The organism is Bradyrhizobium sp. CCBAU 65884, from assembly GCF_028128835.1.
GTDB classification, from domain to species: domain Bacteria; phylum Pseudomonadota; class Alphaproteobacteria; order Rhizobiales; family Xanthobacteraceae; genus Bradyrhizobium; species Bradyrhizobium ottawaense.
Genome location: NZ_LBJU01000121.1, coordinates 114,469 through 171,759 on the forward strand (window position 1 = coordinate 114,469; position 57,291 = coordinate 171,759).

Below are 57,291 nucleotides of genomic sequence, written 5' to 3' on the forward strand. Positions count from 1 at the left end.
AGGGCGCCGAGCGTCCGTATCATTACGGATGGCTATCGGAATTCGGAGTTCTATCCCGGGCTGGTCATCTTCTCGGGGCGTACCAGGCGATCGAACTCATCAGCCGAGACGAAGCCGAGCCGCAGCGCCTCCTCCTTCAGCGTGGTGCCGTTGGCATGGGCCGTCTTGGCCACCTTGGCGGCGTTGTCGTAGCCGATCTTCGGGGCGAGCGCCGTCACCAGCATCAGCGAGCGCTGCATCAACTCACTTATGCGCTTTTCGTCGGCACGGATGCCGCTCACGCAATGCTCGGTAAAGGATCGCGCCGCATCCGCCATCAGGCGGATGGAGTGCAGCATGTTGTAGGCGAGCACGGGCTTGTAGACGTTGAGTTCGAAATGGCCCTGGCTGCCGGCCACCGTGATCGCGGTGTGATTGCCGAACACCTGGCAGCACACCATGGTCATCGCCTCGCACTGGGTCGGATTGACCTTGCCCGGCATGATCGAGGAGCCCGGCTCGTTCTCCGGCAGGACAAGCTCGCCTAGCCCCGAGCGCGGGCCTGATCCCAGGAGGCGGATGTCGTTGGCGATCTTGAACAGGCCTGTCGCGACCGAATTGATGGCGCCGTGCACCAGTACGTAGGCATCGTTGGAGGCCAGCGCCTCGAATTTGTTGGCGGCGCTGGTGAAGGGCAGCTTCGTGATCCCGACCACGTGCCTGGCGAAAAGCTTCGCGAAGCGCGGCTTCGAGTTGAGGCCGGTGCCGACGGCGGTGCCGCCCTGCGCCAGCGGATAGAGGTCCTTCACCGCGACCTTGAGCCGGGCGATGCCGCTTTCGACCTGCGCGGCATAGCCGGAAAACTCCTGGCCGAGCGTCAGGGGCGTGGCATCCTGCGTATGAGTTCGGCCGATCTTGACGATGTTTGCGAACGCCTTCTCCTTTTTGCGCAGCGCGCGGAGCAGCTCATCGAGCGCAGGAATGAGATCGGCAGTGATGCGACTTGCGGCCGCGATGTGCATCGCGGTCGGAAACGAATCGTTCGACGACTGGCTCATGTTGACGTGATCGTTGGGATGCACCGGCTTCTTGGCGCCGAGCTCGCCGCCGAGCAGCTCGTTGGCGCGGTTGGCGATCACCTCGTTGAGGTTCATGTTGCTCTGCGTGCCCGAGCCGGTCTGCCACACGACGAGCGGGAAATGCTCATCGAGCTTGCCCTCGATCACCTCGCGCGCGGCGCTGATGATCGCATTGGCGCGGCGCCGGTCGAGCAGGCCGAGCTCGAGGTTGGACTGTGCTGCGGCGAGCTTGACGATGCCGAGCGCGTGCACCAGCGAGATCGGCATGCGGTCGGTGCCGATGCGAAAGTTCTGGCGCGAGCGTTCGGTCTGCGCGCCCCAATAGCGGTCGGCAGGGACCTCGATGGGACCGAAACTGTCGGTCTCGATGCGGGTGGCGGGGCGGGCGGTCTTCGCGCGGGCGGCTTTGGCCATGAGCACATCCATTCTACCGCGCGAAACACCGCGCGGCTCTTTCGTGTGCTTCTCTATATAGGGAGTTCGGCCGCGTGCGACGGGTTCGGGTCCAACCTAGATCATTTCTTGCGGAAACGATCGAGCCGCACGACTTCGGCGCCGCCCTGGTTCGGGGCCGCCGGCTCCTCCGTGCTTTCCGCCGTTTCAGGGGCGGGCGTCTGCACGGCGACGGCCGATGGCGCGGGAGCTGTCGGCAGCGTCTCGGGCGCGACCTCGGCAACGTCAGACGTGTCGAACTGCAGGCCGAACTTCACGGACGGATCGAGGAAGCTCTTGATGGCGCTGAACGGCACGATCAGCCGCTCCGGAATGCCGCCGAAGGACAGGCCGACCTCGAAGCGGTCCTCGAGCACGGTCAGGTCCCAGAACTGATGCTGCAGGATGATCGTCATCTCTTCCGGATATTGCGCCAGCAGCCGCGACGACAACTTCACGCCCTCGGCCTTCGACACGAAGGTGATGAAGAAATGGTGCTCGCCCGGCAGGCCCTGGGCCGCGGCATCGGTCAGCACCTTCCGCAGCACGCCGCGCAGCGCGTCGCGGGCCAGCACATCGTATCGGATATGATCGGTCGCCATGGTGGTCCTGTTGCATCCCCGAAGCCGGACCGTGCCGACTCGCCAAGCCGCAATAGTACCGCGCCTGACGGGTCAGCAGGAGTCCCCGCCGGGGAAGAAATCAAGAGTAAAGTGGAGGCTTCTGTTGCCAGGTGCCTCCGAACCCCGCCTAACGGAGCTTAACCCGTTAGGACTTTAAGATGGTCTTTCAAACTGCGTTACGCAGCCTGAGCAACCGGAGCAAAGTTGTCGTTGGCAACTATTGCAGTAGCCCGATAACGGCGGAACAATACCGGGAAAAAGTACGCCCTTTACGCCCTCGTCGATCCTATTTCGCCCCCGCCAAAGCCCGCTTCGGGATGACCGGTTGGTGGGCTTTGGTGGAGGCGCCGGGTACCGCCCCCGGGTCCGAATGGTTTATTGCGACGACCGTTTATTTCCATAGCCGGCGAACCGGCAGCCCCAATATAGGGCGCAAAGGTTTCGAATGACAGGTGTTTCGCGCGGCGATCCCACGGTTCCCTTTGGATAGGTTCCGGACGGGCAGGGCAGGAGCTTGGCGGCGTGGCGACCGGCCCTCTAAGCTCCTGTGATGCCCGACGATTCCGCACCGGCGGCCCAACAACCAGACCAGGTGCCGGATCAACCGGCCGCCGGCGCCGCGTCGCCCGGCCTGCTCGCGCTGTTCCTGGCCTTTGCCCGGATGTCGCTGGCCGGCTTCGGCGGGGTCTTGGTGTTTGCCCGGCGGGCGATCGTCGAGCAGCACCGCTGGATGAATGCGGACGAGTTCAACGAGACTTTTGCGCTCTGTCATTTCCTGCCCGGACCCAACATCGTCAATCTGTCCATGGTGTTCGGATCAAGGCTGCGCGGCATCGCGGGCGGGCTTGCCGCCTTTGCCGGGTTGTTGCTGCCGCCGACGCTGATCATGACGGTGCTTGCGATCATCTACGCCCGTTACGGTGACCTCGACGTGCTGCGCCGCAGCCTCGCCGGCATCTCCTGCGCGGCGGTCGGTCTCTTGATCGCGGTAGTGTTCCGCATGATGACGCCGCTGCTGAAGCGGACGGATCCCCTCGCACTGATCCTGATGGCCGGCGTGTTCCTCGCCATCGGCGTGCTCCGCCTGCCGCTTCCTGCGGTCCTGCTGGTCGCGATCCCCGTCAGTGTCGGCGCCACTTTTTTCCTGCGGCGGAAAGTAGCAGCATGAAGCCTGAGAATCCGATCTGGGCGCTGATCTCCACCTTTGGACTGATGTCGCTGTTCGCCGTCGGCGGCGCCGCGGCGGCGGTGCCCGAGATGCACCGCATCGCGGTCGAGGTGCATCACTGGATGACCGACAAGCAGTTCACCGATGCCTATGCGATCGCGCAGCTCTCGCCAGGTCCGAACGTGCTTATCGTGACGTTAATCGGCTATGCCGTCGCCGGCATCCCCGGCGCGCTGGCGGCGACGCTGGCGATGTGCCTGCCGACCGCGTTGCTTGCCTATTATGTCAGCCGCCTCCTGAATCGGCCCAGCAAATCGCGCTGGCCCGGCTTGATCCAGGCTGCACTGGTTCCGCTTTCGATCGGATTGATGGCGGCGAGTGCCCTGATCCTGGCCCAGTCGACCGATCGCACAATTGCTGCAGTGCTTCTGACCGCAATGGTTGCGGTGATCGCCTCGGTCTCGCGCATCAATCCACTCTGGCTCCTGCTCGCCGGGGGACTGTTGGGTTTTGCTGGCATTGTGTAATGAAAATCGCTAGGCAGTGGTCGGGCGGGGGATCCATTTCCAGCCGATTTAGAACAACAGTGCTCGTGACTTACGGGTCGCGGAGGAGACATGCATGGCCGATACGATGGGCCACTCGGCGACTGCCACCCGAAACACATCGGTGGCGCTCGGCTTCTGTCTGCTGGCGATTGCGCCGCAGATTTTCGAATTCATCTGGTCGATAGGGACGATTTTCGGTTGGGGCGCGGGCCGCGGCCCGGCCACGGTCGTGATCAGCCACGCCACCGCGTTGCTCGTCGGTGCGCCCGGTACGTTGATGGGAGCGGCCACCGGTGACACCAAGAAGGCGTCGTCCGAGGTGCTGCTCGCGCTGATCTATTCCTATCCGATCTTTGCGGTGGCGATCGTCACGCTGTTCATGACCATCAAGTCGGCGCAGGACTATGTCGGCGGGGTCATCCTGATGGCGCTGGCCCTGTTTGCGCTGTGGGCCTCGAGCGATCTGCAGGGGATGCGCGGCTTCTCCTTCGGCGCCGGCACCGCGCCGCGGATGTTCGGCGGACTGCTGGTGGCCTTGTCCGCCGGCATCGCCCTGACCGGCCTTTTGACCGATGGGCCGGCGATGGCCCATTACTCGTGGCGCGGGCCGATGTTCGTGATGGCCGCGATCCTGTTTTTCGCGCTGGCGATCCGGCCGCTCGGCCTCGTGGTCACGGCCTTTGCGAGCTTCATGATCGCCGCGACGGGATCGCATGAGACGCGCTGGCTCGAGGCCGCCATCGTCGGCGCCTGCCTGACGATCGGCTGCGCGATCCTGTTTCCGTACGTGCTCGGGTTGCCGATGCCGATGTACCCGCGTTTCCTGATCCAGTGAGGGTGTGATGGATATCTTTGCCAACCTCGCTCACGGTTTTGCCGTCGCGCTGTCCCCGATCAACCTGCTGATGTGCCTGATCGGCGCGCTGGTCGGCACCTTGGTCGGCGTGCTCCCGGGCATCGGCACCATCGCCACGGTCGCGATGCTGCTACCGATCACCTTCGGATTGCCGCCGGTCGGCGCGCTGATCATGCTCGCCGGCATCTATTACGGCGCCCAGTATGGCGGCTCGACCACGTCGATCCTGGTCAATATTCCAGGTGAGGCGACATCGGTCGTCACCGCCATCGACGGTCACCAGATGGCCAAGCAGGGCCGCGCCGGCCCGGCGCTGGCGATTGCGGCGATCGGCTCGTTCTTCGCCGGCTGCGTCGCGACCGTGCTGATTGCCGTGCTCGGCGCGCCGCTCACCAAGCTCGCGCTGGCGTTCGGCCCGGCCGAGTATTTCTCGCTGATGGTGCTCGGCTTGATCTTTGCGGTCGTGCTGGCCAAGGGCTCGGTACTGAAGGCGATCGCGATGATCGTGTTTGGCCTGCTGCTGTCGATGGTCGGCTCGGACATCGAGACCGGCGCCTCGCGCATGGCCTTCAACATTCCGGAGCTCGCCGACGGCCTCGGCTTTGCGACGGTGGCGATGGGCGTGTTCGGCTTTGCCGAGATCATCCGTAATCTCGACGCCGGTGCCGAGATGAACCGCGACCTCGTGCAGCAGAAGATCACCGGCCTGATGCCGACCAGGAAGGATCTGATCGACTCGACGCCGCCGATCCTGCGCGGCACCGTGCTCGGCTCGATCCTCGGCATCCTGCCCGGCGGTGGTGCGGTCATCGCCTCGTTCGCGGCCTATACGCTCGAGAAGAAGCTTGCCAAGGATCCGAAGCGGTTCGGCCGCGGCGCGATCGAGGGCGTGGCGGCGCCGGAAAGCGCCAACAACGCCGCCGCGCAGACCTCCTTCATCCCGCTGCTGACGCTCGGCATCCCGCCGAACGCGGTGATGGCGCTGATGGTGGGCGCGATGACCATCCACGGCATCGTGCCGGGTCCGCAGGTGATGCAGAAGCAGCCCGACCTGGTCTGGGGCATGATCGCCTCGATGTGGATCGGCAATCTGATGCTGATCATCATCAACCTGCCGCTGGTCGGAATCTGGGTCCGGTTGCTCCGCGTGCCGTACCGGCTGATGTTCCCCTCGATCGTGATCTTCTGCGCGATCGGCATCTACTCGGTGAACAACGCGCCGGTCGACGTCATCCTTGCCGGCGTGTTCGGTCTCGTCGGCTACTGGCTGATCAAGCACGATTTCGAGCCGGCACCGCTGCTGCTCGGCATGGTGCTCGGACCGCTGATGGAAGAGAACCTGCGCCGTGCGCTGCTGATCTCGCGTGGCGACTGGAGCGTGTTCCTGACGCGTCCGCTGTCGGCGGTGCTGCTCGCGATCGCGGCGAGCCTGCTGCTGCTTACGGTGCTGCCTGTGTTGCGGTCGAAGCGCGACCAGGTCTTCACGGAGTCCGAGAACTAGGGGGCTCCTGCGTCGGCGCCGCCGCCTGCGTCGGCGCGCCGCATTCGGAAGTCGAATCGACTTGTGTTACGGCTTCGTGAAATGAAAATGCCGGCCTTTGGGCCGGCATTTTGCTTGTGTCCAAGGGAACGACGGGGATCGACATGACCTTCATTCGCGCGCTCACGAGCGCATGTGCCGCAACGCTCGCCTCGCTGTGCGCTTTTGCTGCGCCGGCCGATGCGCAGACTTATCCGACGCGCAGCATCACCATGATCGTACCGTTCGCGGCTGGCGGACCGACTGACGTGATCTCGCGCATCGTCACCGGGCATATGGCGCAGACGCTGGGACAGAGCATCATCATCGAGAACGTGGTCGGCGCTGGCGGCACCACCGCAACCACCCGCGCCGCGCGCGCGGCCAATGACGGCTATACGCTCATCACCGGGCATATGGGCACGCATGCCGCCTCCGTGCCGCTCTATCCCAAGCTCGCCTATCATCCCGAGAAGGACTTCGAGCCGATCGCGCTGCTCGCGGGTACCCCGATCCTGATCCTCGCGCGCAAGGACTTTCCGCCGAAGGATTTGAAGGAGTTCGTGGCCTATGTGAAGGCCAACGCCGAGAAGGTGAACGCTGCCCATGCCGGCGTCGGCTCGGTCTCGCACGTCTCCTGCGAGCTCCTGCACTCGATCCTCGACATCAAGCCGGTCGGGGTACCCTTCAACGGCACGGGACCTGCGATGAACGCGCTGGTGGCGGGGCAGGTCGACTACATGTGCGACCAGATCGTCAATGCCGTGCCGCAGATCAATGCCGGCACCATCAAGGCCTATGCGATCGCAACGCCGGAGCGCAATCCGTCGCTTCCGAACGTGCCGACGACGGCAGAAGCGGGCCTGCCGAAATTCCAGGCCCAGGCCTGGAATGCGATGTTCGCGCCCAAGGGAACCTCGCCGGCGATCCTGGCCAGCCTGAACGCTGCGGCCAACAAGGCGCTCGACGACGAGACCGTGAAGAAGCGCCTGCTCGAGCTCGGCAGCGTCATCCCGGGTCCCGCGGAGCGGACGCCGGAGGCGCTGGCCACCCTCGTGAAGAACGAAATCGCGAAATGGACCCCGGTGCTGAAGCCGGCAACTTAGGCAATGCGATCAAGCTGATAGGTCAAGGGGCGGGACGTAAGTTCCGCCCCTTGTCGTTTGCGCCGGGAGGACTCACTTTTCCGGGTATAATCGGAGCGGACAGCGAATCGCCGCTGTTGCAGCGCGGGGGCGGCCGCTAAGTTCGCCGGCTCCCCAAAGGCTCAGTCGCACATGCACCAGTATCAGGACCTGCTCGAGCGGATTCTCTCAGACGGCGCCGAAAAGACCGACCGGACCGGTACCGGCACGCTCTCGGTGTTCGGCCATCAGATGCGCTTCAATCTGTCGGCCGGCTTCCCGATGCTGACCACCAAGCGGCTGCCGCTGAAGGCGATCATCCACGAGCTGCTGTGGTTCCTGAAGGGCGACACCAACATCAAATATCTGCGCGATAACGGCGTCACCATCTGGGACGAATGGGCGGACGCCAATGGCGATCTCGGCCCGGTGTATGGTCATCAATGGCGCTCCTGGCCGGCGCCTGACGGCCGCAGCATCGACCAGATTGCGAACGTGGTCGACATGATCAAGCGCAATCCGGACTCGCGCCGCCTGATCGTCTCGGCGTGGAATCCAGCCGAAGTCGACAAGATGGCGCTGCCGCCGTGCCATTGCCTGTTCCAGTTCTACGTCGCAGGCGGCAAGCTGTCCTGCCAGCTCTATCAGCGCTCGGCCGACGTCTTCCTCGGCGTGCCCTTCAACATCGCCTCCTATGCGCTGCTGACCATGATGGTGGCGCAGGTCACCGGCCTGAAGCCCGGCGACTTCGTGCATTCGTTCGGCGATACCCATCTCTATTCCAACCATCTGGAGCAGGCTCGGCTTCAGCTCACGCGCGCGCCGCGCGCGCTGCCGGTGATGCGGATCAATCCCGATGTGAAGGACATCTTCTCCTTCCGCTTTGAGGATTTCGAGCTCGTCGGCTACGATCCTCATCCGCACATCAAGGCGGAAGTCGCGGTTTAGCGCCGATGTCGCTCAACATCCGCCGTGTGCGCCCGGGCGAAGCCGGGCTCGTTCTCGCTTTCATCCGAGAACTCGCCGAATACGAAAAGCTCTCGCACGAGGTCGAGGCGACCGAGGCCGACATCGCTGACGCGCTGTTCGGCGAGAGACCGCAACTCTATTGCGCGATCGCCGAGTGGGACGGCGAGCCGGTCGGCTTCGCGGTGTGGTTTGCGAATTTCTCCACGTTCAGCGGCCGCCATGGCATCTATCTCGAAGATCTCTACGTGCGGCCGTCGCACCGGGGCAGGGGCCTCGGCAAGGCGCTGCTGGTCCATCTCGCCAAGGAATGCGTCGAGAACGGCTGGTCCCGCCTGCAATGGGCGGTGCTCGACTGGAACGCGCCGTCGATCGCGTTCTACAAATCGCTCGGCGCGGTCATGATGGAGGACTGGACGCTGTGCCGTGTCACCGGGCCGGCGCTGACGCGGCTTGCCGGGAGTGCGCCCTGATGGAGATCGTCTTCGTCGTCGCGATCGCGGAGAACGGCGTCATCGGCGCCGGCAACGCCATGCCGTGGCGCATGAAATCCGACATGGCGCGCTTCAAGGCGCTGACGATCGGCAAGCCCGTGGTCATGGGCCGCAAGACCTTCGAATCCTTGCCCCGGCCGCTGCGGGACCGCACCAACATCGTGATCACGCGCGATGCGGCCTATCGCGCCAACGGCGCCATTGTCACGACATCGGCCGCGGATGCCGGCGCGGTTGCGCTTGGCGACGCCCTGCGGCGTTCGGTCACCGAGATCGCGGTGATCGGCGGCGCCGAGATCTATCGGCAATGGCTCGATCGGGCCGATCGCCTCGAAGTCACCGAAGTGCACGCGCGCCCCGAAGGCGACACGCGTTTCGACATCGACAAGGCGGAATGGGACGAGGTTGAACGTATCCGCCATGCTGCCGGCCCCGACGACAGCGCCGACTTCTCCTATGTGACATATCGTCGGCGGCGCGGCCATTAACCGCTTTCGTCAATGTTTACATTGACTTTTTCGTGCCCGAGCATAGCTCGGAAGACGGGCGCCGCTGCGTTGTAAGGGACTTGCCTGTCCCCTATAAAGCCGGACCGGACAAAGCGGGCGGGGGCAATTCCACCCTGCCGAGGAGAGCGTCGAATGCCGTGGAAGAATCAGGGCGGTGGCCCATGGGGCTCGGGTCCGAAGGGACCATGGGGCTCAGGCCCGCAACCGGTCGGGCCGAGGCCGCCGGATCTGGAAGACCTTCTGCGGCGCGGCCAGGACCGCCTCCAGCAGATCATGCCGGGCGGCTATTTCTCCGGCATCGGCATCACGCTGATCGTGCTGCTGATCGTCGCGTTCTGGCTGCTGTCGGGCTTCTTCCGCGTGCAGTCCGAAGAGCTCGGCGTCGTGCTGCGCTTCGGCAAGCATGTTCGCACCGTGCAGCCGGGCCTGAACTATCATCTGCCCTATCCGATCGAGACAGTGCTGCTGCCCAAGGCGCTGCGCGTCAACACCATCTCCATCGGCATGACGCTGATCGACGATCCGGCGCGGCGCGGCCGCTCCATTCGTGACGTGCCGGAAGAGAGCCTGATGCTGACCGGCGACGAGAACATCGTCGACGTCGACTTCACCGTGCTCTGGCGCATCAAGCCGGATGGCGTCGGCGACTTCCTCTTCAACATCCAGAATCCCGAAGGCACCGTGAAGGCGGTCTCCGAGAGCGCGATGCGCGAGGTGATCGGCCGCTCGCAGATCCAGCCGATCCTCACCGGCGCGCGCAACGTCACCGAGCAGGGCGTGCAGGAGCTGATCCAGAAGACTCTGGACAGCTACGGCGCCGGCATTCAGGTCAGCCAGGTGCAGATGCAGAAGGTCGATCCGCCGGCGCAGGTGATCGACGCCTTCCGCGACGTCCAGGCGGCGCGCGCCAATCTCGAGCAGTTGCAGAACGAGGCACAGACCTACGCCAACCAGGTGGTGCCGCAGGCGCGCGGACGCTCGGCGCAGATCATGCAAGCCGCCGAAGGTTACAAGGAGCAGGCGGTTGCCGAGGCCAAGGGCCAGAGCGCGCGCTTCCTGAAGGTGTACGAGGAATACAAGAAGGCGCCCGACGTGACGCGTGAACGGATCTATCTGGAGACGATGGAGCGCGTGCTCGGCGGCGCGGACAAGCTCGTCTATGACGGCGGGCCCTCGGGCCAGGGCATCGTGCCCTATCTGCCGCTCGGCGAACTGACGACCAAGCGGCCACCTACCACCGGTCCGCAGTCGAGCGGAGGTAGCCGATGAGGTCCCCGGTCACAGGTATCGTCACTCTGCTTGGGCTCCTGCTCGTCGTGATCGTCGGCTACATGTCGCTATTCACGGTGCAGCAGACCGAGCAGACCATCGTGCTGCAGTTCGGCCGGCCCGTCGACGTCGTCACCGCACCCGGCCTGCACTTCAAGGCGCCGTGGAATTCGGTGATCAACATCGACAAGCGGATTCTCGACCTGGAGAACCCGTCGCAGGAAGCGATCGCCTCCGATCAGAAGCGGCTCGTGGTTGACGCCTTCGCGCGCTACCGCATCAAGGATGCGCTGCGCTTCTATCAGAGCGTCGGCTCGATCCAGGCTGCCAACATCCAGCTCACCACGCTCCTGAACGCGGCGCTGCGCCGCGTGCTGGGCGAGGTCACCTTCATCAACGTGGTGCGCGACGACCGCGAGAAGCTGATGCAGCGCATCCGCGACCAGCTCGATCGCGAGGCCGACGGCTACGGCATCCAGGTCGTCGACGTCAGGATCCGCCGCGCCGACCTGCCGGAGCAGAACAGCCAGGCGGTCTATCAACGTATGAAGACGGAGCGCGAGCGCGAGGCGGCCGAGTTCCGCGCACAGGGCGGCCAGAAGGCCCAGGAGATCAAGTCTAAGGCCGATCGTGAGGCGACCGTCATCGTCGCGGAAGCGAATTCGCAGGCCGAGCAGACCCGGGGTGCGGGCGATGCCGAGCGCAACCGCCTGTTCGCCGAAGCCTACAGCAAGGATGCCGACTTCTTCGCCTTCTACCGGTCGATGACGGCCTACGAGAACGGGCTGAAGTCGAACGACACCCGCTTCCTGCTGCGGCCGGACTCGGATTTCTTCCGGTACTTCAGTAACCCGTCCGGCAAGATTGCGACCGAGACGCCGGCGAAGCCGTAAGCTAGACAAAGGGCGGCGGATCTCGCCGCCCTTCGTCCAGACAAGAATAGCATAACGGGAGGTTCCAATCCGATGAGGTCCATTGCGTTCGCCGACTTCCTCATCGGCTTGGGCATCCTGTTCGTGCTGGAAGGCTTGATGTTCGCGGCAAGTCCTAACTGGATGCGCAAGGCCATGAAGAGCGCCATCGCCACGCCGGACAACATCCTGCGGGCGGTCGGGATCGGTTCGGCCGTCGTCGGCCTGGTCCTGATCTGGGTTATGCGGCGCCCCATTTAGGCGTCGCGCCAACGCCAAAGTGAAGGCGACAGACCGGTTTTCGCCGTATTATCGGGGTTCTGAGGCCCGTTAAGCTCCGCGCTTGCGCCGTCCTCCCGTCAAGCGCAGTCTGGCGCCGAATCCCTCTCTCTGGAGATCACAATGACCGCTGCCACCATTGCCCCGTCCCGCTCGCGACTTGGTGTGCGAATTGGGCTGGCCGCGCTCGCCGTCGCTGCTTTCAGCGCGTTCGGCACGCCGGTCTATGCGCGCGGACCGGAGGGCATCGCCGACGTCGCCGAGAAGGTGATCGACGCGGTCGTCAACATCTCGACCTCGCAGACCGTCGAAGCCAAGGGCGGCGGCAGCAACGCCATGCCGCAATTGCCGCCCGGCTCGCCCTTCGAGGAGTTCTTCGACGACTTCTTCAAGAACCGCAAAGGTCCGGGCGGCAGCAGCAAGGGTGGCGAGCGCGGAGACGGCGGCCCGCCGCCGCGCAAGACCAACTCGCTCGGAAGCGGCTTCATCATCGACACATCAGGCGTCGTCGTCACCAACAACCACGTCATCGCGGATGCCGACGAGATCAACGTCATCCTCAACGACGGTACCAAGATCAAGGCCGAGCTGGTCGGTGTCGACAAGAAGACCGACCTTGCGGTGCTGAAGTTCAAGCCGACCAAGCCGCTGGTCGCGGTGAAGTTCGGCGATAGCGACAAGCTGCGTCTCGGCGACTGGGTGGTCGCGATCGGCAACCCGTTCAGCCTGGGCGGCACGGTGACGGCCGGCATCGTCTCGGCCAAGAACCGCGACATCTCCTCGGGTCCCTATGACAGCTACATCCAGACCGACGCATCCATCAACCGCGGCAATTCCGGCGGTCCGCTGTTCAACCTCGATGGCGACGTCATCGGCGTCAACACGCTGATCATCTCGCCCTCCGGCGGCTCGATCGGCATCGGCTTCGCCGTGCCCTCGAAGACGGTCGCGGGCGTCGTCGACCAGCTCCGTCAGTTCGGCGAGCTGCGCCGCGGCTGGTTAGGGGTGCGGATCCAGAGTGTTACCGACGAGATCGCCGAAAGCCTCAACATCAAGCCGGCGCGCGGCGCGCTGGTTGCGGGCGTCGACGACAAGGGCCCGGCCAAGCCGGCCGGCATCGAGCCGGGCGACGTCGTCGTCAAGTTCGACGGCAAGGACGTCAAGGATCCGAAGGACCTGTCCCGCGTCGTCGCCGACACGGCGGTCGGCAAGGAAGTCGACGTCATCATCATCCGCAAGGGCAAGGAAGAAACCAAGAAGGTCACGCTCGGCCGTCTCCAGGATCCCGAGAAGGTGCAGACCGCGGTGAAGACCGACGAGCCCGCGCCCGAGAAGCTGGTGACGCAGAAGGCGCTCGGCCTTGATCTTGCGGCGCTGAACAAGGATCTGCGCACTCGCTACAAGATCAAGGAGAGCGTCAAGGGCGTGGTCGTCACCAATGTCGACGCCAATTCCGACGCCGCCGAGAAGCGCCTCTCCGCCGGCGACGTCATCGTCGAGGTGGCGCAGGAGGCCGTCTCCAGTGGCGCGGACATCCAGAAGCGGGTCGACCAGCTCAAGAAGGACGGCAAGAAGTCGGTGCTGCTGCTGGTGTCGAACGCCGACGGCGAGCTGCGGTTCGTGGCGCTGAGCGTGCAGTAGTTTCGGGCGCGGTCTCGTAGGGTGGGCAAAGCGAAAGCGTGCCCACCGTCTTTCCACCGCCGCAGCAAGAATGGTGGGCACGGCGCCAGCGCGCCTTTGCCCACCCTACGGGTGCGGAGTGCGCCGCGAGAAAGGCTACCCCTCCACGAACTCGTCCCGCCGATACCCCTGCGCATACAGCAGCGCGGTGAGATCGCCGTGGTCGATCCGGGCCGCAGCCGCGGCCGCCACGGCCGGCTTGGCGTGATAGGCGACGCCCAGCCCCGCGGCCTGGATCATGGCGAGATCATTGGCGCCGTCGCCGACCACGACCGAGTCGATGTCGTCGAGATCGAACGACTCCATCAGATCCACCAGCGTCGCGAGCTTTGCCGCGCGGCCCAGAATCGGCTCCTTCACCTCGCCGGTGAACTTGCCGTCGCGCACGACGAGCTCGTTGGCGCGGTTCTCCTGGAAGCCGATCTTGGCGGCGACTGCGGTCGTGAACAGCGTGAAGCCGCCGGAGACGAGGCAGGTATAGGCGCCGTGGGCGCGCATGGTCGCGACCAGCTCACGGCCGCCCGGGGTCAGCGTGATGCGCTTGGCCAGCACCTCGTCGACCACGCCGGCGGGCAGGTCCTTCAGCAGCGCCACGCGCTCGCGCAGCGCCGGCTCGAACTCGATCTCGCCGCGCATGGCGCGTTCGGTGATGGCGGCGACGTGGGCCTTCATCCCGACGAGATCGGCGAGCTCGTCGATGCATTCCTGGCCGATCATGGTGGAATCCATGTCGGCGAGAAAAAGCTTCTTGCGCCGGGCGCCGACTGGCTGCACGACGATGTCGACGGGCAGGTCGCCGCGAAGCTCACGGAGCCGCTCCTCGATGGCGTGACGGTCGCCTTCGAGGTTACTGTCGGCGCCGAAGGGAATGTCGACCGCAACCCCGTCGAACAGCCAGTGCGCGGGCGCCGCCTGGGGCAGCACGGCGCGGGCGCCATCGACGATGGTCGAGTCGAGCGCGGGATTGTCGGGGTTGCAGATCAGCGTGGCGACGAGGGACATTTGAGGTTTTCGTGAGCGAGGGGCAAGTCAGCAGAAGCCATGTTGGCAAGGCCGTGCTTATCGCAGGCCCGACCGCCAGCGGCAAGTCGGCGCTGGCGCTGGAGCTTGCCCTCAGCACGGGCGGGGTCGTCATCAACGCCGATTCCATGCAGGTCTATCGCGACCTCCGCATCATCACGGCGCGTCCCACACAATTCGAGGAAGCGCGCGCGCCGCATCGCCTGTACGGTCACATCGATGCAGCCGTGAATTTTTCGGCCGGCGCCTGGGTGAGTGATGCCGCCAAGGCGCTCGAAGAGGCGAAAGCGGAAGGCCGTCTGCCGATCTTCATCGGCGGCACCGGGCTTTATTTCAAGGCGCTGACGGCGGGGCTCTCCGTGGTGCCGCCAATTCCTGCCGAGATACGCGAGGACGTGCGCGCGCGGCTGGAACGCAACGGTGCGGAGGCGCTGCATGCGGAACTGGCGCGTCGTGATCCCAGTGCGGCCGGGCGATTGAACCTGCGTGACCGCACCCGGATCGCGCGTGCGCTCGAGGTGGTCGAGGCGACCGGCCGTTCGCTGCTCGACTGGCACCGGGAGGGCCAGCCGCCGCTGCTGCCGAAGGACAGTTTTCACGCGGTATTTCTCGCTCCCGAGCGCGACGAACTCTACGCCCGCATCGATGCCCGCTTCGATGCCATGCTGGGCGCCGGTGCATTGAGCGAGGTCGAGCAGCTCGCCGCCAGACATCTCGATCCGCTGCTGCCGGCGATGAAGGCTCATGGCGTGCCGGCCCTGATGCGGCATCTGCGCGGTGAGCTCAGCCTGGAGGACGCCGCAGGAATCGGCCGCGCCGACACCCGCCACTATGCCAAGCGGCAATTCACCTGGTTCCGGCACCAATTGCCTGAGTTCGAATGGGTGAAGCCCGGGGAGGCGAGGGGATGGCTCGTCGCTATCGTGAACGCGGCCCGCGACCCCGCCTGAGGCGCTTTTCTGTCCGGGTTCCCGAATTTACCTCTCGCCGAACCCGGGGAACACCGCTACACTTGCAAAATCGCGCGGGAACGGCCGCATCGCCTTGACATCCAGGCTTTGGCCGCTATGTTTCGCGCAACCTTTGGGAAGCCGGGCACCTGCCATGCGTAACATTATTACCAAACTCCTTATCGCCGTCGTACCCAGGCACACCGCCGGGGGTGGCTAGCTGCCATCCACATGACAGGCGGTGTGCATGGGCCCTCTTCGGGGCCTTTTTTATTTCCCGAACCCGACACGAACGAAGCCGCTGACAACAGCGCATCCGGAGCAAGCCAATGAGCGACAAGAGCCACGATCCGAACCAGATGACCGGCGCCGCGATGATCGTCCGCGCGCTCATCGATCACGGCGTGACCGACATTTTCGGCTATCCCGGCGGCGCGGTGCTTCCGATCTACGACGAGATCTTCCAGCAGAGCGAGGTCCAGCACATCCTGGTCCGTCACGAGCAGGGCGCGGGCCATGCCGCCGAAGGTTATGCGCGCTCGACCGGCAAGCCGGGCGTTGCGCTGGTGACCTCCGGCCCCGGCGCCACCAACATGGTGACGCCGCTCACCGACGCGCTGATGGACTCGATCCCGCTGGTCTGCATCTCCGGCCAGGTGCCGACCCATCTGATCGGCAACGACGCGTTCCAGGAATGCGACACCGTCGGCATCACGCGCCCCTGCACCAAGCACAATTGGCTGGTGCGCGATGTCAACGATCTCGCAAAAGTGCTGCACGAGGCGTTCTACGTTGCGACCACGGGCCGTCCCGGCCCCGTCTTGGTCGACGTTCCCAAGGACGTGCAGTTCGCGACCGGCACCTATCATCCGCCGCGCAAGTCCGACGTGCACCGCTCCTACGCGCCGCGCGTGAAGGGCGATGCGACGCAGATTCGCAAGGCCGTGGCGCTGCTCGCCCATGCCAAGCGCCCCGTGATCTACAGCGGCGGCGGCGTCATCAATTCCGGCCCCGAGGCGACCAGGCTGCTGCGCGAGCTGGTCGAGGTCACCGGCTTTCCGATCACCTCGACGCTGATGGGTCTCGGCGCATACCCTGCGTCGGGCAAGAACTGGCTCGGCATGCTCGGCATGCACGGCACCTACGAAGCCAACATGACGATGCATGATTGCGACGTCATGCTGTGCGTCGGCGCGCGTTTCGACGACCGCATCACCGGCCGCGTCGACGCGTTCTCGCCGGGCTCGAAGAAGATCCACATCGACATCGACCCGTCCTCGATCAACAAGAACATCCGCGTCGACGTGCCGATCATCGGCGATTGCGGCAACATCCTCGGCGACATCCTCCAGGTGTTCAAGGCGGAGGCGAAGAAGCCCGACATCAAGGCGTGGTGGCAGCAGATCGCGCAGTGGCGCGCCCGCAACTCGCTCTATTACAAGAAGAGCAACGACATCATCCTGCCGCAGCACGCGATCCAGAGCCTGTTCGAGGCGACGCGCGGCAAGGATACCTACATCACGACGGAAGTGGGCCAGCACCAGATGTGGGCGGCGCAGTTCTTCGGCTTCGAGGAGCCGCATCGCTGGATGACGTCAGGCGGTCTCGGCACCATGGGGTATGGCCTGCCGGCCGCGGTCGGCGTGCAGGTTGCCCATCCCGACAGCCTGGTCATCGACATCGCGGGCGATGCGTCGGTGCAGATGACGATGCAGGAGATGTCGACGGCGGTTCAGTACGAGCTGCCGATCAAGATCTTCATCCTGAACAACCAGTACATGGGCATGGTGCGGCAGTGGCAGCAGCTGCTCCATGGCAACCGGCTGTCGCATTCCTACTCGGAGGCGATGCCGGACTTCGTCAAGCTCGCGGAAGCTTACGGCGGCGTCGGCTTCCAGGTGCACAAGCCCGGCGATCTCGACGGTGCCATCCAGGAGATGATCTCGGTCAAGCGCCCGGTGCTGTTCGACTGCCGCGTCGCGTCGCTGGAAAACTGCTTCCCGATGATTCCGTCCGGCAAGGCGCACAACGAGATGCTGTTGCCGGAGCAGGCCAACGACGAGGCCACCGCCAAGGCTTTCGCCGGCGGCAAGGCGCTGGTGTGACGCGAGACATCTGAGGGGACGACAATGAACCAGCCCGCATCCGCCTACTTCATCGAAGAGCGCCACGATCCGAACGAGACGCACACGCTTGCCGTGCTCGTGCAGAACGAGCCGGGCGTGCTCGCGCGCGTCATCGGCCTGTTTTCGGGCCGCGGCTACAACATCGAAAGCCTTACGGTCTCCGAAACCGAGGCCCAGAAGCACCTGTCGCGCATCACCATCGTCACCACGGGCACGCCGATGGTGATCGCGCAGATCAAGAACCAGCTCGACCGCATGATTCCGGTCTACCAGGTCGTCGACATGACCCAGACCCGGCGCTCGATCGAGCGGGAGCTGGCGATGGTGAAGGTGCGCGGGCAGGGCGAGCACCGGGTCGAGGCGCTCAGGCTCGCGGATGCGTTCCGCGCCCGCGTGATCGACGCAACGACCGAGAGCTTTGTGTTCGAGATCACAGGCAATACGGACAAGATCAATCAATATATCGACCTGATGCGCCCGCTCGGCCTCGTCGAGGTGTCGCGCACCGGTGTTGCCGCGATCGGCCGCGGGCCCGAAGGGATGTGAACCATGCTGGCGCGCGACTGGTACTATAACGAGCGGAACCGGATGGGGATCGAGCCCGCGGTGGCCTCGATCTACGACGCCCACGACGATGCCGATCTGCGGGCGCGCGCCGCGCTGAAAATGCTGGGAGTCCAGCGCGGCTGGCGCATCGCCGACATCGGCTGCGGCAACGGCGTGCTGGCGACCGAAGCCGCGCTGCTGGGTGCCGAGGTCGACGCCATCGACATCTCGCCGGCGATGCTGGCGCTTGCCGAGATCTACGCGCGTGATCGCAAGGCGCCCGTGCGCACCCAGTCCGCCGGCCTGCTCAGCTTCGCCTATCGGCCGGAATCCTACGATCTGATCGTCAGCGAATTCACGCTGCACCATTTGCCGGATTTCTGGAAGGCGGTCGCGATGTCGCGAATTTTTCGCGCGCTCAAGCCGGGCGCGAGCTTCTATCTGCGCGATATCGTCTATGCCTCCATGCCCGACGCGATCGAGCGCGACGTGGAGCAATGGGCCGACTACCACATCAAGAACCACGATTTTTCGCGCGAGGGCGTGGTGATGCATATGCGCGACGAATATTCCACCTTCGGCTGGGTGATGGAGCGGATGCTGACCGACGTCGGTTTCACGCTGGTCTCGGCCGATTACCACGCACCGATGCACGGCACGTATCTGCTGCGCAAACCAAGAGCCGGCGAGCAAGGCTAGACGACAACAACAGGGCTGCACGACAGGGCAGAACCGAGAACAACAATGAAGCCGGCCGATATCCTCATCGCCATCCTGGTGGCGATCATCTGGGGGCTTGCCTTCGTGGCAAGCCGGATCGCGCTCGACGAGTTTTCGCCGGAACTGATGACCGCGATGCGCTTTTCCATCGCCGCGCTGCCGTGCCTGTTCATCCCCAAGCCGAAAGTCGCATGGTCGCTTCTGATCGCGATCAGCTTCACGTTGTTCCTCGGTCAATTCCTGAGCCAGGCCTATGGTATCGCCCATGGCGTGCCCGTGGGGCTGACCAGCGTCGTGGTGCAGAGCCAGGCCCTGTTCACCATCGGATTTGCCGCGATCGCCTTCGGCGAACGGCCGACGCCGGTCCAGACGCTCGGCATCGTCATCGCGGCGATCGGCCTGCTCATGATCTGCGGCACGGTTGGTTATGATTTCAGTGTCGCTGCATTTGCGGTGCTGATGATCGCTCCGATCTGCTTTGCCGTCGGCAATCTCCTGCTGCGCGGCGCCCGCGGCGCGCCGATGTTCGATTTGTTTGCCTGGCTCTGCCTCACCGCCGCGTTGCCGCTGTTTGCGCTTGCACTGGTCGTCAACGGGCCAATGCCGACCTTCGAGTCGCTGATCCACATGTCACTGACCGGCTTGATCTGCCTGCTGGTGATCGGCGCCATCTCGACCAGCATCGCCTATTGGCTCTGGGGCCGGCTGCTGCGCGACTATCCCGCCGCGCTGGTGGTGCCGTTCGCGCTGCTGGTCCCGTTCGTCGGCTCGGCCGCCTCCAGCATCGTGTTCGGCGAGCGGTTCGGACCCCTGCGGCTGGCCGGCATGCTGACCGTGATCGGCGGTATCGCGGTGATGGTGCTGGCGAAGCGGCCCAAGGCGTTACCCGAAGAACCGTTGCCGAAAACGGCGTGAGGTGAGCATGTCCCAGTCGCTGTTCTACGCCTTCCTGATCTTCATGGTCGTGATGTATTTCACGCCCGGGCCGAACAACATCATGCTGCTGTCCTCGGGCCTGACCTACGGCTTCCGCCGCACCATCCCCCACATTGTCGGCGTCGTCATCGGCTTCGCCTTCATGATCGCCGCCGTCGGCCTCGGGCTCGGCTCGGCGTTCCTGGCCTACCCGATCCTCCAGACTCTCCTGAAATATGCCGGTGCGGCCTATCTCGTTTATCTTGCTGCCGTGATCGCCATGTCCGGCCCGACCAAGCCGGGTGAAGGTGATGGTCGCCGTCCGATGACCTTCTGGGGCGCAGCCATGTTCCAGTGGATCAATGCCAAGGGCTGGGTGATCGTGATCGGCACCATCACCGCCTTTGCGGCCATCGCCCAATTCCCGCTCAACATCGCGATCCAGACCCTGATCAGCCTGCTGGTGGGGTCAGTGTCGTGCGTGGTCTGGGCGCTGTTCGGTACCGCGTTGCGGCCGGTCCTGACCTCCGAGCGGCTGGTCCGCGCCTTCAATATCCTGATGGCGATCCTGCTGCTGGTCTCCCTCTACCCCGTCTTCATGGATGCATGATGCCGCAGTTTTCCATGCAGAAACGGGTTTCCCAGGGGGCTGAAAATGCTCTAGACAGCCCCCGAAATCCGCAAATTTCACTGCCAAGACCTGACCAACGGCCGATTCTGGCCACCTGAACGAGGAAACGACCCATGCGTGTTTATTACGATCGCGACGCCGACCTGAACCTGATCAAGGGCAAGAAGGTCGCCATCGTCGGCTATGGCAGCCAGGGCCACGCCCATGCGCTCAACCTGAAGGATTCCGGCGTCAAGGACGTCGCCATTGCGCTGCGCAAGGACTCGGGCTCGGTCAAGAAGGCGGAAGCCGCCGGCTTCAAGGTGATGGAAGTCGCCGAAGCCGCCAAATGGGCCGACCTCGTCATGATGCTGACCCCGGACGAGCTCCAGGGCGACATCTACCGCGAGCACCTGCACGACAACATGAAGAAGGGCGCCGCCCTGGTGTTCGCGCACGGCCTCAACGTCCACTTCAACCTGCTCGACCCGCGCGCCGATCTCGACGTGCTCATGATCGCGCCGAAGGGCCCCGGCCACACCGTGCGCTCGGAGTATCAGCGCGGCGGCGGCGTGCCCTGCCTGATCGCGATCGCCAAGGACGTCTCGGGCAACGCCCATGACCTCGGCCTGTCCTATGCTTCGGCTGTCGGCGGTGGCCGCGCCGGCATCATCGAGACCACCTTCAAGGAAGAGTGCGAGACCGATCTTTTCGGCGAGCAGGTCGTGCTCTGCGGCGGCCTGGTCGAGCTGATCAAGGGCGGCTACGAGACCCTGGTCGAAGCCGGCTACGCGCCGGAGATGGCCTATTTCGAGTGCCTGCACGAAGTGAAGCTGATCGTCGACCTGATCTATGAAGGCGGCATCGCCAACATGAACTACTCGATCTCCAACACTGCGGAGTATGGCGAGTACGTCACCGGCCCGCGCATCGTCACCGCCGAGACCAAGGCCGAGATGAAGCGCGTTCTCGCCGACATCCAGGGCGGCAAGTTCGCCCGCGACTGGATGCTCGAGAACAAGGTCAACCAGACCTCGTTCAAGGCGACCCGCGCCAAGCTCGCCCAGCACCCGATCGAGGAGGTCGGCGCCAAGCTGCGCGACATGATGCCCTGGATCAAGAAGGGCGCGCTGGTCGACAAGTCGAAGAACTAAGCCGTTGTGCCCCAGACGCAGCGCAGCACTGTGGTGTTGCGCTGCTGATCCGGGGCCCAATGCGGCTCCTGGGTCCCGGCTCGGCGCTTGTCCGGGACATGGGTAAGAATCCAAGGCATGATCGCGTGAACTTCAGGGGAGAAGATCATGCGATCTGTCGTCGTCACCGGTGCGTCCACCGGCATCGGCTGGGCCACAGCAAAATTTCTGATTGAGCGCGGCTTTCGCGTGTTCGGCAGCGTCCGCAAGCAGGCCGATGCCGACAGGCTCAAGGCCGAGCTCGGCGCCAATTTCACGCCGCTGCTGTTCGACGTCACCGACGAGGCTGCGGTCCTTGCTGCCGCGCGAACAGTCCGCGAGGCGCTGGGCGGCGAGACGCTGGCCGGCCTCGTCAACAATGCCGGCATCGCGGTCGCAGGCCCCGTGCTCGAATTGTCGGCCGATGATTTCCGCCGCCAGATGGACATCAACGTCATCGGCCCCGTGATCGCGACGCAGGCGTTCGGGCCGCTGCTCGGGGCGGACCCGTCGCTGAAGGGGCCGAAGGGGCGGATCGTGATGATCAGCTCGGTCGCGGGCAAGAACGGCAATCCGCTGTCGGCGCCCTACTGCGCCTCCAAGCACGCCGTCGAGGGACTGTCGGAAAGCCTGCGCCGCGAATTGATGCTGTTCGGCATCGACGTCATCATCGTCGCCCCCGGCGCGGTGAAGACGCCGATCTGGAGCAAGGCCGAACAGACAGATCTGTCCGTTTACCAGAACTCGCCCTATCTGCCGGCGTTGAACAAGGTCATGGCCTTCATGATGGACCTCGGCGCGAAGGGCCTGCCGGCCGAGCGGATCGCCGAGATCGTGTTCGAGGCGCTGATAGCGGTAAGCCCCAAGGTGCGCTACCAGATCACGCCCGACCCGCTGCGCCATCTGATCGGCGCCGTACTGCCGAAACGGACGGTCGATCGCATCATCGCCAAGCGGCTCGGGCTGCTGCCGCAGGGGTGACTGACGCTCAGTTCGCCCCGGCCGCAAGCCGCGCGGCCTCCGGCCCGCGGTCGAAGCCCGACCATGCCCCAGCTTGTACCGGAAGAGCAGGTGGCGGCCCAAGACCCGAGCCGTCCAGCCTGTCCGGCCTGCGGCCCATCGCCGCCCGCGAAACATTAAGCGAAGGTCGGATCACGGCGCGCGTTGCCTGTCCTTGACCGTTCAGTTACAGTTTTATGACACGGTGCAGGCTTTCCGGCTGCGCCGGACGCCCTAGCCGCCCTTATTCCCGCCTTGGGCCGGCCAGACGGCTAGGTATCATTGCGCCGGACCAGCTGTTGCGTGTCGTCGATGGCGTCCGCGCCCAATCCAGGTCCTTCTGCCGCCACCGCCGTCCTCGCCAGCGTCGCCGCGCTCGGCATCTGGCGGCTGCTCGCGGTTGCCGCGCCGCATCTGGCCGCGCTCGCGCTGATGTACCAGACCGAGACCGATTTCGGCTCGCGCCTCTCCTTCGCGCTGGCCTGGGGCATCCTCAATTTTTTCTGGATCACGCTGCTGCGCCGGCCGGCGCTCTCCGGCGCGCTGTCGCTGACCATGGTCGTGGTGCTGGTGCTGCTGTCGCGGCTCAAGCACGACGTCGTCCAGATGACGGTCAACTTCATCGACCTGATGATGATCGACCGCGACACCGTCGCGTTCCTGTTCACGATCTTCCCGAATTTGCGCTGGTCGGTGATCCTGGCCGGCTTCGTCACGCTGCCGCTGATGTATGCGCTGTGGTGGCTCGATCCGTTCCGTATCCGCCGTCTGCCGGCGCTCGCCTGCAAGCTGGCCTGCCTTGCCGCGCTGGTCGGCTATTCGCTCTATCATCCGGACGAAGCCTGGCGCGGCTATTACGACGACGGCTATCTGTCGAAATTCTTCCGCTCCGGCGTCAGCTCCGTCTCCGACTTCGTGCAATACGGCTTCATGGAATCGGCCGCCGCGACCAACGAGCGGCTCAACATGCCGCTGGTCGATTCCTGCCATCCGGCCGGCCGCCGGCCGAACATCATCATGATCCATGATGAATCGAGCTTCGACATCCGCGCCGCCCAGGGCATCAAGGTGCCGCAGGGCTATGGCAGCCACTTCAAATCCTGGGACGGCAGGCAGCGCACGTTCCTGGCCGAGAGCAATGGCGGGCCGAGCTGGTTCACCGAATACAACGTGCTCGCAGGCCTCTCGTCGCGCTCGTTCGGCCGCTTCGCCTATTTCGTGACGCGCATCGCCTCGAACCGCGTCGAGCGCGGCCTGCCGCTGGCGCTGCGCCGTTGCGGCTACGACACGATGTCGCTCTATCCCGCCCATGGCGGCTTCATGGCCGCGCGCAGCTTCCAGATAACGACCGGCATCGAACGCTTCCTCGACGCCAAGGACCTCGGTGCCAAGGACGTCGAGCCCGACGGCTTCTTCTACGACAAGGCGCTCCAGCTGATGGGTCAGCAGCCGCCCAACAAGCCGCTGTTCACCTTCATCTATCTCGGTGCCAATCATTTCCCCTGGGAGACGCGCTTCCGTCCCGACCTGCTGCCGAACTGGCGCGCGCCGGGCAATGTGGCTTCCATCGACGAATATCTGCGCAGGCAGGCGATCAGCGCCGAGCAATACAAGGCGTTCGTCGCGGGCCTGAAGAAGACGTTCCCGGGCGAGCCCTTCCTGATCGTGCGCTATGGCGATCATCAGCCTGAGTTTGCACCGGGTATCCTCGAGCCCGGGCTCGACGAGGGCGCTGTCGGCAAGAAGCTGGACGCCTACGATCCGCGTCTCTACGCGACCTATTATGCGATCGATGCCGTCAATTTCGAGCCGGTCAGAAGCGAGGCCGTGATGGACACGATCGACGGTCCTTATCTGCCGCTGGTGATCCAGGAGGCCGCCGGCATCCCGCTCGATCCGTCCTTCGCCGAGCAGAAGGAGATCATGCTCCGCTGCAAGGGCGTTTTCTACAGCTGCAAGGACGGCGCCGAAGCGCGGCGGCTGAACCGCCTGCTGATCAATGCGGGGATGATCAGGGGGCTGTAGCCGGCTTGCTTTGGCCGCAAGCGATACTCTTTGACCGTCCACCCTGAGGTGCTCACCAAGCGGCGTCAGATCGTAGGGTGGGCAAAGCGAAGCGTGCCCACCATCCCGTCGCGTGTGTTGAGAGACGGTGGGCACGGCGCTTTCGCGCCTTTGCCCACCCTACGAAATCCGGGCCTACCGCCCGCCTACCTTCTCCCATAGCCATTTCGCCACCGCATCCGGCGAGGAATTCGCGTCGTTGCCGCTGGCGCGTAGATTCGCCTCGCGCATGGTGGCGATGTCGATCTTGCCGAGCAGTGGCTGCAGCGCTGTCTTGAGCCGCTCGTCGCCGGCACGTTTCGGGGCCAGCAGCAGGATGGCGTCGTAGGGCGGGATCGCGTGCCTGGGATCGTCCAGCGCGACCAGATCGTATTTCGCGATCAACCCGTCGCTGGTGTAGCCGGCGATCACGTCGACCTCGCCGCTCGCAACCGCCGCATACATGAAGTCGGGCTGCATCTGGCGCTGGGCGCGGAATGAGAGGCCATAGGCCTTTTGCAGCGCCGCCCATTCCGGGCGCGAGAAGAACTCGTAGTCGCCGGCAATCGATAGCGTCGATGCATGCGCGGCGAGATCGGCAATGGTGCGGATACCAAGCGCCTCGGCGCGCTTCTTCGGAAGCACCAGCGCATAGGCATTCTCGAAGCCGAGCTCGCCGAGCAGGGTGATGTTGTCCTTTGCCAGGCTTGTCTTCAAATCCGTCAACAGCTCTGCGCGCGGCTTGATCTCGGTGCGATGCAGCTGGTTGGCCCAGAGCGTGCCGGAATAATCGACATAGAGATCGATGTCGCCGGCTTTCAACGCCCCGAAGATCACGCTGGAGCCGAGGCCCGAGCGCGCCGTTGCGGACAGACCGGCGGCCTGGAGGCGGTCCCCCATCAACGTCGACAGCACATATTGCTCGGCGAAGGTCTTGGCGCCGACGACGTAGCCCTGCGACGAGCGCCCCATCGTCGGCACCAGCGTTGCGGCGACCAGCGCTGCGATTCCGGCCGCGCCGAGCGCGGTTCGGGCGCGGCCGCGGCGGCGCAGACCGCTCTCGATCAGGCCGAGCAGCTGGTCGACGGCGAGCGCGAGCAGGGCCGAGGCAAAGCAGCCGAACAGCACGAACACCCAGTTCTGGGTTTGAAGCCCGGCGAAGATGTAATTGCCGAGGCTGGTCTGGCCGATCGGCGTCGACAGCGTCGCGGTGCCGATCACCCACACCGCGGCGGTGCGGATGCCCGCCATCATCACCGGCAGCGCCAGCGGCAGCTCGACCATGACCAGCGACTGCCGCGCGGTCATGCCGACGCCCTTGGCGGCCTCGATCAGCGCGGGATCGATGCCGTTGAGCCCGGTGATGCCGTTGCGCAGCACCGGCAGCATCGAATAGAGCGCCAGCGCCAGCATCGCCGGCAGGAAGCCGAACGCCGAGAAGGACACGCCGAACCAGGCCAGCGTCACCGAGGCGGCCAGCAGCAGCAGCGGATAGAACAGCGCGAGCAGCGCCAGGCCCGGCACCGTCTGCACGATGCTGGCGATTGCGAGCAGGATGGCTCGCGGCGCCGGGCGGTTGCGCGTCAGCATCGCCAGCGGCAGGCTGACGGCAAGGCCGAGCGCGAGCGCGGCAAGACTCACCCGCACATGATTGCCGAGATAATCGGGCAGATGCGCCAGCGCCTCGCCCCAGCGTGGATCGGCGAGGAAGCTCATGCCGCACCGCTTTGTGGCAGCAGCGCGTTCAGCCGCTCGACCTGGCGCCGCGGCGTACGCAGCAGCTCCAGCACGTAAGCGTCGCTGCTCTTCGAGAGCGCGGCGGGGGTGCCCTGCGCGAGCAGCTGTCCGCTGTGCATCACCGCGATGCGGTCGGCGAGCAGGATCGCCTCCGTCATGTCATGGGTGATCATCACGGTGGTCAGGCCGAGCTTGCGATGCAGCGAACGATAATCCTCGCCGAGGGCATCGCGGGTCAGGGGATCGAGCGCGCCAAACGGCTCGTCCATCAGCACGATGCGCGGCCTCGCCGCCAGTGCCCGCGCCACGCCGACGCGCTGGCGCTGGCCGCCGGAGAGCGCCTCCGGCAGACGCCTGCGATGCGCGTTGCGGTGGAGCTGCACGAGACCCAGCAGCTCGTCGACACGTGCTGCGATATCGGCCGCCGGCTCGCCCAGCAGTTTCGGCGTGATCCCGATATTGTCGGCGACGCTCAAATGCGGAAACAGCCCGCCGCTCTGGAACACGTAGCCGATCCGCCGCCGCAGCGCGACCGGATCGACGCTTTGCGCGTCCTCGCCTTCGATCGTGATGGTGCCGCCATCGGCCTCGATCAGCCGGTTGGCGAGCCGCAGCAGCGTGGTCTTGCCGGAGCCCGAGCCGCCGACGATCGCCACAAACTCGCCCTCGGCGATGTCGAGCGACAGATCGTCCACGGCCTTGAGCGAGCCGAAGCTCTTGGTGACGTGGGCATAGCCAATCATCGGCCTGGACGGCATCGGGCAGGGGCTCACCTTGCTGACCCGCCCACGGAGGGAGGGAATGAGAAGACCCATGCGTAGCACGCTTGGCGCCTTGATTGAACTTGGCCGCGCGAGCGGCTAAGGCATCGGGCCAAGTTCGGAGGGAACATATGTCAACGCCAACGGCAGTGGCGCTGGAAGATGCCAAGGTTGCGTTCCGGCTCGGGGACGGGCGGGTCTATACGGCGGTGGAGAAAGCGCATCTTGCGGTCGCGCAAGGCGAGTTCGTCGCCATTGTCGGGCCCACGGGCTGTGGGAAGTCCACGCTGCTCAACGTCGCGGCCGGGCTGCTGAAGCCGGCCGCCGGCAGCGTCAGGATATTCGACCAGCCACTCGCCGGGCTGAACCGGGATGCCGGCTACCTGTTCCAGGCCGACGCGCTGTTCCCGTGGAAGACCGCGCTCGACAATGTCGCGATCGGGCTGGAGATCAAGGGCACGCCGCGCGCCGAGGCACTGCCGCGCGCGCAGAAATGGCTGACCTCCGTCGGCCTTGGCGCGTTCGCGGGTCGCTATCCGCACATGCTCTCGGGCGGCCAGCGCAAGCGCGTGGCGCTGGCGCAGGTGCTGATCCGCGATCCAAAAATCCTCTTGATGGACGAGCCGTTCGGGCCGCTGGATGCACAGACCCGCCAGGTGATGGGCAATCTGCTGCTCGATCTCTGGAATGCCGACCGCAAGGCCGTGCTGTTCGTGACCCATGATCTCGAAGAGGCGATCGCGCTCGCCGACCGCGTCGTGATCATGTCGGCCGGGCCGTCCTCGCGTATCATCGGCGACTGGCGCGTGAGCCTGCCGCGCCCGCGCGACATCTTCGAGGTGCGGCTGGACAAGGAGTTCCACGCGCTCCACCGCGAGATCTGGAGCGTGCTCAAGGACGAGGTGATGAAGGGCTACGCGCAATCCACCCAAGCGGCGGAGGCGGTCTGATGTCGCGTCCGACGCTGTTCGCGCTCCAAGTCCTGGTCGCGGTCGTCTGCATCGTGCTGTGGCAAGTGCTGTCGACCGTCCCCGTGTTCGGCAAGATCCTGCTGCCGCCGTTCTTCTTCTCCAACCCGCTCGACGTCTTCAGCCAGATCGTGAAGTGGTTCGCCTCCGGCGTGATCTGGAAGCATCTCGGCATCACGCTGGCGGAATCGATCCTGGCCTTCGTGATCGGATCGGCCGGTGGTGTGCTGGTCGGCTTCTGGTTCGCGCGCCAGCCGCTGGTCGCAGCTGTATTCGACCCCTATGTCAAGATGGTCAACGCGCTGCCCCGCGTGGTGCTGGCGCCGATCTTCGCGCTGTGGCTGGGGCTCGGCATCTGGTCCAAGGTCGCGCTCGGCGTGACCCTGGTGTTCTTCATCGTGTTCTTCAACGTCTATCAGGGCGTCAAGGAGGTCAGCCGCACCGTGCTCGACAATGGCCGCATGCTCGGCATGAGCGAGCGGCAGCTGATGCGGCACGTCTATTGGCCGTCGGCGCTGTCCTGGATGTTCTCCTCGCTGCACACCTCGGTCGGCTTTGCCGTGGTCGGCGCGGTCGTCGGCGAATATCTGGGTTCGGCGGCGGGCCTTGGCTATCTCATTCAGCAGGCCGAGGGCGTGTTCGACGTCGCCGGCGTGTTCGCCGGCATGTTCGTGCTGTCGGCCTTCGTCATCCTGATCGACTATGGGGTCACGCTGGTGGAGCGGCGCCTGTTGGTGTGGCGGCCGACCGCATCGGATGGGCGGGGCTAGGCGCGAGGCGGGACCCGCGTATCGGCGCGGGCCCCCGGTCGCGAAGCCTCAATCCAGCAGCTTGGTGTCGTCGGGCGCCTGGGGCGGCGTCTTGATTGCGATCGCCTTGACCTGTCCGCTGATCGGCTTGGTGCCGCCATGCGGCGTGCCCTTCGGAATGATGACGAGGTCGCCCGGCTTCACCGTGACCTCCTTGTCGCCGAGCCAGATCGTGCCGGTGCCATCGAGAATGTACTGGATCTCGTTGGTGTTGGGATGCATGTGCTTGGGCACATTGCCGACCTGGATCGAGATCGTGGCGCCGTCGGCACTCGCGAACATTTTTGAGCGGTAGCCGACATTGTTGGCGGCCCCGAGCGCATCGCCTTCCATCTCTCCGGTGTGGATGATCTGCGCGGTGATGTTCTCGGCGGCGAGCGCCGGCCGGAGCAGCTGGTTCGCGCCGCATCCGGCGGCAAAGGCGGCGGCGATCGACAGCCCGATTGCAAGGCGATTCATGGATGATCCTCCCCATCACGAGTTTGTTGTTGTACCCGCATGCTATTGCGCCAAAAGGCCGATGGCCAGTGCCTTAGGCCACGCTTCTCAAGCCCGTCGCGCTGCTCTATGGTGCCGCCGGCCGAACGGAGGAAACCAATGAAGAACACGATTGCCAGGCTCGCCGCGGCGCTGCTCGCACTGACGCTCACCACCGGATTTGCCGCGGCGCAAAGCAAGGTCACCATCGCGGTCGGCGGCGGCTCCTGCCTGTGCTATTTGCCGACGGTGCTGGCCAAGCAGCTCGGCGAATACGACAAGGCCGGCCTCGATGTCGAGCTGGTCGACCTCAAGGGCGGCTCGGACGCGCTCAAGGCCGTGCTCGGCGGCAGCGCCGACGTCGTGTCCGGCTATTTCGACCATTGCGTCAATCTGGCTGCCAAGAAGCAGGAGCTCCAGGCTTTCGTGGTCTATGACCGCTATCCCGGCCTCGTGCTCGTGGTCGCGCCCTCGCGCACCAACGACATCAAGTCGGTCAAGGATCTCGCCGGCAAGAAGGTCGGGGTCAGCGCGCCCGGTTCCTCGACCGACTTCTTCCTGAAGTACATGCTCAAGAAGAACGGCATCGATCCGACCAGCGCCGCCGTGATCGGCGTCGGCCTCGGCGCCACCGCGGTCGCCGCGATGGAGCAGGGCCAGATCGACGCGGCCGTGATGCTCGACCCCTCCGTCACCGTGCTCCAGGGCAACCACAAGGATCTGCGCATCCTGTCCGACACCCGCACGCAGAAGGACACGCTCGAGACCTTCGGTGGCGAATATCCCGGCGGCGCGCTGTACTCGACCGCGGCCTGGGTTGCCAAGCACGAGAAGGAGACCCAGGCGCTCACCAACGCGATCCTCGCCACGCTCGCCTGGATCCATTCGCATTCGCCTGAGGAGATCATGGCGAAGATGCCGGAGGAGACGGTCGGCAAGAACAAGGATCTCTATCTCGCCGCACTGAAGAACACGATCCCGATGTTCTCTGAAACCGGCAAGATGGACCCGAAGGGCGCGGATGCCGTGCTCGCGGTGTTCAGCGTCGGCTCGCCCGAGGTGGCCAACGCCAAGATCGACGTCAGCAAGACCTTCACCAACAGGTACGTCGAGCAGGCCAGGAAGACCACGGGGAACGCCAAATAGCTGACGCGAAGGCGTGATAGTCGCCCCCTCATGACGTCACCGATCATTCATCGCGTCACGACGCTTGCTCTTGCCGTGCGGCCGATCGTCTGGCCGTTCGCCGAGGAGCGTCGCGACGAGATCGCAGCGCATTTCGCCGAGAAGCAGCGCGAACGGCCGAAGATCTGGAACGGCCGCGTCCTGCTCGGGTGCGATCCCGTGTTCACGGGCGGCCATTTCGCCTCGACCTATTTCGAGACCGATTTCGCAAGCTTCCTCGCCTGGCGCGACTGGGGCTTTCCCGGCGCGCCCGTGTTCAACGGTTTTGGCATGGGCGCGCTGCGCACGTCCGACGGCGCCTTCGTGATGGGCGAGATGGCGCAGCACACCGCGAACGCGGGCCGCATCTATTTCCCGTCGGGCACGCCCGATCTCGACGATGTCAGGGATGGGACGCTGGACATTCCCGGCAGCGTCGTGCGCGAAATTCAGGAAGAGACCGGCTTGACGGCGGCGGACTATGAGGCCGAGCCGGACTGGTATTGCGTCGTCAGCGGCCCCGCGATTGCGATGATGCAGGTGCTCAACCTCGATATGCCCGGCGACGAGGCTCGCGCCCGGATCGAAGCCAATCTCGCCCGTGAGGACGAGCCTGAATTGTCGGCCATTCATCTCGTGCGCGGGATGGGTGATCTCACGCCGACCATGCCGCGATTTGTCACGGCCTTTATCGAGCAGCAGTTCGCCTCGCGCTGATGCGCGAGGCTTGACATCCCTGCGCTCTGCCCATGTGATGGGGGCAACCAAAAGCAAGACGAATGCATTGCACAATCGTCCAGGGAGGTTTTGATGCGCCTGCGCATGGCTGCCCGATTGGTACGTGGGCTGGTGATCGCGATATCCGCGACGAGCCTGGCGGTGGCCGCCCAGGCTCAGGACAAGAAGATCAAGATCGGCGTCGTTTTTGATTTGACCGGACCTCTGGCCGGCGGCGGTTCCGAACTCGGCTATATCGGCGCAAAGATCATCCTCGACCATTTCGCCAGGACGGGCGTCGAAGGCTACAAGATCGAGGCGGTCTATGCCGATGCGCAGAGCAAGCCCGACATCGCCATCAACGAATCCGTCCGCCTGCTCGAGCAGGAGAAGGTCGACATGGTGCTCGGCTTCTTCTCCTCGGCGCAGTGCGTGCCGGTGGCCGCTCGCGTCGAGCAGCTCAAGAAGTTCATGTGGATGACGACCTGCATCTCGTCCGCCGTGTTCAACGAGAAGGGCTACAAATACGTTTTCCGCCCGCAGGCCAGCGGCGACCAGTTCGGCATGATGACGATGGACTTCATCGCGCAGAACGCCAAGGCGAAGTTCGACAAGGAGCCAAAGGACCTGCGCGTCGCCATCATCCACGAGGACGGCGCCTATGGCGTCGACGTCTCGAAGGGCAACGAAGCAGGCGCGAAGAAAGCCGGCTTCAACGTCGTGATGAAGGAGGGCTATTCGGCGACCGCGCCCGATCTCTCCGCGCTGGTGACCAAGCTGAAGCGCGCCAAGCCCGACGTGATTTTCCACACCGGCTACAACCCTGACATCACGCTGCTGCTCCGCCAGGCCCGCGAGCAGGGCCTGAAGTTCGGCGCGCTGATGGGGCATGGCGCGGGTTACGGCGTCTATGAGAAGTTGAAGGAAGGCATGGGGGCGGATGCCACCTACATCTTCAACACCGACCCGATCTCGATCTGGCTCGCCAACCAGAAGTCCATGGATCCGAAGCTTCCGCCCGTGATCAAGATGGTCGGCGAGGAGTTCGACAAGATCAGGCCGGGCGTTGCCATCCGTTCCGCCCATGTCGGCATCGGCGCGTCCAATACTTACGTGTTCATGGCCGACGTGCTGCCGCGCGCGATCAAGAAGTACGGCGGCGTCGATCCCGAGGCGCTGCGCAAGGCGGCGCTCGACACCGACATCCCCGAAGGCGGCACCATGCTCGGCTTCGGCGTGAAGTTCTACGGCGAGGGCAGCCCCATGGCCGGGCAGAACGAGCGCTCGTTCCCCGTCGTGATCCAGTACATCGACGACAAATCCTCCGTGGTGTGGCCGAAGAGCCAGGCGCAGCGCGAAGCCGTGCTGCCGCTGCCGAAAGGCACCACCTACAGCAACCAATAGCGGCGGAGTGCTCTGGTGCTGGAGGTCAGTGGGCTGGTGAAGCGGTTCGGCGGCTTCACCGCCGTCAACAACGTGTCGTTTCGGGTTGATCAGGGCGAGATCCTCGGGCTGATCGGCCCCAACGGTTCGGGCAAGAGCACGATCTTCAACATGCTCTCCGGCACGCTGGCGCCGACATCGGGCTCGATCGTGTTCGGCGGCTCCGAGATCGCGGGCCTCGCCCCGCACCGGATCATCAACAGCGGCGTCGGCCGCACCTTCCAGATTCCGCGGCCGTTCCGCCGCCTGACCATCTTCGAGAACGTCGCGCTCGCCGGCTTTTACGGCCAGGGCCGCCACAGCCGCGTCAAGGCCGAGGAAGCGGCCGAACGGTCACTCGCGATGGTCGGCCTGCCGACCGATCGCCATGCCAGCGTCGACGGTCTCGGCGCAGCGGGGTTGAAGAAGCTCGAGCTTGCGAAAGCGCTCGCCACGGCGCCGAAGCTGCTGCTGGCCGACGAGAGCCTCGGCGGTCTCGACGAAACCGAGATGGATCAGGCCGCCGACATGTTGCGCAACATCCGCGACGAGCTCGGCATCACCATCATCTGGGTCGAGCACATCATGGGCGTGCTGATGCGCGTCGTCGATCGCGTCATGGTGCTCGATCACGGCGAGAAGATCTCGGAAGGCTTGCCGAGCGCGGTCGCGGGCGATCCGCGCGTGATCGAGGTCTATCTCGGCACCGATGCCGAGACCACGCAGGCCGCGGCCGCCGAAGCGCGCCGCCGCGCGGGAGGCTAGACATGCTGGAGCTCCGCGCCGTCAATGCCGGCTATGGCACGTTCCAGGCGCTGTTCGATGTCAATCTCGACGTGAAGGCCGGCGAAGCCGTCGGCGTCATCGGCCCCAATGGCGCCGGCAAGACCACCCTGATGCGTGTCATCTCCGGCCTGATCCGGCCCTCGCGCGGGTCGATCCGGATGGAGGGGACCGACGTCGTGGCAACGCCGCCGCACAAGATCGTCAGCCTCGGCATTGCGCATGTGCCGGAGAACCGGCGACTGTTTCCGCAGCTCTCGGTCGACGACAATCTCAAGATGGGGGCCTTCATGAAGGAGGCGCGCAGCCACTATGCCGATCGGCTCGAAGTGGTGTTCGGCCTGTTTCCGCGCCTGAAGGAACGGCGCCACCAGATGGCGGGCACCATGTCCGGCGGCGAGCAGCAGATGTGCGCGATCGGCCGCGCGCTGATGTCCAATCCAAAGCTGCTGCTGCTCGACGAGCCCTCGGCGGGGTTGGCGCCGGTCGTGGTGCAGCAGGTGTTCGAGCTGGTGAAGCGGATCCGCGCCAGCGGGCTGACCGTGCTGATCGTGGAGCAGAACGTGCAGCAGGTGCTGAAAGTGGTCGATCGCGCCTATCTGATCGAGGCGGGCACCATCCGGGCATCCGGCACGTCCGCCGAGATGCTGGCGAGCGACACGGTCAAGGAAGCGTATCTCGGGGTGTGAGGGGGCATGCAGGCATTCTTGGACATCTTCGACATCTACCTGCTGGAGGCCGTGATCAACGGCATCCTGCTCGGCGGCGTGCTGGCGCTGCTCGCGCTCGGGCTGAACCTGATCTTCGGCGTCATCGACGTGACCTGGATCTGCTATGCCGAGCTGGTGATGATCGGCATGTACGCCATGTATTTCATGGTGCAGTATTACGGCGTCAGCTATTTCGTCGCCGCCCCCTTCACCATCCTGCTGGTCGCGATCCTCGGCGCGGCGCTGCATTACCTCGTGATCGCGCCTCTGCTGACCGCGCCGCCGATCAACCAGCTGCTTGCCACCGGCGGCGTGCTGTTCGTGCTGCAGAGCTTTGCCACGGTCGCCTTCGGCATCGACTTCCGCAATCTCGGCATCCGCCTGCCGGTGCTCGCCCTCGGCGACATGAACTTTAGTTACGCGCGACTCCTGTCATTTTTGGCGGCGCTGGTCGGCATGGTCGCGGTCTATCTGTTCATGACCCGCACCTTCACCGGCACCGCGATCCGCGCCATCTCCCAGGACCGGCAGATCATGGCGCTGATGGGCGTCGACACCAAGCGGATCTATCTCATCACCTCTGCAATCGGCGGCGGGTTGGCCGGGCTCGCCGCCTGCCTCCTGGTGCTGCAATATGACGTGCATCCCTTCGTCGGCCTCTCCTTCGGGCCGATCACCTTTCTGATCTGCGTGCTCGGTGGACTCGGCAATTTCATCGGCGGCTTCATCGCAGCCTTCGTGTTCGCCGAGATCATCTCGCTCGGCGGCCTGTTCTCCGATCTGGAATGGGGCTATGTGCTCGCCTTCGCCTTCTTCATCGTCATGATGTTCATCCGGCCCGCGGGCCTGCTCGCGAGGCGCCGATGATGGGGCAAGGGATGATCGAGCAACGGCGGCTTGCAGCATGGGGGATTGGGCTGGCGGCGCTGGTCGCGCTGCCCTTCGTCTATCGCGATCCCTATCATCTGCACATCCTGGTGCTGATCCTGATCTGGTCGTTCGCCTATACGTCGTGGTCGATGATGGGGCGGTTCGGCCTCGTCTCGCTCGGCCATGGCGGCTTCATGGGGATCGGCGCCTATGTCACCGCGCTGCTCTGGAACCACCTCGGCGTGTCGCCCTGGATCGGCATTCCCGTCAGCATGGTCGCGGCCGGCGCACTGGCGCTGATCGTCGGCTACCCCTGCTTCCGCTTCCGCATCACCGGACACTATTTCGTTCTGGTGACGCTGGCGCTGTCAGGCATCGTGCTCCAGGTCATCACGGCGACGCGCGACTACACCGGCGGCTCGCTCGGATACACGCCGAATCGAACCTCGGGCAACAAGCTGCTGGCACTGCAGTTCGACGACAAGATCACCTGGTATCTGATTGCGCTCGGGGTCTGGCTGTTCGGCATCGTGGTCTGGCACTGGGTCGACCGCAGCATGAGCCGCTACGCGCTGGAGGCGATCTCGGAGGACGAGGACGCAGCGGCCGCCGCCGGCGTCGACGTCACCGCGGAGAAGCTGAAGATCACGCTGCTCAGTGCCCTGATGACGGCGCTTGCGGGCGCGATCTACTGCCAGTACCAGATGTTCATCACGCCCGACACCGTCAGCGGCATCGCGGTATCGCTCCAGATGGTGTTCGCAGCCATCGTCGGCGGCCTGTTCGTCTCGCTCGGCCCGACCTTCGGCGCCGTGATCACCATCCTGCTGGCGGAAACCCTTCGCATCGGCTTCGGCACCAAGGCGGTCGGCTGGGACAACCTCGTCTATGGCGTGCTGCTGGTCCTTTTCATCATATTCCTTCCCAAGGGCATCCTTGGTAGCGTGCTCGACCGATTGAAGCCGCAACGCAAGGTGCCCCGCGCTCATGAGCAAGAAGCCGTCCAAATCGCTCGCCCAGGAACTTGACCGCTACATCACGCCGTTCCGCTACGACGGCTCGGGCAAGTTTCATCTCAAGGCGCACAAGACCGACGAGAAAGGCGATCTCGACAAGGAGAAGGCGCTGGCGATTCTCGACGCCAACAAGAAGCGGCTGATCGGGTTTCAGGAGAAGCTCTATGCCCAGGACCGCTGGTCGCTGCTGATCGTGTTCCAGGCCATGGATGCCGGCGGCAAGGACAGCGCCATCAAGGCGATCTTCGAGGGCATCAATCCGCAGGGATGCGAGGTCCATGCCTTCAAGGCGCCGAGCAGCAAGGAGCTCGACCACGATTTCCTCTGGCGCCACGCGATCGCGCTGCCCGAGCGTGGCCATATCGGCATCTTCAACCGCTCCCATTACGAGGAATGCCTGGTGACGCGCGTGCACCCGGAGATCCTCGCCAAGGAGAAGCTGCCGCAAAAGCTCGTCACCAAGAACATCTGGAAGGAGCGGTTCGAGGACATCTCGGCGTTCGAGCGCTACCTCTGCCGTAACGGCACCGTGGTGCTGAAGTTCTTCCTCAACGTGTCCAAGGACGAGCAGCGCGAGCGCTTCCTCGATCGGCTGGAGGATCCGGCCAAGCAGTGGAAGTTCTCCATGGACGACATCAAGGAGCGCGCGCTGTGGCCGCGCTACCAGGCGGTCTATCAGGACATCGTCCGGCACACCTCGACGCCTCATGCGCCGTGGTACGTCGTGCCCGCGGACCACAAATGGTTCGCGCGCGTCGTGATCGGCTCGGTGATCAATGCCGCGCTCGAAAAGCTCGACCTGCGTTTCCCCCGCGCCGACAAGGCCTCGGTGACCGAGTTCGAGCAAGTGCGCAAGGCCTTGGAGAAAGAGGGGACGGGAGGCAAGAAGAAAGCAAAGTGACAGCCAATCGGACCGCCGACCGCAAGACCGTCAATTTCGCGCTCCAGGGCGGCGGCGCGCACGGCGCCTTCGTCTGGGGCGTGCTCGACCAGGTGCTCGAAGACGGCAGGCTCGCGATCGAGGCGGTCAGCGCGACCAGTGCCGGTGCCATGAATGCGGTGGCGATGGCTTCCGGCATGGCGCACGGGGGTGGGGAGGCCGCGCGGGAGAGCCTGCACGCATTCTGGTACGAAGTGTCTCGCATGGACATGGCGTACGATTTGATGTCGCCGCTGAACCAGTGGATCCAGGCCCTGAAGCTGCCGCCGGAATATCATCCGGTTCACGCCGTCATCCACACGTTGACGCACACGCTGCCGCCGGGTCTGCTCAATCCCTTTCATTTCAATCCGCTCCGGTCGCTCTTGCAGCGCGTCGTCGATTTCGACCGGCTCAATTCCTCGCCCGAGGCGCCGCAACTGTTCCTCAACGCGACCAACGTCCGCACCGGCAAGATCAAGGTATTTCAGAGCCCGCATCTCACCGCGGAGACCGTACTGGCCTCGGCCTGCCTGCCGCCCTATTTCCAGGCCGTCGAGATCGACGGCGAGCATTATTGGGACGGCGGCTACCTCGGCAATCCCGCGATCTTTCCGCTGATCTACCGCAAGGGCAGCCACGACGTCATCGTCGTGCAGGTCACGGCGATCCGGCGCGACGAGCTGCCGACGAGCGCGGCCGACGTCCTCCATCGCATCAACGAGATCAGCTTCAATTCGTCCCTGATGCGCGAGATGCGCGCGATCGCCTTCGCCACACGGCTGATCGATGATGGCGAGCTCGACAGCGGCAAGCACAGCCGCATGTACATGCACTGGATCGGCAACGACCAGCTGATGTCGCAGCTCGGCACGGCCACGCAATTCCATCCCGAATGGAGCCTGTTGTGCCGCCTGCGCGACGAGGGCCGTTCGGCGGCGCGAAGCTGGCTGGCGCGCAACTTCGACCGGGTCGGGATGGCCTCGACGGTGGACCTGGCCGACATGTTTCTCTAGGCCGCAGACAAAAACTACGAAAACGACCCCATGCACAGTAGCCGGGCGCAGCGGAATCAATGGCTTGCCGGCGGGTGTCATATGAATGCTGATTTTGCGAAATCACATTCACGCGGCGGGCAGAACGGGGGCATGATGTCACCACGCCTATCCAGGGGAACCGGCACATTCAAATGTGATCCCTCACATCATTGATCCCGCTTGACAGTGTTGTGGCACAGGAGGAGCATGCCGATGGTCGCAACAAGCGACGCGCAACGTCCACCTCATGAGCAAGGGGAGGTCTATGACTCCACCTCCGCAAATCCAGCCGCGTTAAGTGCGATGGAGCTCGTTCGGACTATCGCATAGCGGCGGAAAACCGCGAACGGCACGCCGGGTCAAGGTTTAGCGGGCTGCATCAGTGAGGCATAGCCCCTACCTTCCCGGCGCTGTATTTTGCATCACATCGATCGTGTCCGGATGGCCGTGACGAGGCCGGCCGCGACAGGTGGTTTTGACATCCTGCCTTTCTCCTCCACCTTCCTCCTTGCCGTCATTCCGGGCCGCCTCCCGGAATGACGGAGGGTGTTGCTTGGCAGGTCGGCTGGCCCGAGCGCGCGCCTCGAAGGATGGCCGCAGCGCAATTGCCAGGCAACTGACCTGCGCCGATGTTGCGGTTCCCGATCTTCGCATTGCGGCAAATGCCAAGAGAATGTCGCCTCAAAGGCCTACTTCCGACACAGGCCCCGGGCGAATAGCTGCGATCCGACATGACGCATGTGCTTCGGCGGTGACGGTCCCGACGCCGCCGGCTCATTCATTTTTTCCAGGGAATCCTCGTGTCGCATAAGCTTGCCCCGGCGGTCCTCGCCGCTCTCTTCCTCGCGATCTTCTCTCTCTCCGGTGTCCGCGCCGAAACGCCTCGGCCGGCGACGAATAACGCTGCCGCACTGTCGCCCGACGAAGCAAGGCGCGCGCTGGAGACGCTCCAGGACGACAAGAAGCGCGCGCAGATGATCGATACGCTGCGCGCGATCGCGAGTGCGTCCGGTCAGCAGCAGCCTGCGCCGCCCGCGCCGGAGCAGAAGTCGCCGATCCCGCTCTCGGCCGACGGCCTCGGGGCGCAGCTGCTGCTCTCGGTGTCGGAGGAGATCGGCGAAATCTCCAGCGAGATCGCCAGCGTGGCGCGGACGCTCACGCATTTCCCGGCCTTCTACTACTGGATCGTGCGGACCGCGAACGATCCGGCGGCCTATAATCTCCTGATCGAGATCGCCTGGAAGCTCGCGCTGGTGCTCGGTTGCGCGCTCGCGGCCGAATGGGTGATCTTCCGCCTGATCCGCCGTCCGGTTGCGTTCCTGGAGGGACGCGTGCCCCAGACCGCGCGCCTGCCGGCGCAAGCGCTGCCCATCGCCGATCCGCCGTCATCGGTGACGGATGTCATCGCCGAACCGGAGCTGCACAAGCGTCGCCACAGCCTGGCGCGGGTCTGGCAGGTCATGCTGCGACTGCCTTTCGTGCTGGGGCGCTTCGTCCTTGAACTGCTTCCCGTGGTCCTCTTTGTGGGCGTTGCCACGGCGCTGCTCGGCACCGAGATCGGCGAGCCCACGACGGTTCGCCTCGTGATCCTCGCCGTCGTCAACGCCTACGCATTCTCGCGCGGGCTCATCTGCCTGGTTCGGGCGCTGGCGGGGCCGTTCGGCCTGTTTCCGGTGCGCGCCGAGACCGCGGCCTATATCGAGATCTGGGCGCGCCGCATCGTCGGCGTCGGCGTCTCCGGCATCGCCTTTGCCAATGTGGCGCTGCTGCTCGGTCTGCATCGTGCCGGTTATGCCGCGCTGCTCCGCATGGTGATGCTGGTCGTTCACCTCTTCATCGTCGTCATCATCCTGCAATGCCGCCGGCAGGTCGCCGAGGCCATCCGTGCGCCGGCCGAGCGGCAGGGCATCGCGGCCCGCCTGCGCGACCGCATCGCCGGCGGCTGGCATTATCTCGCCATCGCACTGGATCTTGCGCTGTGGGCGGTGTGGGCGCTCAACATCCGCAACGGCTATTCGCTGCTGCTGCAATATTTCGTCGGCACCATCGTGGTCGCGGTGATCACGCGCGTCGCCATCATGCTGACGCTGAGCCTGATCGACCGCGGCTTCCGCATCAGGCCGGAGATCCTGCAGCGCTTTCCGGGCCTCGAGATCCGCGCCAACCGCTATCTGCCGCTGCTGCGCCGGATCGTCTCCAGCGTGATCGTCTTCATCGGCTTCGTGGCCGTGCTCGAGGTCTGGGGTGTGGACGCCATCGTCTGGTTCTATGGCGGCCAGATCGGCAGCCGGCTGATCTCGGCCGTGGTGACGATCGGCGTCGCCGTCCTGATCGCGGCGGCGACCTGGGAAGCCAGCAACGCGCTCTTAGACCGCCAGATCAACACGCTGTCGCGGGACGGGCATTACGCCCGTGCCGCGCGGTTGCGCACCTTCCAGCCGATGCTGCGCACCGCGCTGCTGTGCCTGATCGCCACCGTCGTCGGCCTCACCGCGCTGAGCGAGATCGGCGTCAACGTCGCGCCGCTTTTGGCGGGCGCCGGCATCGTCGGCATCGCCATCGGCTTCGGCTCGCAGAAGCTGGTGCAGGACCTCATCACCGGGCTGTTCCTGCTGCTGGAGAACACGGTCCAGGTCGGCGACAATGTCAGCGTGTCGGGGCTGTCTGGCGTGGTCGAGAACGTCTCGATCCGCACCATCCGTCTGCGCGCCGGCGACGGCGCCGTGCACATCGTGCCGTTCAGCGCGGTCACGACCATCACCAATGCCAGCCGCGGCGCCGGCAACGCCTCGGTCAGCGTCAACGTCGCCTACAAGGAAGACACCGACCGCGCCGGCCAGATCCTCAAGGACATTGTCGACGAGATGCGCCGCGAACCGGAATTCCGCCCGCTGATCCGCGGCGACCTCGATCTGTGGGGCATCGACAAGGTCGACGGCGCGATGGTGTCGATCGTCGGCCAGATCCGCTGCACCGAGGCCGGGCGCTGGCCGGTCCAGCGCGAATTCAACCGCCGCATGAAGCTGCGCTTCCAGCAGAACGGCATCGACGTCGCATCCGCCACCCAGACCATCTTGATGCACGTCGTGCCGCCGCTGGATGGCGCGGCCAATCTGACGCCGCGGCGGGCGGCCGGATAGTCGCTCGGTCGAAATTTCCGGCTTGCCTCCGCGCACCCGGCAGCGTTCACTCGGCCTCCAGCCCGCTGCCGACATGCGGGCGATGAAAATGGGTGGGTGGAATGCTACGAGGGCTATGGGCCGCCTTGCGCGGTCACGTGATCGTCTTGTGCGCCGTGGTCGGATGCGGGACGTGGATTGCACCGGGCCATGCCCAGCCGTTTCCCTCACGCCCTATCACCCTCATCGTACCGTTCGCCGCGGGCGGTCCGACCGACACGCTGGCGCGGATCCTGTCCGAGCGGATCGCCGCCGAGCTACGCACCACGGTCGTGGTCGAGAACGTGGCCGGCGCTTCCGGCAGCATCGCCGGTGCGCGCGTGGCGCGTGCGGCCCCGGATGGCACCACCATCACCATCGGCCATTGGGGCACCCATGTGCTGAACGGGGCGATCTTCAAGCTGCCCTATGACGTGGTCGTCGATTTCGAGCCGGTCGCGATGATTGCGATGGGAACGCAGCTCATCGTCGGCAGGAAGTCACTCGAGGCGAACAACCTGAAAGAGATGATCGCCTGGCTGAAGGCCAACCCCGGCAAGGCCACCGCCGGGACGGCCGGGGCCGGCACGGGCGCGCATGTCGCCGGCGTCTTCTTCAAGGACAAGACCGGCACCGACTTCCAGTTCGTGCCCTATCGCGGCGCAGGACCTGCGATGATCGATCTCGTGGCCGGCCAGATCGACATCATGTTCGACCAGGCCTCGAACTCGCTGCCGCACGTCAAGAGCGGTGCGATCAAGGCCTTCGCTGTGACCTCGCCGACGCGGCTCGCATCTGCGCCCGATGTGCCGACCGTCGACGAAGCGGGCCTGCCGGGTCTCTACATCTCCTACTGGCACGGCATCTGGGCACCGAAGGCCACGCCGAAGGACATCGTCACGAAACTCAACGCGGCGATCGTCGCCGTGCTCGCCGAGCCCGCCGTCAAGCAGCGCTTTGCCGAACTGGGGCAGGAGATTCCGCTACCGGCGCAGCAGACGCCCGCAGCGCTTGCGGCGTTCCAGAAGGCCGAGACCGAGAAATGGTGCCGATCGTGAAGGCTGCCGATATCAGGCCGGAATAGCCGCGGCGTTAACCTTTTCCCGCGTGCAACTGCCCGTCGTTATCGAGAGTCTCGCTGCGGTGCGAGATCACAATCGATGCCTCCGTCGCTACGTCCTTGATCTCGATGGAGCGCTGGCCGACAATGTCCGCGGTTCAATGTGAAGCTTTTTGGGGGAATTCGTGAATAGACCTGCCCGGGTCGTTGCCCAATCGACGCCGCAAGGCATGACATTGCTGCGCGATCCCTTGCTCAACAAGGGCACCGCCTTCACGGAAGCCGAGCGCGAGGCCCTGGGCCTGCGCGGCCTGTTGCCGCCTTGCGTGCTGACGATGGAGACGCAGGCTCAGCGCGTCCTCACCAATCTGCGCACGCTGCCGACCGATCTGGAGAAATACGTCGCGCTGAACGCGCTGCATGACCGCAACGAGGCGCTGTTCTTCCGCGTCGTCGTCGACAACATCGACGAGATCCAGCCGATCATCTACACGCCGACGGTCGGGCTTGCCTGCCAGAAATTCGGCCTGATCTTCCAGCGGCCGCGCGGCATGTTCATCTCCTCGCGCGATCGCGGGCAGATCGCCGAGATTCTGAAGAACTGGCCCTATTCGGCCAAGCTGATCGTCGTCACCGACGGCGAGCGCATTTTGGGGCTTGGCGATCTCGGCGCCAACGGCATGGGTATTCCTGTCGGCAAGCTCTCGCTCTATTCGGCCTGCGCCGGCGTGCATCCGGAAGCGTGCCTGCCTGTTGTGCTCGACGTCGGCACCAACAACGAAGAGCTTTTGAACGATCCCTATTATCTCGGCCTGCGCGAGCAGCGGCTGACGGGCGAGGCCTATGACAGCTTCGTCGACGAGTTCATGCAAGCCGCGCGAAAGACCTTCCCGGGCGTGCTGATCCAGTTCGAGGATTTCGCCAATCATTCGGCGTTCAAGCTGCTGCACAAATATCGGGATGAAGCCTGCGTTTTCAACGACGACATCCAGGGCACCGCGGCGGTGGCGCTCGCCGGCCTGTTCTCGGCGCTCCGCGTGAATGGCGGCAAGCTGAAGGATCAGAAGATCCTGTTCTTAGGGGCAGGCGAAGCGGCGACCGGCATCGCCGATCTCGTGGTCTCTGCCATGATGGCGGAGGGTGCTTCGGAAGCCGAAGCTCTGCGGCGCAACTGGCTGGTGGATTCCCGCGGCCTCGTCGTCGGCGGCCGCGAAGGCCTCTCCGGCCACAAGCTGCGCTACGCGCATGCCGAGCAGGCGCCGATCAGCGACTTCCTCACCGCGATCAAGACGCTGAAGCCGACGGCGATCATCGGGGTTGCCGCGGTCGGCGGCGCCTTCACGCCCGAGGTGCTCGAGACGATGGCCGAGCTCAACGAACAGCCGATCGTGTTCGCGCTCTCCAACCCGACCTCGAAGGCCGAATGCTCGGCGGAGGATGCCTATCGCTACACCAAGGGGCGCGCGCTGTTCGCCTGCGGCAGCCCGTATGAGCCGGTGACGCTCAACGGCCGCAGCTTCGTGCCGCGCCAGGGCAACAACTCCTACATCTTCCCCGGCGTCGGCCTCGGCGTCATCGCCAGCGGCTCGAAGCTGGTGACCGACGAGATGTTCATGGCGGCGGCCCATACGCTCGCTAATTGCGTCGGCAAGGAGGATCTCGCGCAGGGCAGCCTCTATCCGGCCCTGCCGCGCATCCGCGAAGTCTCGGTCCGCATCGCCGCGGCCGTTGCCGACGTCGCCTATCAACGCGGGCTCGCCGACGGACCCGCGCCCAACGACGTCAAGGCTCTGGTGCAGTCACAGATGTACGAGCCGCATTACTGAGTGCCTCCACACCGTCATGGCCGGGCATAGCCGTCCGAAGGACGGCGTCGCTTCCGCTTGCCTATGTCCCGGCCATCCACGCCGTGCTCCGTGGCACGAAGAACGTGGATGCCCGGGCCTTCTCCTCGCCGAAGCGGCTTCGGCCGCGCAGGCGGGACAAGCCCGGGCATGACGACCTTCTGAATTCAAGCGGCTATTAGGTCAGCCCGGCGCCACCATCACAGGTGGAATCGCCGTTGCCTCGCGCGGCCGCATATGCGACAATCTGTAGCGTTACAAGAAAACTCAATCCGCAAGGTAAGCCGCCATGGACGATCGTTTGCCCGAACTGGGCGACCTCGAGCACGAGGTCATGCAATTGGTTTGGGCCCATGGTCCTGTCACGGCCGAAATCGTGCGCGAGCGGTTGTCGCGGCGTCTGAAGGAATCGACGGTGCGCACGGTGCTGCGTCGGCTCGAAGAAAAGGGCTATGCTAACCACACCGTGGACGGACGCACCTATGTCTACCACGCGGCCGAAGAGCGCTCGCGGGTTGCGGCCAAGGCGGTGCAGCGCATCGTCGACTGGTTCTGCAACGGCTCGATGGAAGAGGTCCTCGTCGGCATGGTGGACAACAAGATGCTCGACCAGCAGCAATTGCGCACGCTGGCCGACCAGGTGGCCAAGGCGAAGAAGGCGAGGGGAGTGAAGAAAGAATGATCGCAACTCTGGCGGAGGCGGCACTGCGCTCCCTTGTCCTGGGAGGCGTCGTCTGGTTCGGTCTCAATCTGTTTCGCGTGCGCAACCCGCACGTTCACATGACGGCGTGGGTCGTCGTGTTGCTGGCGTCGCTGGCGATGCCCTTCGTGATGCACTGGCCGACGCTCACGATCACCCGTCTGCCTTTGCCGGTCGTCGTGCCGGATGATTTTCTGCCGGCCGACATCTCGATGCTGGAGACGCCGCAGCCCGCGCTGCCAGTCGCGCCCGGCAGTGCTATCGCGCCGCAAGCCAGAAGCGGGCTTTCGATCAATTGGTGGCTCGTTGCCACCATCATCTATGCCGGCGTCGCCGGCCTGTTGCTGCTGCGGCTCGCGACCGGGCTCTGCCTGACCTGGCGTCTGGCGCGCGCGGCGAAGCCGATCAAGAGCCTGCAGATGATCGCCGTCGACGTGCGCGTCAGCCGCGATGTCGGCGGCCCCGTCACCTTCGGCTCGACCATTCTGGTGCCGCCGCAATTCGCCGGCTGGGACGCGAAGAAGCGCCTCGCGGTGCTCGCGCATGAAGGCGCGCATGTCGCCAATCGCGATTTCTACGTCCTCCTGCTGGCATCGCTCAACCGCGCGGTGTTCTGGTTCAGCCCGTTCTCGTGGTGGCAGCTCGCGCGCCTTGCGGAGCTCGCCGAGATCATCAGCGACGCCGAGGCGATCGAGGTGATCGACGATCGGCTGTCCTATGCGGAAATCCTGCTCGATTTTGCCAGCACCGTGAAGCCGCGGCCGGTCGAGCTAGCGATGGCGCGGGCCTCGACCGTGCGCGCCCGTGTCGAGCGCATCATCGCGGCTGCCGCCATGCCCGTCGCGGTCAGCTGGCGAAAGCGGCTGTGGATCGCGGCTGCGATCGTCCCCGTGGTGATCGTGTCCGCCGGCATGATTGCCTATCGCACGCCGGACGCGGTGCCTCTGGCGGCGGATGCCGGCGAGGTGCCTGCCCAGCATTACCGCCCGTTCGTCAATTTCTACGCCATGGGTCCGGCCTCGGTGTTCGCCATCTTCCGCGAGGGCGACGAGGTCTATGGCCAGCTCACCGGCCAGCGCAGGCTGCGCCTGACGGTCGGCAATGACGGCACGGCCACCTACGCGGCCTCGTCCGGCGAGATCACCTTCGCGCTCGATGCGGAGCGCCACTCGTCCGAGCTGACGCTGCGCATGAACGGCCGCGACATTCGTGCGGTTCGTGTCGCCGAGATGCCGGCGGCGGTAGCCGAGCCGGTATCGCTCGATCCGTATGTCGGTTGGTACAGGATTGCGCCAAACCGCGTGCTCACCGTGCGCCGCGACGGCGACCGTCTCTCATTGCGGGAGACCGGCCAGGACGCAACGCAGGTGCTCCCCGAGGGCACCGACGCCTTCTCCTTCCGCGGCGATCATCTCGTGATCTTCCTGCGCGACGAGCAGGCGAAAGTGTCGCGCCTGCTGGTGCAGAGCGCCATCTTCGGTGCCCGCCTGGGAGCCCGCGTCGACCCGGCGGTGGCCCAGGCGGTCGAGGCGGATTTCGCGCGCCGCCTCGCGAAGGTCTCCGACAGATTCAGGGAGCAGGTGCCGGCGGCCGGCAGTAAGGAGATGGTCTTGGCCGGCATCGAGGATCTTCGCCGCGGCACGCCGGACTATGATCGCATGAGCGCGTCGCTCGCGGCCAAGGTCCATCGCTATCTCGCCGAAATGCAAACGACTTTCGTGGCGCTCGGCGCGGTGGAATCGATCTTCTTCCGCGGCGTCGGGCCCGGCGGCTATGACATCTATGGTGTGAAGTTCGCGAACGGCAGCGCGGAATTTCGCCTGATGATCGAGCCGGACGGCAAGGCCGGCGACGTGTTCTTCCGCGCCGACGGCAATGACGAGATCGGCGGCATGGTGTCTTGCGCGGAGGAGGCGAGCGTCCGCGGCCGCGCCGGAACCTCGCCGATCAGGATCATGCTCTATAACGAGTTGGCCGACGACATCCAGGTCTTCAATCTCGATGCGGACGGCAATCGCAAGGCGCAGATCGTCAGGCCCAACATGACCTGGTTCACCACCACCACCGTGAACAATCCCTGGATGATTGCCGACAAGTCGGGACGGTGTCTGGAGATCCTGATGCCGGGCCGGCAGACCCGCTTCCACAATGTCGAAGCTTCAAACCTCGGCGTGCGTCCGGGGCGCGCCGCCCGCCGCGCCGTTCCGATCGCCAATGGCGAGGAGATGCTGCGCCGTTATATCGAGGGCGTCGGCAGGGGGCAGCCGGACTACGCGCACATGACGTCGGAAGTGGCCGACATCACGCGCCAGCAATTGCCGTTCGACCAGGCGATCCTGGCGCGGCTCGGCGCGCTGCGCGCGGTGTCCTTCCGCGGCGTCACCGCGCTCGACAGCGACATCTACATCGCCCAGTTCGCCAACGGTTCGGCGGAATGGCGCATCGGCGTCAGGAACGACACCATCACGAAGATTGCGCTCGGGCCGAATTTCTAGGGACGCCGGCGGCTCCCGATGTCGTGACGGAGGTGCTGCAATCTCCGCTTGTGGGCCAGTGCCTTGAATGCTACGCTCAGTAGCATTACAAATCGTAGCTTAGAGCCGGAACATTCGCCATGAGCAATTCCGCAAGGGCCGAAGTCGTGCTGGCTCTGCATCGTTTCGGGATGGGGCCGCGGCCGGGATCGATCGCCGCCGTCGGGAGCGACCCGCGCGGCGCGCTGATCGCCGAGCTCGACCGCCCGCTCGCGCTCACCGCGGCGAGCGCTCTGCCCCCCAGTGCGAAAGCCTATCGCACCGTGGCCGATGCCAATGCGCGGCGAGCCGCGCGGGCCAAGCAGGCGCAGCAGCAGGCCAAGAAGCAGCAGATGGCGTCGGCTGGCTCGGGCGATCAGGCCGAGGCGCGGCCCGAGGGGCAGGCACAGGGCTATGCCCAGGAAAAGGATGCGGCCGAGATGGCGGCGAAGCAGGCGGCCGACGCCATTCCCGATCCAGGGCGTCCGATCTACCTGCAGGAAGCCAAGCTCCGCACGGAAGCCGCGCTCGCGGCCGATATCGGTTTTGCCGAGCGGCTGGTGTGGTTCTGGTCCAACCATTTCTGCATCTCGGCCAACAAGATTCAGAGCATGTCCGGTGCCTATGAGCGCGAGGCGGTTCGCGCCAACGCGCTCGGCCGCTTCGTCGATCTCCTGCTGGCCGTCGAAGGCCATCCGGCCATGCTGTTCTATCTCGACAATCTGGAATCGATGGGCGCCAACTCGACGGCCGGCATCAATCGCAACCGCGGCCTCAACGAGAACATCGCGCGCGAGATCATGGAGCTGCATACGCTCGGCGTGCGCACCGGCTACACCCAGGACGACGTCATCAGCTTCGCCAACGTGATGACCGGCTGGACGCTGGTGCCGCCCGGCGCCGATCCCCAGCATGGCGGCGAGTTCACCTTCAATCCGCGGCTGCACGAGCCCGGCGGACAGACCATGCTCGGCAAGCGCTACGAGCAGGAGGATGTCGAGCAGGGCCGTGCCGTGCTGCGCGATCTCGCCGCGCATCCGGCGACCGCGACCCATGTCGCGACCAAGCTCGCGCGCCATTTCGTCGCCGACGCGCCGCCGCCGGCGCTGGTCGAGCAGATGACGAAGAGTTTTCGTGAGACCGATGGCGATCTCAGGCAGATCGCGATCGCGATGGTGTCGTCCGACGAGGCGTGGCGCGCGCCGCCGGCAAAGCTCAAGCGTCCGAGCGAATGGGTCGTCGGCATGGTGCGTGCGACCGGCATCACGCAGGTCGATCCCGTCCTCTACACCGGCGGCCAGCAGCTGCTCGGCGAGCCGCTATGGCGTCCGTCCGCGCCCAAGGGATATCCGGATGACGAAGCGAGCTGGATCGACGGCGTCGGCCGTCGCCTCGACGTCGCCAACAATTTTGCCGAGCGCATATCCGGCAGGGCCGATCCGCAAGCCATCGTCGAGGACGTCTTTGCATCCGAGATCGCGGCCGAGGTGAAGCAGGCGGTCGGCCGCGCCGAGAGCCGGCAGCAGGCGCTGGCGCTGCTGTTCATGTCGGCGGATTTTCAGAGGAGGTGAGCATGGGCGTCAATCATCTGCCCACGCGGCGCGAGCTTCTGGTCGGCTCCGGTGCGCTGTTCGCATGGAGCCAGATGCCCAGGATCGCGCGCGCCGAAGGCCGCGATCCGCGCCTGCTCGTCATCGTGCTGCGCGGCGCGCTCGACGGCCTCGGCGCCGTCGCGCCGGTCGGCGATCCCGACTGGATCTCCTTGCGCGGCGATCGCGCGCTGCTGCTGGACGGCAAGCCGCCGGCGCTGCCGCTCGATGCCTTCTTCGCGCTCAATCCGGCGATGCCGAATTTGCACCGCCTCTACAGGAGCGGCAAGGCGGCGATCGTCCATGCCACGGCCACGCCCTATCGCGAGCGCTCGCATTTCGACGGCCAGGACGTGCTGGAGAGCGGGCTTGTCAAGCCCGGTATGACCAGCTCGGGATGGCTCAACCGCGCGCTGCTCGCGCTGGAATCGGGCGGCCGCGTCGATTCGCGCGGCAGCCGCGCGCTCGGGATCGGCTCGGTGACGCCGCTGGTGGTGCGCGGCTCCGCGCCTGTGATGACGTGGGTGCCGCAAAGGCTCTTGCCGGCGAGCGAGGACACGCAGAGCCGCCTGCTCGATCTCTACCAGCACACCGACCCGAAGCTCGCGACCGTGCTGCAGGCGCGCATCAAGCTCGCTTCGCTCAGCGGGGCGCCGGGCACGGGCGAGGCGATGTCTGACGATCCAACCCTGGCGCCGCCGGGCATCGCACGCGTGCGCGCCTACTTCTCCGACGCCGCCGGCACGGCCGCGCGCTATCTCGCCAAGCCCGACGGCCCCCGCGTCGGCGCCATGGGCTTCGTCGGCTGGGATACGCATATCGCGGAAGGCGCGGCCTCGGGCCAGCTCTACAATCTGCTCGGTGCGCTCGACGGCGCCTTCGCCGCGATCGAGAGCAACATGGGCGAAGCCTGGAAGGAGACGGTGGTGGCCGTCGTCACCGAGTTCGGCCGCACCGCCCGCATCAACGGCACGCAGGGCACCGATCACGGCACCGGCACGGTCGCCTTCCTGATCGGCGGCGGGCTCGCCGGCGGCCGCGTGATCGCGGACTGGCCGGGGCTGAAGCCGGCGCAATTGTTCGAGGATCGCGATCTCAAGCCGACCACCGATCTGCGCGCCGTGCTCAAGGGCCTGCTGAGGGATCATTTGCGCGTCGAGGAGACAGTGCTGGCGGAAACGGTCTTTCCCGGCAGCGCAGACATCAAGCCGATGGGGGGCCTTGTGGCCTGAAGCGCGATGTGCACGCTGACGCAACGAGAGCTCGATTTTCTCGCCAGCTTGAAGACGACTTGGCGACGGCTCTATTGGCGTGAGTTCGCGCGTCTTCTCGAGGAGGGGGCAGAGTCCGGCGAGACTCGTGTCGATATTTGCCCCGCCTCGCAAAGGACATGAGGAGAAGCCTGGATGAGACGCCGCCGGTTCATTTCACTTCTCGGGGCAGCCGCGTTGGCGCCGCTCTCCGCTCCGCCAGTATCTGCGGAGCCATCTGGCGGCTGCGGTGTTCCGCTTGCGCGAGATGATGGCTGGCCTGCCGGCTCCGTCAACGACGATGGGCTCGTCAACCGCGACGCGCTGTGCAGGATGGGGGATCGGCTCGCATCAAGCGATGCCAAAATTCATGCAGTTCTGGTCGCCCGCGACGGCAAGCTGGCGTTCGAACGTTACTTCAAGGGCGCCGACGAGATACCCGGCTACATCTACGGCCGCCGGGTCGAAACCATCGCCTTCGATGCCGATACGTTGCACAACATGAAGTCTGTTTCGAAGAGCGTTGCATCTCTCGTCGTCGGGATTGCGATCGATCGCGGGCTGATACGCGGCGTCGACGAGCCGATCTTCAGCTTCTTCCCCGAGCTGTCCGACTTGCGTTCTCCCGAAAAGGACCGCATCCGGCTGGCGCATGTGCTCACCATGTCGATGGGCCTGAAGTGGGTCGAGGCGACACCCGCGACGGGAGACGACGACAATGACGAGACGCGGATGCATATGGCATGGGATCCGTGTCGCTACGTTCTCGGTCTTCCCGTGACCGCCGCGGCGGGGCAGGAGTTCTTCTACAACACCGGCGCGCTCACGCTTGTGTCGGCCATCATCCGCAAGGCGACTGGACGTCCCCTCGACGAATTTGCGCGCGAGAATTTGTTCGAACCTCTGGGTATCACCGGCACGGCGTGGGGCCGGTACAGGGGGGATACCGATGCCGGAGGAGGATTGCGCCTGCGGCCGCGCGACATGGCCAAGATCGGCCAACTCGTGCTTGCGGGCGGTCGCTGGAACGACCGCCAGATCGTTTCCAAGGCATGGATCGAGGCTTCGACGGCGGAGAAGATCAAGGCGACGGACGATCAATCCTACGGATATCTGTGGTGGCGCGGCCAAGCGCGCCTCAATGACCGGAAGGTCGCCTGGGTCGGCGCGCTGGGGCGCGGCGGGCAGTCGATCCGCATCGTGCCGGAGCTCGATCTCGTCGTCGCAGTGACTGCGGGTTACTATCAGGACTACAGCCCGAAAGCGTTTCAACTCCAGTTCGGTATATTCAGGGACGTCCTGCGCGCGATCCCGCCTCCGGCCTGAGCTGGAGCCGGCCACCGTCAGGGCAATCGCATATGGCATTTCCGCCAGCTGAGCGCGCGCCTCGTCCTTCGAGACGACGCGCTTCGCGGTCTCCTCATCAGGATGAGGCTAAGCGGCATCGGTGCCCGTCAAGACTGCTGCCGCACACTCCGTCCTCATCCTGAGGGCCCGCCAGCGGCGGGCTGTCCCGATTCAGGACGCGTCACTGTGGTCGAATCGTCACAGCTGACGCGAAACGGCGGCGGCCCCACGCCCGCTTTTGTTCCGACAAGGTTCTGCCCTCATTGCCCACCGAAATTCCGGGCAGTTCGGAGGGCGCATCATGTCTCGCATTGCACGTGCCGAAACTGCCCGGATTTCGCTGGCAACCTCGAGCCGGCTGCTGCTGGCCATCGTCGGGGCCGCCTCGCTCGCCGCCTGCGCGCAATCGCCGGTCGGCCGCCAGAAGGCCGATCTCGCGGCCACCGGCCGGCAGGCTGCGGTCGAGCGGCCGCACCGGGTGGCGGCGCTGCATCCAAGGCCGGTCAGCCGGGTGCGCATTCCCAATGGCGATGCAAAGCAAGCGGCCTCGCACGGCGTTGCCAGCTTCTATTCGGATACGGAGACTGCGAGCGGCGAGAAGTTCGACAAGAACGAATTGACCGCGGCCCATCCGACCCTGCCATTCGGCACGAAGCTGCGCGTCACCGACGTTTCCTCCGGCCGCTTCGTGACCGTCAGGGTCAACGACCGCGGTCCCTACATCCGCGGACGCGTCGTCGACGTCTCGCCTTCCGCGGCCGAGGCGCTCGGCATGGTCGACAGGGGCATCACCAATGTCCGGCTCGACGTCGTGCAATGAGGCCCGGTCCGTCGAGATCGATTCCCGCACTTAACCGGCTGTTAGCCGCTCTGTCGCACCATGGGTGTCCAACAAGTCGGGGCTCCGGGTTCGGGGTCTTCTGGGGAGGCGGCGCTTGAACACGATCCAGTATCTCGAAGATCAGGCTGCGCGCGCCGAGAGGCTCGCCAAACGGATCACGGATACGCTGACGATCGAAAGGCTCCTGACCTTCGCGGGCGAGCGCCGCCGCGAGATCGAGGTCATCGCCGGCAAGCACCGCCGCGCTTAACTCCTGCATCCATGCTCTGAGCGCATTCGCCCTCGCTGCGAGGCGCGGAACTTCTTCCTTTTTCCTGCGTCATGACAGTGATGAAGAGGAGGACATCATGGGTTTTGGACGAGGTGCTTTGCTTTGGTTGCTTGGCGTGCCGCTGCCGATCGTTCTGCTGCTGGCATTGTTCTGGCACCACTAAAGCATGATCCGGACCCGGAGGGCCGCGTTCGCGCAAAGCGGTTGTCCGAAGAGATCATGCTCGACTGAAATGTTGGCACACGAAAAGCGCCGCGGAAGCGGCGCTTTTTTTGTTCCTGCGAGCCGAGGCAATCGATGAGGTGGATGTGTCGTCAGCTATGGCTCTCGACGAAGTCGCTGAGATAGTCGGGCAGCTCTATGCCATAGATGTCGCAGCGTGCCTTTATCGCGCCGGCGACGTCGGTCGAGATGTCCTTCATCCAATGTTCGAGCGTGTTGAACGAAATCACCTTGATGGGGTCGTTGAAGCAGCCGGCGACGAACTCGCCGATCGTGGCTTCGAGATCGCTCCGCTCGATGCGAATCTCAGTCGCCTGGTCGAGGCGGTCGATCACCACGAACAGGGTCTTGTCTGCGCCATAGGGCACGACCGGGGGTAGTACGCCAGCTGCAAGCATGTGAGGCACTCACGCCTTGACTTCCGATCTCCCCTAACGGGAAGAACCGGCAGAAAGTTCCTACGCGCCTGCATGTGAAGCGCCGTCAGAGAAATTCTCTCCAGCGCGAGAGCTCGATGACGTGTTCGGGCGAGAGGATGCCGGTCACGAGCGGCGGCTGCGCCGCTGTCCGGATCTCATAGAGATGCCGGGTCGTGGCCGGCTTTCCCATGAACGCCGAGATGCACTCGTCCAGAGTGCCTTCCGTTATCGGGTATGATTCCCGGTCCGGCCGGCGCTGGTTTGCGAGCGACGGCCATTTATGCAGGGCCGCAAGCGCACCGAAATCGACCTTTGACTCCGCAACCGCGTCCCCCATCGTCCCACCTCACGCAAAAAACACCCCAGCACGCGGATTTGCGTACCGGGGCCCATACCTGTCGCTGCATCTCGACGCCACAACGCAGCAGCCGGGAAAAGGTTCCCGGCCGCGGTGTCATGATCAGCTCGCCGCCGCCGCGATTCTCTGCCCCGGGCTGGCTAGCCCGTGGCCGTGCTCGTCACCGCGGCTGACCTCCGGCGGCAGCCCGGCAAAGCGCCGCAAGGCTTCCGCCATCTGCACCCGGCCCGAGACGCCCGTGATCACCACATCGACCATGGTGAAGGACGAGTGGAAATGGCCGTGCGCCTTGAACTGCTCGACCGGGACGCCTGCGGCCGCCATCGCCTCGGCATAAGCGATGCCTTCGTCGCGCAGCGGATCGAACTCGCAGGTCGTCACGAAGGCCGGCGGCAGCCTTTCGACCTTGCCGCGGAGTGGCGAGGCGCGCGGATCGGTGCGGTCCGCCGGCGAGCAGTAGAGGTCCCAGAACCAGTACATCAGCGAGCGCGTCAGGAAGTAGCCGGTCGCATTGTCGTTATAGGACGGGCGATCGAAGGTGCAGTCGGTGACCGGGCAGATCAGGAGCTGACCGGCGATCTCCGGCCCGCCGCGGTCGCGTGCGAGCTGGCAGGTGACGGCGGCGATGTTGCCGCCAGCGCTCCAGCCCGCAACCAGCACCGGGCCCGGCTTGCCGCCGAGCTCAGTGGCGTGCTCGGCGATCCAGCGCGTGGCCGCATAGCCGTCTTCGGCAGCGGTCGGGAAGCGATGCTCCGGCGCGTGACGATAGCCGACGCTGACGAACATCATGCCGGTCCGCCGCACCATGTCGCGGCAGAACGGCTCGTCCGACTGCTCGTCGCCGAGCACCCAGCCGCCGCCGTGGAAATAGACCACGACCGGATGCGGTCCCGGCGTTGCCGGCTTGTAGACGCGGTATGGCAGCGCGCCATCGGTGACGGGGAGGGTGCCATCGACGATATCGCCGATCGGCCGCCCGGCGGGACGGCCCTTGTTGAACTCGTTCACGAACTCGCGCGCGCCGAGCGCGCCCATCGACTCGATCTGCGGCAGGTTCAGCGATGCGAGCAGGTTCAGCACCAGCCGCACATCCGGCTGCAGCCGCACCACCTCGCCGTCATTGCATTGCTCTGCGCCGCCAGGGCCGGTGAGCTTGAAACCGAGCAAGCCGCGGCTGACCACCTCGTCGCAGATGCTGCGATAGGGGCCGACGCCGCCGGTATAGGGCATCAGGCCCTGCACCTTGCCGGGGACGTTGGCGCCCGTGTACCAGGTGTTGGCGAGCCGATGCAGCGTCACCATCGAGCAGTCCGCCATGTGCCGGCCCCAGCCGGCCTGCGCCGTCTCGGTCGGCTCGATCGTGGTGAAGCCGGCATCGCGCAATGCGGCCAGCCGGTCGACCACCCAGTCGACATGCTGCTCGATCGACACCGCCATGTTCGACAGCACCGACGGGCTGCCGGGCCCGGTGATCATGAAGAAGTTGGGAAAGCCTTCGACGGTGAGCCCGAGATAGGTCTGCGGCCCCTGCGCCCAGACATCTGTCAGCGACTTGCCGCCGCGCCCGGTGATCGGATGCACGGCGCGGATCGCGCCGGTCATGGCGTCGAACCCGGTCGCGAATACGATGATTTCGACGTCGACGCTGCGGCCGTTCGTGGAGATGCCACTCGCCGTGATCGCCTTGATCGGCTCCTGGCGCAGATTGACCAGCGTGACGTTCGGCCGGTTGTAAGTGGCGTAATAATTGGTGTCGAGGCAGGGACGCTTTGCGCCGAAGGGATGATCGTGCGGCGTGAGCGCCGCCGCTGTCTCGGGGTCCTTGACTGCCGCCCGGATCTTCTCGCGGATCAGGTCCTGGACGATCTTGTTGCCGTCGACGTCGACGGCCTGATCGGCCCAGAGCTGGGTCAGGATGTGGACGAGGTCGCCGGCGGCCCAGGCACGTTCGAATCGCTCGCGACGCTCGGCATCGCTCAATTGCCAGCTCACGACCGTCTGCTGCGGATAGGGCACGCCCGCCATCGACTGGCGCGCCTGCTCGCGATAGGCCGGGCGATCGGACTGCAGCAGGCTCATGCGGTCCGATGGCGCCGGCCCGTTATGCGCAGGCAGTGCGAAGTTCGGCGTGCGCTGGAACACGGTCAGATGCGCGGCCTGCTCGGCGATCAGCGGGATCGACTGGATGGCGGACGAGCCGGTGCCGATCACGGCGACGCGTTTTCCCGCGAGATTGACGCCGCCATGCGGCCAGCGTCCGGTGAAATAGACCTCACCCTTGAAATCCTTGACGCCGTCGATTTCCGGCGGCTTCGGCGCCGAGAGGCAGCCGGTGGCCATGATGTAGTGGCGGCAGGAGACCGGTGGGCCATTGTCCGTGGTCAGCTGCCAGCGCTCGGCCTTCTCGTCCCACTCGGCTTCGGTGACCTTGGTCCTGAAGCGGATGTCGCCCCTGAGGTCGTAGCGGTCGGCGACGAAGCCGAGATAACGCAGGATTTCGGGCTGGGTGGCGTATTTCTCCGACCAGGTCCAGGCCGTCTCGAGCTCCGGATCGAAGGTGTAGCTGTAGTCGATGGTCTGGATGTCGCAGCGCGCGCCCGGATAGCGGTTCCAGTACCAGGTGCCGCCGACGTCGCCGGCCTCTTCGAGCCCGACCGCCGAGAGGCCGGCCTTGCGCAGGCGATGAAGGAGATAGAGGCCGGCAAAGCCGGCGCCGACCACGGCGACATCGACCTGCTGAGCGGTTCCGCGCTCATCGGAGGCACGTGTGGCAACCATCGCATCAGGCATGACATCCTCCCGTATGTTTTGTTTTGCCGGCAGGCTATCGCCACATGCACGGCTTGTCATCACAGCAAGTGCAATCTTCGGTAGGCGTTTGCGGCGTCACCGTGGCGCGTGAATGTTGCGGCACTACACGCACCGCGATGCACAATGGCCGTGATTGCCCGGGCTAATCATGCCCGATCCGCCTGTGTATGCTTGCGGTTACAAGCCACGCGTACCGGCCGGGCGTCATGACAGAGTTGAGTGAGCGGACCAAAGCGAACATGGACGTCGTCCTGGAGGAGACGTGTAGGCAATTGCCGCATGGCGGCGATCACGACAGCCGCAGGTTCATCGCCGAACGCCTGATCGAAGCGGCGCGGGCCGGGCACTCCACGCTCGGCGAGCTCGGCATCGTCGCGCGGCACGCGCTGGCGGAGATTCTCGCAAAACGCAGTTAGTGTGAGCCGGCAGGCTTGCCCCGCCGACGGCGGCGGACGTAACCTGCAGGAAACCGTTCCGCGCATCGAGATGCACCGAAGATGCGATCCGTGCTCGCGCTTCTTGCGGCCTCCATTGTCCTGTGTTGCGCCGGCTCGGCCGTGGCGCAGCCGGTCGGACAGTTTCCGTTCGCGCTGACGCGTGAAGGACAGATTCTCGGCGCCGTCGAGGGTGAGGTGGCCTCGTTCAAGGGACTGGCCTATGCGGCGCCGCCGGTCGGCGCACTGCGGTGGCGACCGCCGCAGCCGACGCCCGAAAGTTCGGAGATGCACACCGCCTACGATTACGGCGCGCCGTGCCTTCAGCCGTCCTTGCCTGATGCGGGCGAGGATTGCCTGACGCTGAACGTGTTCCGTCCCTTCGGGGTCGACGGCCCGCTGCCGGTGATGATGTTCATCCATGGCGGCGGCTTCATCGGCGGCACCGCGAATGAGCGGCTGTTCGACGGTGCCAGGCTGGCGCAGGCCGGCCTCATCGTGGTCACCGCAAATTATCGCCTTGGCGTGCTCGGCTGGCTCACTGATC

At 65.2% G+C, this 57,291-nt stretch carries 52 protein-coding genes, 1 other RNA gene and 1 pseudogene (1 of these 54 only partly in view); 44 read left to right on the forward strand and 10 right to left on the reverse strand.

Features of this window, described 5'->3' with window-relative positions; translation table 11 throughout:
• Positions 1-50 precede the first annotated feature (50 nt).
• The 3 genes from fumC to ssrA form a co-directional block, all read right to left on the reverse strand.
• Entirely contained in the window at positions 51-1,484 is a 1,434-nt protein-coding gene (gene fumC / locus XI03_RS22455) for a class II fumarate hydratase (RefSeq protein ID WP_271593373.1), read from the reverse strand.
• 89 nt (positions 1,485-1,573) lie between these two features.
• Positions 1,574-2,092 carry an SspB family protein gene (locus XI03_RS22460; RefSeq protein ID WP_028145462.1) on the reverse strand — a complete coding sequence of 173 codons (519 nt, stop codon included), beginning with the start codon at positions 2,090-2,092 and terminating at the stop codon, positions 1,574-1,576.
• A gap of 110 nt (positions 2,093-2,202) precedes the next feature.
• Positions 2,203-2,568: a transfer-messenger RNA gene (gene ssrA, locus XI03_RS22465) on the reverse strand.
• 95 nt (positions 2,569-2,663) lie between these two features.
• Between ssrA and XI03_RS22470 the strand changes: the two genes are divergently transcribed.
• The 12 genes from XI03_RS22470 to XI03_RS22525 all read left to right on the forward strand — a co-directional run bounded on the left by XI03_RS22470 (position 2,664) and on the right by XI03_RS22525 (position 13,397).
• Positions 2,664-3,281: a chromate transporter gene (locus XI03_RS22470; protein WP_271593374.1), complete on the forward strand. Its 618-nt coding sequence runs from the start codon at positions 2,664-2,666 to the stop codon at positions 3,279-3,281.
• Complete coding sequence (locus XI03_RS22475; protein ID WP_028145460.1) at positions 3,278-3,808, forward strand: chromate transporter; 531 nt, start codon at positions 3,278-3,280, stop codon at positions 3,806-3,808. The genes XI03_RS22470 and XI03_RS22475 overlap by 4 nt, the downstream gene beginning before the upstream one ends.
• A 94-nt stretch (positions 3,809-3,902) precedes the next feature.
• Positions 3,903-4,664, forward strand: a complete 762-nt coding sequence (locus XI03_RS22480; RefSeq protein WP_028145459.1) for a tripartite tricarboxylate transporter TctB family protein — start codon at positions 3,903-3,905, stop codon at positions 4,662-4,664.
• Between the two features lie 7 nt (positions 4,665-4,671).
• Positions 4,672-6,186: a tripartite tricarboxylate transporter permease gene (locus tag XI03_RS22485; protein WP_028145458.1), complete on the forward strand. Its 1,515-nt coding sequence runs from the start codon at positions 4,672-4,674 to the stop codon at positions 6,184-6,186.
• A gap of 143 nt (positions 6,187-6,329) precedes the next feature.
• Positions 6,330-7,310, forward strand: a complete 981-nt coding sequence (locus XI03_RS22490; RefSeq protein WP_271593375.1) for a tripartite tricarboxylate transporter substrate binding protein BugD — start codon at positions 6,330-6,332, stop codon at positions 7,308-7,310.
• A gap of 171 nt (positions 7,311-7,481) precedes the next feature.
• The gene (locus tag XI03_RS22495; RefSeq protein WP_018319711.1) at positions 7,482-8,276 is read left to right on the forward strand and encodes a thymidylate synthase; all 795 of its coding nucleotides are present in this window, start codon (positions 7,482-7,484) and stop codon (positions 8,274-8,276) included.
• 5 nt (positions 8,277-8,281) lie between these two features.
• Positions 8,282-8,767, forward strand: a complete 486-nt coding sequence (locus XI03_RS22500) for a GNAT family N-acetyltransferase (RefSeq protein ID WP_038971207.1) — start codon at positions 8,282-8,284, stop codon at positions 8,765-8,767.
• Positions 8,767-9,276: a dihydrofolate reductase gene (locus XI03_RS22505; RefSeq protein ID WP_028145455.1), complete on the forward strand. Its 510-nt coding sequence runs from the start codon at positions 8,767-8,769 to the stop codon at positions 9,274-9,276. Before XI03_RS22500 ends, XI03_RS22505 begins: the two co-directional genes overlap by 1 nt.
• A 153-nt stretch (positions 9,277-9,429) precedes the next feature.
• Complete coding sequence (hflK, locus tag XI03_RS22510) at positions 9,430-10,566, forward strand: FtsH protease activity modulator HflK (protein WP_028145454.1); 1,137 nt, start codon at positions 9,430-9,432, stop codon at positions 10,564-10,566.
• Positions 10,563-11,459 carry a protease modulator HflC gene (gene hflC / locus XI03_RS22515; protein WP_271593376.1) on the forward strand — a complete coding sequence of 299 codons (897 nt, stop codon included), beginning with the start codon at positions 10,563-10,565 and terminating at the stop codon, positions 11,457-11,459. Before hflK ends, hflC begins: the two co-directional genes overlap by 4 nt.
• 72 nt (positions 11,460-11,531) lie before the next feature.
• A complete protein-coding gene (locus tag XI03_RS22520; RefSeq protein WP_028145452.1) occupies positions 11,532-11,738 on the forward strand; it encodes a DUF2065 domain-containing protein in 207 nt (68 codons plus the stop codon).
• Between the two features lie 141 nt (positions 11,739-11,879).
• Positions 11,880-13,397 carry a Do family serine endopeptidase gene (locus XI03_RS22525; RefSeq protein WP_271593377.1) on the forward strand — a complete coding sequence of 506 codons (1,518 nt, stop codon included), beginning with the start codon at positions 11,880-11,882 and terminating at the stop codon, positions 13,395-13,397.
• A gap of 135 nt (positions 13,398-13,532) precedes the next feature.
• On the opposite strand, the gene serB is transcribed toward XI03_RS22525, so the two are convergent.
• Complete coding sequence (gene serB, locus XI03_RS22530; protein WP_028145450.1) at positions 13,533-14,438, reverse strand: phosphoserine phosphatase SerB; 906 nt, start codon at positions 14,436-14,438, stop codon at positions 13,533-13,535.
• An 11-nt stretch (positions 14,439-14,449) separates the two neighbouring features.
• On the opposite strand from serB, the gene miaA reads away from it, so the two are divergent.
• The 9 genes from miaA to XI03_RS22575 all read left to right on the forward strand — a co-directional run bounded on the left by miaA (position 14,450) and on the right by XI03_RS22575 (position 24,519).
• Positions 14,450-15,406 (forward strand): tRNA (adenosine(37)-N6)-dimethylallyltransferase MiaA, encoded by a 957-nt coding sequence (gene miaA / locus XI03_RS22535; protein ID WP_271593378.1) that lies wholly within the window; start codon positions 14,450-14,452, stop codon positions 15,404-15,406.
• A 329-nt stretch (positions 15,407-15,735) separates the two neighbouring features.
• Positions 15,736-17,511 carry an acetolactate synthase 3 large subunit gene (locus XI03_RS22540; protein ID WP_038947617.1) on the forward strand — a complete coding sequence of 592 codons (1,776 nt, stop codon included), beginning with the start codon at positions 15,736-15,738 and terminating at the stop codon, positions 17,509-17,511.
• 24 nt (positions 17,512-17,535) lie between these two features.
• A complete protein-coding gene (gene ilvN, locus XI03_RS22545; RefSeq protein WP_028145447.1) occupies positions 17,536-18,078 on the forward strand; it encodes an acetolactate synthase small subunit in 543 nt (180 codons plus the stop codon).
• 3 nt (positions 18,079-18,081) lie between these two features.
• A complete protein-coding gene (locus tag XI03_RS22550; protein WP_028145446.1) occupies positions 18,082-18,777 on the forward strand; it encodes a class I SAM-dependent methyltransferase in 696 nt (231 codons plus the stop codon).
• A 45-nt stretch (positions 18,778-18,822) separates the two neighbouring features.
• A complete protein-coding gene (locus XI03_RS22555) occupies positions 18,823-19,713 on the forward strand; it encodes an EamA family transporter (protein ID WP_095426104.1) in 891 nt (296 codons plus the stop codon).
• A gap of 7 nt (positions 19,714-19,720) precedes the next feature.
• Positions 19,721-20,323 carry a LysE family translocator gene (locus XI03_RS22560; RefSeq protein WP_161966379.1) on the forward strand — a complete coding sequence of 201 codons (603 nt, stop codon included), beginning with the start codon at positions 19,721-19,723 and terminating at the stop codon, positions 20,321-20,323.
• A gap of 134 nt (positions 20,324-20,457) precedes the next feature.
• Complete coding sequence (gene ilvC, locus XI03_RS22565) at positions 20,458-21,477, forward strand: ketol-acid reductoisomerase (protein WP_028145443.1); 1,020 nt, start codon at positions 20,458-20,460, stop codon at positions 21,475-21,477.
• A 147-nt stretch (positions 21,478-21,624) separates the two neighbouring features.
• Positions 21,625-22,476 (forward strand): SDR family oxidoreductase, encoded by an 852-nt coding sequence (locus XI03_RS22570; RefSeq protein ID WP_271593379.1) that lies wholly within the window; start codon positions 21,625-21,627, stop codon positions 22,474-22,476.
• A 330-nt stretch (positions 22,477-22,806) separates the two neighbouring features.
• Positions 22,807-24,519, forward strand: coding sequence for a sulfatase-like hydrolase/transferase (locus XI03_RS22575; RefSeq protein ID WP_271593380.1), 1,713 nt, complete (start codon positions 22,807-22,809; stop codon positions 24,517-24,519).
• Positions 24,520-24,693: 174 nt separating this feature from the next.
• On the opposite strand, the gene XI03_RS22580 is transcribed toward XI03_RS22575, so the two are convergent.
• Both XI03_RS22580 and XI03_RS22585 read right to left on the reverse strand, forming a co-directional pair.
• Positions 24,694-26,253: a glycine betaine ABC transporter substrate-binding protein gene (locus XI03_RS22580; RefSeq protein ID WP_271593381.1), complete on the reverse strand. Its 1,560-nt coding sequence runs from the start codon at positions 26,251-26,253 to the stop codon at positions 24,694-24,696.
• Positions 26,250-27,032: an ATP-binding cassette domain-containing protein gene (locus XI03_RS22585; protein ID WP_271593382.1), complete on the reverse strand. Its 783-nt coding sequence runs from the start codon at positions 27,030-27,032 to the stop codon at positions 26,250-26,252. The genes XI03_RS22580 and XI03_RS22585 overlap by 4 nt, the downstream gene beginning before the upstream one ends.
• Positions 27,033-27,166: 134 nt before the next feature.
• Here XI03_RS22585 and XI03_RS22590 point away from each other — a divergent pair, with 134 nt between their 5' ends.
• Positions 27,167-27,985, forward strand: a complete 819-nt coding sequence (locus XI03_RS22590; protein ID WP_271593383.1) for an ABC transporter ATP-binding protein — start codon at positions 27,167-27,169, stop codon at positions 27,983-27,985.
• Positions 27,985-28,773 (forward strand): ABC transporter permease, encoded by a 789-nt coding sequence (locus tag XI03_RS22595; RefSeq protein ID WP_038947610.1) that lies wholly within the window; start codon positions 27,985-27,987, stop codon positions 28,771-28,773. The genes XI03_RS22590 and XI03_RS22595 overlap by 1 nt, the downstream gene beginning before the upstream one ends.
• 48 nt (positions 28,774-28,821) lie before the next feature.
• On the opposite strand, the gene XI03_RS22600 is transcribed toward XI03_RS22595, so the two are convergent.
• On the reverse strand, positions 28,822-29,271 hold the full coding sequence (locus XI03_RS22600; protein WP_028145436.1) for a cupin domain-containing protein: 450 nt from the start codon (positions 29,269-29,271) through the stop codon (positions 28,822-28,824).
• A gap of 138 nt (positions 29,272-29,409) precedes the next feature.
• Between XI03_RS22600 and XI03_RS22605 the strand changes: the two genes are divergently transcribed.
• The 19 genes and pseudogenes from XI03_RS22605 (at position 29,410) to XI03_RS22695 (ending at position 52,479) form a co-directional block, all read left to right on the forward strand.
• Positions 29,410-30,435, forward strand: coding sequence for an ABC transporter substrate-binding protein (locus XI03_RS22605; RefSeq protein ID WP_271593384.1), 1,026 nt, complete (start codon positions 29,410-29,412; stop codon positions 30,433-30,435).
• Positions 30,436-30,465: 30 nt separating this feature from the next.
• Positions 30,466-31,170: an NUDIX hydrolase gene (locus XI03_RS22610; RefSeq protein WP_271593385.1), complete on the forward strand. Its 705-nt coding sequence runs from the start codon at positions 30,466-30,468 to the stop codon at positions 31,168-31,170.
• Between the two features lie 93 nt (positions 31,171-31,263).
• Positions 31,264-32,574, forward strand: coding sequence for an ABC transporter substrate-binding protein (locus XI03_RS22615; RefSeq protein WP_271593386.1), 1,311 nt, complete (start codon positions 31,264-31,266; stop codon positions 32,572-32,574).
• Between the two features lie 15 nt (positions 32,575-32,589).
• A complete protein-coding gene (locus XI03_RS22620) occupies positions 32,590-33,357 on the forward strand; it encodes an ABC transporter ATP-binding protein (protein WP_028145432.1) in 768 nt (255 codons plus the stop codon).
• A gap of 2 nt (positions 33,358-33,359) precedes the next feature.
• Positions 33,360-34,064: an ABC transporter ATP-binding protein gene (locus XI03_RS22625; protein WP_038971199.1), complete on the forward strand. Its 705-nt coding sequence runs from the start codon at positions 33,360-33,362 to the stop codon at positions 34,062-34,064.
• Positions 34,065-34,070: 6 nt separating this feature from the next.
• Positions 34,071-34,952 (forward strand): branched-chain amino acid ABC transporter permease, encoded by an 882-nt coding sequence (locus tag XI03_RS22630; RefSeq protein WP_028145430.1) that lies wholly within the window; start codon positions 34,071-34,073, stop codon positions 34,950-34,952.
• Between the two features lie 11 nt (positions 34,953-34,963).
• Entirely contained in the window at positions 34,964-35,983 is a 1,020-nt protein-coding gene (locus XI03_RS22635; RefSeq protein WP_370093429.1) for a branched-chain amino acid ABC transporter permease, read from the forward strand.
• On the forward strand, positions 35,943-36,872 hold the full coding sequence (locus tag XI03_RS22640) for a polyphosphate kinase 2 family protein (RefSeq protein WP_028145428.1): 930 nt from the start codon (positions 35,943-35,945) through the stop codon (positions 36,870-36,872). The genes XI03_RS22635 and XI03_RS22640 overlap by 41 nt, the downstream gene beginning before the upstream one ends.
• Positions 36,869-37,906 (forward strand): patatin-like phospholipase family protein, encoded by a 1,038-nt coding sequence (locus XI03_RS22645; protein WP_271593387.1) that lies wholly within the window; start codon positions 36,869-36,871, stop codon positions 37,904-37,906. The genes XI03_RS22640 and XI03_RS22645 overlap by 4 nt, the downstream gene beginning before the upstream one ends.
• Positions 37,907-38,727: 821 nt before the next feature.
• Positions 38,728-41,067, forward strand: coding sequence for a mechanosensitive ion channel domain-containing protein (locus XI03_RS22650; RefSeq protein ID WP_271593388.1), 2,340 nt, complete (start codon positions 38,728-38,730; stop codon positions 41,065-41,067).
• A gap of 101 nt (positions 41,068-41,168) precedes the next feature.
• A pseudogene (locus tag XI03_RS22655) lies at positions 41,169-42,169 on the forward strand (Bug family tripartite tricarboxylate transporter substrate binding protein).
• Positions 42,170-42,330: 161 nt separating this feature from the next.
• Positions 42,331-43,971, forward strand: a complete 1,641-nt coding sequence (locus XI03_RS22660; protein ID WP_442869735.1) for an NAD-dependent malic enzyme — start codon at positions 42,331-42,333, stop codon at positions 43,969-43,971.
• Between the two features lie 307 nt (positions 43,972-44,278).
• Positions 44,279-44,671: a BlaI/MecI/CopY family transcriptional regulator gene (locus tag XI03_RS22665; protein ID WP_028145423.1), complete on the forward strand. Its 393-nt coding sequence runs from the start codon at positions 44,279-44,281 to the stop codon at positions 44,669-44,671.
• The gene (locus XI03_RS22670; RefSeq protein ID WP_271593389.1) at positions 44,668-47,184 is read left to right on the forward strand and encodes a M56 family metallopeptidase; all 2,517 of its coding nucleotides are present in this window, start codon (positions 44,668-44,670) and stop codon (positions 47,182-47,184) included. The genes XI03_RS22665 and XI03_RS22670 overlap by 4 nt, the downstream gene beginning before the upstream one ends.
• A gap of 119 nt (positions 47,185-47,303) precedes the next feature.
• Positions 47,304-48,773: a DUF1800 domain-containing protein gene (locus XI03_RS22675; protein WP_271593390.1), complete on the forward strand. Its 1,470-nt coding sequence runs from the start codon at positions 47,304-47,306 to the stop codon at positions 48,771-48,773.
• 2 nt (positions 48,774-48,775) lie between these two features.
• On the forward strand, positions 48,776-50,023 hold the full coding sequence (locus XI03_RS22680; RefSeq protein WP_271593391.1) for a DUF1501 domain-containing protein: 1,248 nt from the start codon (positions 48,776-48,778) through the stop codon (positions 50,021-50,023).
• Between the two features lie 174 nt (positions 50,024-50,197).
• Complete coding sequence (locus XI03_RS22685) at positions 50,198-51,367, forward strand: serine hydrolase domain-containing protein (RefSeq protein WP_271593392.1); 1,170 nt, start codon at positions 50,198-50,200, stop codon at positions 51,365-51,367.
• A gap of 322 nt (positions 51,368-51,689) precedes the next feature.
• Positions 51,690-52,208, forward strand: coding sequence for a septal ring lytic transglycosylase RlpA family protein (locus XI03_RS22690; RefSeq protein ID WP_271593393.1), 519 nt, complete (start codon positions 51,690-51,692; stop codon positions 52,206-52,208).
• Positions 52,209-52,323: 115 nt separating this feature from the next.
• Entirely contained in the window at positions 52,324-52,479 is a 156-nt protein-coding gene (locus XI03_RS22695; RefSeq protein ID WP_018319756.1) for a hypothetical protein, read from the forward strand.
• Between the two features lie 335 nt (positions 52,480-52,814).
• Here the strand turns inward: XI03_RS22695 and XI03_RS22700 are convergent, their stop codons facing one another.
• The 3 genes from XI03_RS22700 to XI03_RS22710 all read right to left on the reverse strand — a co-directional run bounded on the left by XI03_RS22700 (position 52,815) and on the right by XI03_RS22710 (position 56,289).
• Positions 52,815-53,120, reverse strand: a complete 306-nt coding sequence (locus XI03_RS22700) for a hypothetical protein (protein WP_028145417.1) — start codon at positions 53,118-53,120, stop codon at positions 52,815-52,817.
• An 85-nt stretch (positions 53,121-53,205) separates the two neighbouring features.
• Complete coding sequence (locus tag XI03_RS22705) at positions 53,206-53,478, reverse strand: hypothetical protein (RefSeq protein ID WP_028145416.1); 273 nt, start codon at positions 53,476-53,478, stop codon at positions 53,206-53,208.
• A gap of 123 nt (positions 53,479-53,601) precedes the next feature.
• Entirely contained in the window at positions 53,602-56,289 is a 2,688-nt protein-coding gene (locus tag XI03_RS22710) for a flavin-containing monooxygenase (protein WP_271593394.1), read from the reverse strand.
• A 188-nt stretch (positions 56,290-56,477) separates the two neighbouring features.
• Here XI03_RS22710 and XI03_RS22715 point away from each other — a divergent pair, with 188 nt between their 5' ends.
• Positions 56,478-56,726: a hypothetical protein gene (locus tag XI03_RS22715; protein WP_095426115.1), complete on the forward strand. Its 249-nt coding sequence runs from the start codon at positions 56,478-56,480 to the stop codon at positions 56,724-56,726.
• A gap of 81 nt (positions 56,727-56,807) precedes the next feature.
• Positions 56,808-57,291, forward strand: the 5' portion of a protein-coding gene (locus XI03_RS22720; RefSeq protein ID WP_271593395.1) for a carboxylesterase/lipase family protein. Its footprint extends 1,019 nt past the window's final position; the window shows 484 of its 1,503 coding nt (coding positions 1-484); the start codon lies at positions 56,808-56,810; its stop codon lies beyond the right edge, outside the window.

Bases quoted from the DNA above. Each gene is read 5' to 3' on its own strand.
- XI03_RS22540 (WP_038947617.1), top strand. From the start codon at position 15,736: ATGAGCGACAAGAGCCACGATCCGAACCAGATGACCGGCGCCGCGATG.
- XI03_RS22460 (WP_028145462.1), bottom strand. From the start codon at position 2,092: ATGGCGACCGATCATATCCGATACGATGTGCTGGCCCGCGACGCGCTG.
- XI03_RS22675 (WP_271593390.1), top strand. From the start codon at position 47,304: ATGAGCAATTCCGCAAGGGCCGAAGTCGTGCTGGCTCTGCATCGTTTC.
- fumC (WP_271593373.1), bottom strand. From the start codon at position 1,484: ATGGATGTGCTCATGGCCAAAGCCGCCCGCGCGAAGACCGCCCGCCCC.
- XI03_RS22585 (WP_271593382.1), bottom strand. From the start codon at position 27,032: ATGCCGTCCAGGCCGATGATTGGCTATGCCCACGTCACCAAGAGCTTC.
- XI03_RS22710 (WP_271593394.1), bottom strand. From the start codon at position 56,289: ATGCCTGATGCGATGGTTGCCACACGTGCCTCCGATGAGCGCGGAACC.
- XI03_RS22715 (WP_095426115.1), top strand. From the start codon at position 56,478: ATGCTTGCGGTTACAAGCCACGCGTACCGGCCGGGCGTCATGACAGAG.
- XI03_RS22490 (WP_271593375.1), top strand. From the start codon at position 6,330: ATGACCTTCATTCGCGCGCTCACGAGCGCATGTGCCGCAACGCTCGCC.
- XI03_RS22560 (WP_161966379.1), top strand. From the start codon at position 19,721: ATGTCCCAGTCGCTGTTCTACGCCTTCCTGATCTTCATGGTCGTGATG.
- XI03_RS22690 (WP_271593393.1), top strand. From the start codon at position 51,690: ATGTCTCGCATTGCACGTGCCGAAACTGCCCGGATTTCGCTGGCAACC.
- XI03_RS22475 (WP_028145460.1), top strand. From the start codon at position 3,278: ATGAAGCCTGAGAATCCGATCTGGGCGCTGATCTCCACCTTTGGACTG.
- XI03_RS22680 (WP_271593391.1), top strand. From the start codon at position 48,776: ATGGGCGTCAATCATCTGCCCACGCGGCGCGAGCTTCTGGTCGGCTCC.
- XI03_RS22605 (WP_271593384.1), top strand. From the start codon at position 29,410: ATGAAGAACACGATTGCCAGGCTCGCCGCGGCGCTGCTCGCACTGACG.
- XI03_RS22685 (WP_271593392.1), top strand. From the start codon at position 50,198: ATGAGACGCCGCCGGTTCATTTCACTTCTCGGGGCAGCCGCGTTGGCG.
- XI03_RS22635 (WP_370093429.1), top strand. From the start codon at position 34,964: ATGATCGAGCAACGGCGGCTTGCAGCATGGGGGATTGGGCTGGCGGCG.
- XI03_RS22595 (WP_038947610.1), top strand. From the start codon at position 27,985: ATGTCGCGTCCGACGCTGTTCGCGCTCCAAGTCCTGGTCGCGGTCGTC.
- ilvN (WP_028145447.1), top strand. From the start codon at position 17,536: ATGAACCAGCCCGCATCCGCCTACTTCATCGAAGAGCGCCACGATCCG.
- XI03_RS22705 (WP_028145416.1), bottom strand. From the start codon at position 53,478: ATGGGGGACGCGGTTGCGGAGTCAAAGGTCGATTTCGGTGCGCTTGCG.
- XI03_RS22575 (WP_271593380.1), top strand. From the start codon at position 22,807: ATGGCGTCCGCGCCCAATCCAGGTCCTTCTGCCGCCACCGCCGTCCTC.
- XI03_RS22550 (WP_028145446.1), top strand. From the start codon at position 18,082: ATGCTGGCGCGCGACTGGTACTATAACGAGCGGAACCGGATGGGGATC.
- XI03_RS22600 (WP_028145436.1), bottom strand. From the start codon at position 29,271: ATGAATCGCCTTGCAATCGGGCTGTCGATCGCCGCCGCCTTTGCCGCC.
- XI03_RS22525 (WP_271593377.1), top strand. From the start codon at position 11,880: ATGACCGCTGCCACCATTGCCCCGTCCCGCTCGCGACTTGGTGTGCGA.
- XI03_RS22495 (WP_018319711.1), top strand. From the start codon at position 7,482: ATGCACCAGTATCAGGACCTGCTCGAGCGGATTCTCTCAGACGGCGCC.
- XI03_RS22615 (WP_271593386.1), top strand. From the start codon at position 31,264: ATGCGCCTGCGCATGGCTGCCCGATTGGTACGTGGGCTGGTGATCGCG.
- XI03_RS22555 (WP_095426104.1), top strand. From the start codon at position 18,823: ATGAAGCCGGCCGATATCCTCATCGCCATCCTGGTGGCGATCATCTGG.
- XI03_RS22665 (WP_028145423.1), top strand. From the start codon at position 44,279: ATGGACGATCGTTTGCCCGAACTGGGCGACCTCGAGCACGAGGTCATG.
- XI03_RS22625 (WP_038971199.1), top strand. From the start codon at position 33,360: ATGCTGGAGCTCCGCGCCGTCAATGCCGGCTATGGCACGTTCCAGGCG.
- hflC (WP_271593376.1), top strand. From the start codon at position 10,563: ATGAGGTCCCCGGTCACAGGTATCGTCACTCTGCTTGGGCTCCTGCTC.
- XI03_RS22500 (WP_038971207.1), top strand. From the start codon at position 8,282: ATGTCGCTCAACATCCGCCGTGTGCGCCCGGGCGAAGCCGGGCTCGTT.
- XI03_RS22470 (WP_271593374.1), top strand. From the start codon at position 2,664: ATGCCCGACGATTCCGCACCGGCGGCCCAACAACCAGACCAGGTGCCG.
- hflK (WP_028145454.1), top strand. From the start codon at position 9,430: ATGCCGTGGAAGAATCAGGGCGGTGGCCCATGGGGCTCGGGTCCGAAG.
- XI03_RS22580 (WP_271593381.1), bottom strand. From the start codon at position 26,253: ATGAGCTTCCTCGCCGATCCACGCTGGGGCGAGGCGCTGGCGCATCTG.
- XI03_RS22610 (WP_271593385.1), top strand. From the start codon at position 30,466: ATGACGTCACCGATCATTCATCGCGTCACGACGCTTGCTCTTGCCGTG.
- XI03_RS22505 (WP_028145455.1), top strand. From the start codon at position 8,767: ATGGAGATCGTCTTCGTCGTCGCGATCGCGGAGAACGGCGTCATCGGC.
- XI03_RS22640 (WP_028145428.1), top strand. From the start codon at position 35,943: ATGAGCAAGAAGCCGTCCAAATCGCTCGCCCAGGAACTTGACCGCTAC.
- XI03_RS22670 (WP_271593389.1), top strand. From the start codon at position 44,668: ATGATCGCAACTCTGGCGGAGGCGGCACTGCGCTCCCTTGTCCTGGGA.
- XI03_RS22570 (WP_271593379.1), top strand. From the start codon at position 21,625: ATGCGATCTGTCGTCGTCACCGGTGCGTCCACCGGCATCGGCTGGGCC.
- serB (WP_028145450.1), bottom strand. From the start codon at position 14,438: ATGTCCCTCGTCGCCACGCTGATCTGCAACCCCGACAATCCCGCGCTC.
- ilvC (WP_028145443.1), top strand. From the start codon at position 20,458: ATGCGTGTTTATTACGATCGCGACGCCGACCTGAACCTGATCAAGGGC.
- XI03_RS22630 (WP_028145430.1), top strand. From the start codon at position 34,071: ATGCAGGCATTCTTGGACATCTTCGACATCTACCTGCTGGAGGCCGTG.
- XI03_RS22485 (WP_028145458.1), top strand. From the start codon at position 4,672: ATGGATATCTTTGCCAACCTCGCTCACGGTTTTGCCGTCGCGCTGTCC.
- XI03_RS22700 (WP_028145417.1), bottom strand. From the start codon at position 53,120: ATGCTTGCAGCTGGCGTACTACCCCCGGTCGTGCCCTATGGCGCAGAC.
- XI03_RS22590 (WP_271593383.1), top strand. From the start codon at position 27,167: ATGTCAACGCCAACGGCAGTGGCGCTGGAAGATGCCAAGGTTGCGTTC.
- XI03_RS22520 (WP_028145452.1), top strand. From the start codon at position 11,532: ATGAGGTCCATTGCGTTCGCCGACTTCCTCATCGGCTTGGGCATCCTG.
- XI03_RS22480 (WP_028145459.1), top strand. From the start codon at position 3,903: ATGGCCGATACGATGGGCCACTCGGCGACTGCCACCCGAAACACATCG.